The organism is Mycolicibacterium chitae, from assembly GCF_900637205.1.
Classification (GTDB): Bacteria; Actinomycetota; Actinomycetes; order Mycobacteriales; family Mycobacteriaceae; genus Mycobacterium; species Mycobacterium chitae.
Genome location: NZ_LR134355.1, coordinates 2853036 through 2910706, shown reverse-complemented (window position 1 = coordinate 2910706; position 57671 = coordinate 2853036). Strand labels below are relative to the sequence as shown.

52 protein-coding genes and 1 pseudogene (2 of these 53 cut by a window edge) are annotated in these 57671 nt (G+C 69.2%); 40 read left to right on the top strand and 13 right to left on the bottom strand.

Going from position 1 to position 57671, the window contains the following annotated elements; genetic code table 11:
• A protein-coding gene (gene ypfJ, locus EL338_RS13675) for a KPN_02809 family neutral zinc metallopeptidase (RefSeq protein ID WP_126334246.1) crosses the window boundary here: on the bottom strand, window positions 1–604 show its 5' portion. The gene continues 287 nt to the left of window position 1, outside the view; only the first 604 of its 891 coding nucleotides appear in the window; it begins with the start codon at window positions 602–604; its stop codon lies beyond the left edge, outside the window.
• 83 nt (window positions 605–687) lie between these two features.
• Here ypfJ and EL338_RS13670 point away from each other — a divergent pair, with 83 nt between their 5' ends.
• From EL338_RS13670 to EL338_RS13585, 18 genes are all read left to right on the top strand, one after another.
• Entirely contained in the window at window positions 688–2178 is a 1491-nt protein-coding gene (locus EL338_RS13670; RefSeq protein WP_235666141.1) for a carboxylesterase/lipase family protein, read from the top strand.
• A 69-nt stretch (window positions 2179–2247) separates the two neighbouring features.
• Complete coding sequence (aspS, locus tag EL338_RS13665; protein ID WP_126334245.1) at window positions 2248–4062, top strand: aspartate--tRNA ligase; 1815 nt, start codon at window positions 2248–2250, stop codon at window positions 4060–4062.
• 182 nt (window positions 4063–4244) lie between these two features.
• Window positions 4245–4865 carry a TetR/AcrR family transcriptional regulator gene (locus EL338_RS13660; RefSeq protein ID WP_126334244.1) on the top strand — a complete coding sequence of 207 codons (621 nt, stop codon included), beginning with the start codon at window positions 4245–4247 and terminating at the stop codon, window positions 4863–4865.
• The gene (locus EL338_RS13655) at window positions 4862–6916 is read left to right on the top strand and encodes a hydantoinase/oxoprolinase family protein (RefSeq protein WP_126334243.1); all 2055 of its coding nucleotides are present in this window, start codon (window positions 4862–4864) and stop codon (window positions 6914–6916) included. The genes EL338_RS13660 and EL338_RS13655 overlap by 4 nt, the downstream gene beginning before the upstream one ends.
• Entirely contained in the window at window positions 6913–8736 is a 1824-nt protein-coding gene (locus tag EL338_RS13650) for a hydantoinase B/oxoprolinase family protein (protein WP_126334242.1), read from the top strand. The genes EL338_RS13655 and EL338_RS13650 overlap by 4 nt, the downstream gene beginning before the upstream one ends.
• 27 nt (window positions 8737–8763) lie before the next feature.
• A complete protein-coding gene (locus EL338_RS13645) occupies window positions 8764–8973 on the top strand; it encodes a hypothetical protein (protein WP_126334241.1) in 210 nt (69 codons plus the stop codon).
• Entirely contained in the window at window positions 8973–10574 is a 1602-nt protein-coding gene (locus EL338_RS13640) for an AMP-binding protein (protein WP_163792155.1), read from the top strand. The genes EL338_RS13645 and EL338_RS13640 overlap by 1 nt, the downstream gene beginning before the upstream one ends.
• The gene (locus EL338_RS13635) at window positions 10571–11341 is read left to right on the top strand and encodes an SDR family NAD(P)-dependent oxidoreductase (protein WP_126334239.1); all 771 of its coding nucleotides are present in this window, start codon (window positions 10571–10573) and stop codon (window positions 11339–11341) included. The genes EL338_RS13640 and EL338_RS13635 overlap by 4 nt, the downstream gene beginning before the upstream one ends.
• A gap of 15 nt (window positions 11342–11356) precedes the next feature.
• Complete coding sequence (locus EL338_RS13630; RefSeq protein WP_126334238.1) at window positions 11357–12139, top strand: enoyl-CoA hydratase/isomerase family protein; 783 nt, start codon at window positions 11357–11359, stop codon at window positions 12137–12139.
• 3 nt (window positions 12140–12142) lie between these two features.
• Window positions 12143–13399, top strand: a complete 1257-nt coding sequence (locus EL338_RS13625) for a thiolase family protein (protein WP_126334237.1) — start codon at window positions 12143–12145, stop codon at window positions 13397–13399.
• Window positions 13400–14107: 708 nt separating this feature from the next.
• Window positions 14108–14818 (top strand): MlaE family ABC transporter permease, encoded by a 711-nt coding sequence (locus tag EL338_RS13620; protein ID WP_126336855.1) that lies wholly within the window; start codon window positions 14108–14110, stop codon window positions 14816–14818.
• A complete protein-coding gene (locus tag EL338_RS13615) occupies window positions 14815–15678 on the top strand; it encodes an ABC transporter permease (RefSeq protein WP_126334236.1) in 864 nt (287 codons plus the stop codon). Before EL338_RS13620 ends, EL338_RS13615 begins: the two co-directional genes overlap by 4 nt.
• 3 nt (window positions 15679–15681) lie before the next feature.
• On the top strand, window positions 15682–17079 hold the full coding sequence (locus tag EL338_RS13610) for an MCE family protein (RefSeq protein WP_126334235.1): 1398 nt from the start codon (window positions 15682–15684) through the stop codon (window positions 17077–17079).
• 16 nt (window positions 17080–17095) lie between these two features.
• Window positions 17096–18124, top strand: a complete 1029-nt coding sequence (locus tag EL338_RS13605) for an MCE family protein (RefSeq protein WP_126334234.1) — start codon at window positions 17096–17098, stop codon at window positions 18122–18124.
• Complete coding sequence (locus tag EL338_RS13600) at window positions 18121–19431, top strand: MCE family protein (RefSeq protein WP_126334233.1); 1311 nt, start codon at window positions 18121–18123, stop codon at window positions 19429–19431. The genes EL338_RS13605 and EL338_RS13600 overlap by 4 nt, the downstream gene beginning before the upstream one ends.
• The gene (locus EL338_RS13595; RefSeq protein ID WP_235666140.1) at window positions 19428–20696 is read left to right on the top strand and encodes an MCE family protein; all 1269 of its coding nucleotides are present in this window, start codon (window positions 19428–19430) and stop codon (window positions 20694–20696) included. Before EL338_RS13600 ends, EL338_RS13595 begins: the two co-directional genes overlap by 4 nt.
• The gene (locus tag EL338_RS13590) at window positions 20693–21823 is read left to right on the top strand and encodes an MCE family protein (RefSeq protein ID WP_126334232.1); all 1131 of its coding nucleotides are present in this window, start codon (window positions 20693–20695) and stop codon (window positions 21821–21823) included. Before EL338_RS13595 ends, EL338_RS13590 begins: the two co-directional genes overlap by 4 nt.
• 1 nt (window position 21824) lies before the next feature.
• Window positions 21825–23243 carry an MCE family protein gene (locus EL338_RS13585; protein WP_126334231.1) on the top strand — a complete coding sequence of 473 codons (1419 nt, stop codon included), beginning with the start codon at window positions 21825–21827 and terminating at the stop codon, window positions 23241–23243.
• Window positions 23244–23299: 56 nt separating this feature from the next.
• Here the strand turns inward: EL338_RS13585 and EL338_RS13580 are convergent, their stop codons facing one another.
• From EL338_RS13580 to EL338_RS13545, 8 genes are all read right to left on the bottom strand, one after another.
• Entirely contained in the window at window positions 23300–24847 is a 1548-nt protein-coding gene (locus EL338_RS13580; protein WP_126334230.1) for a class I adenylate-forming enzyme family protein, read from the bottom strand.
• Window positions 24848–24961: 114 nt separating this feature from the next.
• A complete protein-coding gene (locus tag EL338_RS13575) occupies window positions 24962–25543 on the bottom strand; it encodes a TetR/AcrR family transcriptional regulator (protein WP_163792153.1) in 582 nt (193 codons plus the stop codon).
• A 72-nt stretch (window positions 25544–25615) separates the two neighbouring features.
• Window positions 25616–26377: an SDR family NAD(P)-dependent oxidoreductase gene (locus EL338_RS13570; RefSeq protein WP_126334228.1), complete on the bottom strand. Its 762-nt coding sequence runs from the start codon at window positions 26375–26377 to the stop codon at window positions 25616–25618.
• 2 nt (window positions 26378–26379) lie between these two features.
• Complete coding sequence (locus EL338_RS13565) at window positions 26380–27189, bottom strand: enoyl-CoA hydratase/isomerase family protein (RefSeq protein ID WP_126334227.1); 810 nt, start codon at window positions 27187–27189, stop codon at window positions 26380–26382.
• Between the two features lie 23 nt (window positions 27190–27212).
• Complete coding sequence (locus EL338_RS26160; RefSeq protein ID WP_163792151.1) at window positions 27213–29009, bottom strand: enoyl-CoA hydratase; 1797 nt, start codon at window positions 29007–29009, stop codon at window positions 27213–27215.
• A complete protein-coding gene (locus tag EL338_RS13555) occupies window positions 29006–30139 on the bottom strand; it encodes an acyl-CoA dehydrogenase family protein (protein WP_126334226.1) in 1134 nt (377 codons plus the stop codon). Before EL338_RS13555 ends, EL338_RS26160 begins: the two co-directional genes overlap by 4 nt.
• 34 nt (window positions 30140–30173) lie before the next feature.
• Window positions 30174–30962 carry an SDR family NAD(P)-dependent oxidoreductase gene (locus EL338_RS13550; RefSeq protein WP_163792150.1) on the bottom strand — a complete coding sequence of 263 codons (789 nt, stop codon included), beginning with the start codon at window positions 30960–30962 and terminating at the stop codon, window positions 30174–30176.
• Window positions 30963–31040: 78 nt separating this feature from the next.
• Window positions 31041–32225 carry a thiolase family protein gene (locus tag EL338_RS13545; RefSeq protein ID WP_126334224.1) on the bottom strand — a complete coding sequence of 395 codons (1185 nt, stop codon included), beginning with the start codon at window positions 32223–32225 and terminating at the stop codon, window positions 31041–31043.
• A gap of 157 nt (window positions 32226–32382) precedes the next feature.
• On the opposite strand from EL338_RS13545, the gene EL338_RS13540 reads away from it, so the two are divergent.
• From EL338_RS13540 to EL338_RS13525, 4 genes are read left to right on the top strand one after another with little or no spacing between them, the layout of a single operon-like run.
• Complete coding sequence (locus tag EL338_RS13540; RefSeq protein ID WP_126334223.1) at window positions 32383–34998, top strand: circularly permuted type 2 ATP-grasp protein; 2616 nt, start codon at window positions 32383–32385, stop codon at window positions 34996–34998.
• Window positions 34995–35891 carry a transglutaminase family protein gene (locus EL338_RS13535; RefSeq protein WP_179967203.1) on the top strand — a complete coding sequence of 299 codons (897 nt, stop codon included), beginning with the start codon at window positions 34995–34997 and terminating at the stop codon, window positions 35889–35891. The genes EL338_RS13540 and EL338_RS13535 overlap by 4 nt, the downstream gene beginning before the upstream one ends.
• Window positions 35884–36948 carry a zinc-binding metallopeptidase family protein gene (locus EL338_RS13530; protein WP_126334221.1) on the top strand — a complete coding sequence of 355 codons (1065 nt, stop codon included), beginning with the start codon at window positions 35884–35886 and terminating at the stop codon, window positions 36946–36948. Before EL338_RS13535 ends, EL338_RS13530 begins: the two co-directional genes overlap by 8 nt.
• Before the next feature lie 15 nt (window positions 36949–36963).
• Complete coding sequence (locus tag EL338_RS13525; RefSeq protein ID WP_126334220.1) at window positions 36964–37803, top strand: DUF3097 domain-containing protein; 840 nt, start codon at window positions 36964–36966, stop codon at window positions 37801–37803.
• Window positions 37804–37813: 10 nt separating this feature from the next.
• Here EL338_RS13525 and EL338_RS13520 read toward each other — a convergent pair whose 3' ends face one another.
• Window positions 37814–38404: a hypothetical protein gene (locus EL338_RS13520; protein ID WP_126334219.1), complete on the bottom strand. Its 591-nt coding sequence runs from the start codon at window positions 38402–38404 to the stop codon at window positions 37814–37816.
• A 122-nt stretch (window positions 38405–38526) separates the two neighbouring features.
• On the opposite strand from EL338_RS13520, the gene EL338_RS13515 reads away from it, so the two are divergent.
• Window positions 38527–39888, top strand: coding sequence for a replication-associated recombination protein A (locus EL338_RS13515; RefSeq protein ID WP_163792148.1), 1362 nt, complete (start codon window positions 38527–38529; stop codon window positions 39886–39888).
• Here the strand turns inward: EL338_RS13515 and EL338_RS13510 are convergent.
• Window positions 39885–40175 (bottom strand): GlsB/YeaQ/YmgE family stress response membrane protein, encoded by a 291-nt coding sequence (locus tag EL338_RS13510; RefSeq protein ID WP_126334218.1) that lies wholly within the window; start codon window positions 40173–40175, stop codon window positions 39885–39887. The two genes, EL338_RS13515 and EL338_RS13510, sit on opposite strands and share 4 nt — an antisense overlap.
• 90 nt (window positions 40176–40265) lie before the next feature.
• Between EL338_RS13510 and EL338_RS13505 the strand changes: the two genes are divergently transcribed.
• The 9 genes from EL338_RS13505 (at window position 40266) to aroB (ending at window position 49576) form a co-directional block, all read left to right on the top strand.
• Window positions 40266–40667 carry a secondary thiamine-phosphate synthase enzyme YjbQ gene (locus EL338_RS13505; protein ID WP_126334217.1) on the top strand — a complete coding sequence of 134 codons (402 nt, stop codon included), beginning with the start codon at window positions 40266–40268 and terminating at the stop codon, window positions 40665–40667.
• A 59-nt stretch (window positions 40668–40726) separates the two neighbouring features.
• Window positions 40727–43429: an alanine--tRNA ligase gene (alaS, locus tag EL338_RS13500; RefSeq protein WP_126334216.1), complete on the top strand. Its 2703-nt coding sequence runs from the start codon at window positions 40727–40729 to the stop codon at window positions 43427–43429.
• Window positions 43430–43433: 4 nt separating this feature from the next.
• Window positions 43434–43949: a Holliday junction resolvase RuvX gene (ruvX, locus tag EL338_RS13495; RefSeq protein WP_126334215.1), complete on the top strand. Its 516-nt coding sequence runs from the start codon at window positions 43434–43436 to the stop codon at window positions 43947–43949.
• The gene (locus EL338_RS13490) at window positions 43942–45186 is read left to right on the top strand and encodes an endolytic transglycosylase MltG (protein WP_126334214.1); all 1245 of its coding nucleotides are present in this window, start codon (window positions 43942–43944) and stop codon (window positions 45184–45186) included. Before ruvX ends, EL338_RS13490 begins: the two co-directional genes overlap by 8 nt.
• The gene (locus EL338_RS13485; protein WP_435404905.1) at window positions 45164–46009 is read left to right on the top strand and encodes a shikimate dehydrogenase; all 846 of its coding nucleotides are present in this window, start codon (window positions 45164–45166) and stop codon (window positions 46007–46009) included. Before EL338_RS13490 ends, EL338_RS13485 begins: the two co-directional genes overlap by 23 nt.
• A 68-nt stretch (window positions 46010–46077) precedes the next feature.
• Window positions 46078–46488 (top strand): prepilin peptidase, encoded by a 411-nt coding sequence (locus EL338_RS13480; RefSeq protein WP_126334213.1) that lies wholly within the window; start codon window positions 46078–46080, stop codon window positions 46486–46488.
• A 42-nt stretch (window positions 46489–46530) separates the two neighbouring features.
• Window positions 46531–47742, top strand: coding sequence for a chorismate synthase (gene aroC, locus EL338_RS13475; RefSeq protein WP_126334212.1), 1212 nt, complete (start codon window positions 46531–46533; stop codon window positions 47740–47742).
• An 11-nt stretch (window positions 47743–47753) separates the two neighbouring features.
• Window positions 47754–48485 carry a shikimate kinase gene (locus tag EL338_RS13470; protein WP_126334211.1) on the top strand — a complete coding sequence of 244 codons (732 nt, stop codon included), beginning with the start codon at window positions 47754–47756 and terminating at the stop codon, window positions 48483–48485.
• Window positions 48482–49576, top strand: a complete 1095-nt coding sequence (gene aroB / locus EL338_RS13465) for a 3-dehydroquinate synthase (protein WP_126334210.1) — start codon at window positions 48482–48484, stop codon at window positions 49574–49576. The genes EL338_RS13470 and aroB overlap by 4 nt, the downstream gene beginning before the upstream one ends.
• Window positions 49577–49589: 13 nt before the next feature.
• On the opposite strand, the gene EL338_RS13460 is transcribed toward aroB, so the two are convergent.
• The gene (locus EL338_RS13460) at window positions 49590–50192 is read right to left on the bottom strand and encodes a B-4DMT family transporter (protein ID WP_126334209.1); all 603 of its coding nucleotides are present in this window, start codon (window positions 50190–50192) and stop codon (window positions 49590–49592) included.
• Window positions 50193–50225: 33 nt separating this feature from the next.
• Here EL338_RS13460 and EL338_RS13455 point away from each other — a divergent pair, with 33 nt between their 5' ends.
• The 8 genes and pseudogenes from EL338_RS13455 (at window position 50226) to EL338_RS13420 (ending at window position 57502) form a co-directional block, all read left to right on the top strand.
• On the top strand, window positions 50226–51314 hold the full coding sequence (locus EL338_RS13455) for a M24 family metallopeptidase (protein ID WP_126334208.1): 1089 nt from the start codon (window positions 50226–50228) through the stop codon (window positions 51312–51314).
• A 13-nt stretch (window positions 51315–51327) separates the two neighbouring features.
• A complete protein-coding gene (gene efp / locus EL338_RS13450) occupies window positions 51328–51891 on the top strand; it encodes an elongation factor P (RefSeq protein WP_126334207.1) in 564 nt (187 codons plus the stop codon).
• On the top strand, window positions 51884–52378 hold the full coding sequence (nusB, locus tag EL338_RS13445; protein ID WP_126334206.1) for a transcription antitermination factor NusB: 495 nt from the start codon (window positions 51884–51886) through the stop codon (window positions 52376–52378). Before efp ends, nusB begins: the two co-directional genes overlap by 8 nt.
• A gap of 87 nt (window positions 52379–52465) precedes the next feature.
• Window positions 52466–53446: an isopenicillin N synthase family dioxygenase gene (locus tag EL338_RS13440; RefSeq protein WP_126334205.1), complete on the top strand. Its 981-nt coding sequence runs from the start codon at window positions 52466–52468 to the stop codon at window positions 53444–53446.
• Window positions 53447–53511: 65 nt separating this feature from the next.
• Window positions 53512–54459, top strand: coding sequence for a LysR family transcriptional regulator (locus EL338_RS13435; protein WP_126334204.1), 948 nt, complete (start codon window positions 53512–53514; stop codon window positions 54457–54459).
• Window positions 54460–54679: 220 nt separating this feature from the next.
• Window positions 54680–55036, top strand: a pseudogene (locus EL338_RS13430) (hypothetical protein); the annotation flags it as partial.
• A 133-nt stretch (window positions 55037–55169) separates the two neighbouring features.
• On the top strand, window positions 55170–56306 hold the full coding sequence (locus EL338_RS13425) for an LLM class flavin-dependent oxidoreductase (RefSeq protein WP_126336851.1): 1137 nt from the start codon (window positions 55170–55172) through the stop codon (window positions 56304–56306).
• 50 nt (window positions 56307–56356) lie between these two features.
• On the top strand, window positions 56357–57502 hold the full coding sequence (locus EL338_RS13420) for an acyl-CoA dehydrogenase family protein (RefSeq protein WP_126334203.1): 1146 nt from the start codon (window positions 56357–56359) through the stop codon (window positions 57500–57502).
• 4 nt (window positions 57503–57506) lie between these two features.
• Here EL338_RS13420 and EL338_RS13415 read toward each other — a convergent pair whose 3' ends face one another.
• Window positions 57507–57671, bottom strand: the final stretch of a protein-coding gene (locus tag EL338_RS13415; protein WP_126334202.1) for a serine hydrolase domain-containing protein. 1041 nt of this gene lie beyond the right edge of the window; the window shows 165 of its 1206 coding nt (coding positions 1042–1206); its start codon lies off the right edge, out of view; it ends in the stop codon at window positions 57507–57509.

Sequence of the window (57671 nt, the reverse complement as noted above, 5' to 3'; positions counted from 1 at the left end):
CCTGCAGCTCGGCCCGCACGGCGTTGCTCTCGGCGCCGGTCGGGCCGCGCTGCGCCCGGGCCAGATTCCCCAGCTGGTGCTGCACGTGGTGTCCGTACTCGTGGGCGACCACATACTCCTGGGCCAACGGGCCGCCGGTGGAGCCGAACTGGGTCTTGAGGACCTCGAAGAAGTCGGTGTCGAAGTAGGCCGTCTGGTCGGCGGGGCAGTAGAACGGCCCGACGTCGGAGGTGGCCGGACCGCATCCGGTGCTCACCTCGCCCTTGAACAGGCGCAGATTGGGACGGGTGTACCCCTGCAGCAGCTGACCCCAGATGTGGTCCAGGGAGTTGCCGGTGGCGATCACCCGGCACTCGACGATGCTGTTGGCGTCCGCGCCGGTGCGGCACTGGCTGACGTCGAATCCGGGCGCCTCGACGCCCTGGGTATCCAGGGATTGCTGGCTCATCACGTTGCCCGGATCGACGCCGAGGAACAGCGCGATCAGCAGCACCACCAGGCCGCCGAGGCCGCCGCCGATGGCCATGCCGCGACCACCCCGACCGCCGCCGCCGCTCGTGGTGGTGGTGCTGGTGTCGATCCGCATCCCTTCACTGAAGGTCATGGGCACTCTCCATCCGCGCGCTCCGGCGTCCCGGCTGTTTGCCGGGCCCCAACGGACATAGCTTTGCACATACGATTCAGGGTGTGTCCGGCAATCCGAAAGGCACCATCACCGCCCCCCGCGTGGTGCAGACGTCCGCTGGCGCCGTTCGCGGCGACTCCGACGGCGCGGTGGGGGTGTGGCGGGGCATCCCGTACGCCGAACAACCGCTGGGGCAGCGCCGGTTCGCCGCGCCGGCGCCGCTGACGCCCTGGTCGGGAGTGCGTGACGCCATCGAGCACGGGCCGTTGCCGCCGCAGGGGCGCTCCTTCGTCGGCGGCGGTCGCGACGACCCCAAGGTGCGTGACGAGGCCTGCCTGACGCTCACGGTGTGGTCGCCGGACACCACCGGTTCGCTGCCGGTGATGGTGTGGATCCCCGGCGGCGCCTTCGTCTACGGCGCGGGTCAGTTGCAGCTGTACAACGGCTCCCGGTTGGCCGCCAACGGCAACGTCGTCGTCGTCAACGTCACCTACCGCATCGGCGTGTTCGGCGGCTTCGAACTGGGCTCGCTGGGCGAGGGTTTCGACGACAATCTGTGCCTGCGCGACCAGATCGCGGCCCTGCGCTGGGTGCGGGAGAACATCGCGGGCTTCGGCGGTGACCCGGACCGGGTGACCGTCTTCGGTGAATCCGCCGGGGCGACATCGGTGTTGGCGCTACTGGCCAGCCCCGCCGCCGACGGCCTGTTCCACCGCGCCATCGCCCAGAGTCCCGCATTGCCGCTGATCGCCGACTACGACAGCCGCGCCGAGCAGGCCGACCGGTTCCTGCACGAGGTCGGGGTCGGCGCCGGCGAACTCAAACGGATGCCGCAGAAGGCGTTGCGTCGCGCGGCCGGGACGCAGCAATTGCACAGCGTCGCAACGACTCCCACGCTGGCCTACGGGCTGACCCACGGCGTGGACCTGTTACCGCGGCACCCCATCGACGCCGCGCGGGTCGGGGCCGTCGCCGAGGTCCCGTTGATCATCGGCACCAACAGTCACGAGGCATCGATGTTCGCCTGGTCCAAGCCGCCGATGCTGCCGACCACACCGGCCAACATCGACACCTTCTTCACCCGCGTCGACCCCGAGGCCAAGGACCGCGTGCTGGCCGCCTATCCGGCCTACCCGCGCCGGCGGGCGCTGATCGCCGTCGGCTCCGACGCCACCTTCGGCGCGCCGACGTGGGCCTTCGCCGACGCCTACAGCAAACACGGCGATACCTACGTCTACCGCTTCGACCACACCACCTGGACGTTGCGGGCATTGGGGCTGGGCGCCACCCACGGCAGTGAGATCGTGCACATCCAGCACAGCTACGGCTCCTATCTGGGCCGCAAGCTGCACCCGCTGGGCCGGCAGGTGCAACCCTCGGTCGGCCGGCGGATGCAGCGCACCTGGTTGGACTTCGCCACCGGTCCGAACCCCGCGCCCTGGCCGCACTATGACGTGCCGCGGCGGGCGACCCGCGTCATCCGCAGCACGCGCGACATCACCGTCGGCGACCCCGACCACACCCGGCGCACCGCGTGGGAAGGCCTGTACTGATGGGGGCGGTCGGAGGCCCGCCGCCTAGACTGATCCTTCGTCTCATACGCCTGAAAGAGGAGTACCTCAGTGCTGCGCTCCCGCACCGCCGGTTCGTTGCGTGCCGCCGACGCCGGCCAGACGGTCACCCTGGCCGGGTGGGTCGCGCGCCGTCGCGATCACGGCGGCGTGATCTTCATCGATTTACGTGATGGCGGCACCGGAGGGCAGGAGCGCAGCGAGTCGGGAAGCGGGCCCAGCGTGGCGCAGGTGGTGTTCCGCGACGCCGAGGTGCTCGCCCAGGCGCACCGGTTGCGCGCGGAGTTCTGCGTGGCCGTCACCGGTGTGGTGGAGATCCGGCCGGAGGGCAACACCAACGCCGAGATCCCGACCGGCGAGATCGAGGTCAACGCCTCGTCGCTGACCGTGCTCGGCGAGAGTGCGCCGCTGCCGTTCCAGCTCGATGAGACGGCCGGCGAGGAGGCGCGGCTGCGCTACCGCTACCTGGACCTGCGCCGGGAGAGGCCCGGCCGGGCAATCCGGTTGCGTTCCAAGGTCAACGCCGCCGCGCGTGCGGTGCTCGAGCGGCACGATTTCGTCGAGATCGAAACCCCGACGCTGACCCGCTCGACCCCCGAGGGGGCCCGCGACTTCCTGGTCCCGGCCCGGTTGCAGCCCGGTTCGTTCTACGCGCTGCCGCAGAGCCCGCAGCTGTTCAAGCAGCTGCTGATGGTCGCCGGCATGGAGCGCTACTACCAGATCGCCCGGTGCTACCGTGACGAGGACTTCCGCGCCGATCGCCAGCCCGAGTTCACCCAGCTGGACCTGGAGATGAGCTTCGTCGAGGCCGACGACGTCATCGCGGTGTCCGAGGAGATCCTCAAGGCGCTGTGGGCGCTGATCGGCTACGACCTGCCGACCCCGCTGCCGCGGATCACCCACTCCGAGGCCATGCGGCGCTACGGCAGTGACAAGCCCGACCTGCGCTTCGGGGTGGAACTGGTCGACTGCACCGACTACTTCTCCGACACCCCGTTCCGGGTGTTCCAGGCGCCGCACGTGGGCGCCGTCGTCATGCCGGGCGGGGCCTCGCAGCCGCGCCGCACGCTCGACGGCTGGCAGGAGTTCGCCAAGCAGCGCGGCCACAAGGGGCTGGCCTACGTGCTGATCGCCGAGGACGGCACGCTGGGCGGACCCGTCGCCAAGAACCTGTCCGACGCCGAGCGCGACGGCCTGGCCGCCCACGTCGGGGCCAAGCCCGGCGACTGCGTGTTCTTCGCCGCCGGTTCGGCCAAGTCCGCGCGCGCCCTGCTGGGCGCCACCAGAATCGAGATCGCCAAGCGTCTCGACCTGATCGATCCGAACGCGTGGGCGCTGGCCTGGGTGGTGGACTGGCCGCTGTTCGAGCCGGCCGACGACGCCCAGGCCGCCGGCGATGTGGCGGTGGGCTCCGGTGCCTGGACCGCGGTGCACCACGCGTTCACCGCACCGCAGCCGCAGTCGGAGTCGACGTTCGACACCGACCCGGGCACGGCGCTGGCCAATGCCTACGACATCGTCTGCAACGGCAACGAGATCGGTGGCGGTTCGATCCGTATCCATCGCCGCGACGTGCAGGAGCGCGTCTTCGAGATGATGGGCATCGACTCGGCCGAGGCGCAGGACAAGTTCGGATTCCTGTTGGACGCCTTCACCTTTGGCGCGCCCCCGCACGGCGGGATCGCGTTCGGCTGGGACCGCATCACCGCGCTGCTGGCCGGCGAGGATTCGATCCGCGAGGTAATCGCGTTCCCCAAGACCGGCGGTGGGGTCGACCCGCTGACCGATGCGCCCGCCCCGATCACCGCGCAGCAGCGCAAGGAATCGGGCATCGACGCCAAGCCGGAGCCGGCCGAGAAGGCCTGAGCTCGGCCACACCCAACACAACCTGGGTTCCGTGCTGCGCGAAATCTGTAGGCGTAGCGCGGATTTGATGACGCTGTCGCGACTTCGATCGCACTGACCCCTTGACACCGGCGGTGCGTGCTGGTTAGCGTTCCCCTCAAGACTTTACCGGCCGGCCGGTAAAGTAACCGGAAGGGGAACCGATGACCGACTCCGACATCACCGGCGAGAAGCCGCAGATACCCGAACGTATCCTCGTCGCGGCCGCCCGCGTGATGGAACGCGAAGGATTCGCCAACGCTTCGCTGCGCCAAATCGCCGAAGAGGCCGGCATGACGAAGGCCGGCCTCTACTACCACGTGGCGAGCAAGGAGACGTTGCTGTATGCGCTGCACGAACGCTTTGCCATCAAGCTCCGCGACTCCGCCCAGCGCATCAGCGAGTCCGATGCTGCGCCGACCGACAAACTGCGCGCACTGATCGTCGAAACCGTGCAGACCGCCGGTGTCTACCAATCGGAGGGCACTGTGTTTCTCCGCGAATACGCGCACCTCACCGGAGAGATGGCGGTGACGGTCGGCAAGGGCCGCGATCAGTTCCGCACGGACTTCGAGACCGTCATCAAAGAGGGTATGGACTCGGGCGAATTTCGTTCCGGGGACGCACATTTGGATGCATTGGCCATCCTGGGCGCATGTAACTTCACCGCGTTCTGGTTCGACCCGGAGGGCGCGATGAAGATCGAGCAGATCGCCGACGCGTTCGCCGACCGGTTGCTCTATGGCATGCGGACTCCGGGCAACGACAAGGGAGAGAAGGCATGACCTCGAACGCGGCGCTGCGGATCGGCATCGACACCGGCGGAACTTTCACCGACCTGGTGCTGGCCGAAGGTGAGCACGTACGGATCGGCACCAAGTCGCTGACCACCTACGACGACCTCGCCAACGGTTTGCTCCGCACCATCGAGAAGGCCGAGCCGGGCGAGGGCCCCGTCGAACAGATCGTGCACGGCACCACCGTCGCGCTCAACGCCATCCTGACGCGGCGCGGCGCGGACATCGGCATGCTGACCACGCACGGGTTCCGCGACCTGCTCGATATGGCCCGCGGCTGGCGGCCCTTCGAAGCGATGGTGGACCCGCGTTGGCGCCGGCCCCACGAGCTTCGCCCCATCATCGAGCGCTCCCGTCGACGCACCGTCAGCGAACGGATGATGGCCGATGGCGAGGTGTTGATGACCCTCGACGAGGACCGTCTGCTGCAGGAGGTGGAGCGCCTGGTGGCCGACGGCTGCCAGGGCATCGCCGTCTGTTTCCTGCACGCCTACAAGCATCCGGAACACGAGCAGCGCGCCGCCGAGCTGATCCGCGACCGGTTCCCGGACATCGCCGTGAGCACCTCGGCGGAGGTGGCACCGTTCCCGCGCGAGTACAACCGGTTCTCCACCTGCGTGCTCAATGCCTACGTCCAGCCGCTGATGGATTCCTATACGACGCGCGTCGAGGGGCGACTGCGCGAGGCCGGTCTGGAGGCTCCGCTGACGTTCATGACCAACGATGGCGGGCTGGTCACCGCCGAACAGGTCACGTCCCGGCCGGTCGCCACCCTGAACAGCGGGCCCGTCGGCGGGGTGATGGGAGTGCAGGCCTACGCCGAGCGCCTGTCGATGCCCAACCTGGTGGGCTTCGACATGGGTGGCACCAGCACCGAGGTCGCGGTCGTGGTGGACGGACGAGCCTCGGTGAAACGCGAACTCGAGATCGAGCACGATCTGCTGGTCAGCCTCCCGGTGGTGGAGATCCACAGCATCGGGGCGGGGGGTGGCAGCTTGATCACGATCGACGACGGTGGCGGACTCAAGGTGGGGCCGGAAAGCGCCGGCAGCGATCCGGGGCCCGCCTGCTACGGCCACGGCGGCGCCCAGCCCACTGTCACCGATGCCTTCCTGCTGCTCGGTGTCCTCGACTCGCAGGTGCCGCTGGGCGGCGAGATCTTCCCCGACGTCGCGGCGGCCGAGGCTGCCTTCGCGCCGCTGGCCACCGCGCTGGGCGTGACGCCGGCCGACGTGGCCCGCATCTCGGCCGAGGTCGCCATCCACAACATGGCCGAGGCGGTGCGCCGGCTCACGGTCTATCGCGGCGCCGACCCGCGCGAATTCGGGTTGGTCAGCTACGGTGCCGCCGGTCCGCTGGTGGCGACCCAGATTGCCCGCGCACTGCAGATGCCGCGGGTGGTCATCCCGTCGCTGTCCGGGGTGTTCTCCGCATTCGGCCTGCTGACCGCGCAGGCCTTCGAGGAAGAGGTCACGCCGGTCATGGCGACGGTGAGCGACGAGGTCGCCGCCGACATCTTCGCCCGGGCCCGGACGAGTCTGGAAGCGCTGATCCGGCAACTGCGTGGCCGCGGCAGCCGCGACGTCGTCGTAGAGGCCTGGCTCGACGCGACCTACCTCGGACAGCGATGGGAACTCGCGGCCGTGATCGATCCGTCGCATCCGGAGCCCCTGCAGCATCTCAGCGAGGCCTTCGCTGCGGCGCATCAACGCCAGTTCGGGTACAGCCTGCCGGCCCCGATCTACGTCCAGACGCTGCGGACCCGGGCCGTCTCCACCGACCAGCGCCGGCTGTTCCCTCCCAGATTGGCCAACAGTGAACCGGCGCAACCGAAACGCCGCCGTGACATCACCTTGATGGGACAGCTGAACCGCGACGTACCGGTGTACAACGCCGACGAGTTCGCGCCCCACCAGGTCGTGGCCGGGCCGGCGGTGATCGAGGCGCAAACCTACACCGGTGTGCTCGTCACCGGAGACGTCGCGACGGTCAACGAGTTCGGCGACGTGATCATCGAGATCGAGGAGAAAAACCGATGACAGCTATTGTCCCCCTGCCGGTTTCGGTGCTCGACGCCCAAGAGGTCGAGGCACGCTACGGTGTGGATCTCACCACCGCCGAGGTGATTCGACACGCATTGGAACACATCGGTCTGCAGATGCAGATCAAGATCAACACCGCGGCGCTGAGCCCGCTGCTCAGTGAGGTCAACGACTTCGGCATCGGGTTGCTCGCCCCTCGAGATCCCGAGCGTGACTTGGACTTCGACGCCATCGCGATGGGTACGGCCGCCCCCGGGCACTACGTGATCAACCAGTTCTACGCGCGGATGGCCATCGAGCATTGGGGCGTGGAGAACTTCAAGCCCGGCGACGTCATCATCTTCAACGAGCCCTACCGCGGCGGCAGCCACATCAACGATGTCGGCACCCTGATGCCCATCTTCCACGAGGAGGAACTGGTCGGCTTCGCCGCGGCCATCACGCACTGGTTGGACATCGGCGGACCGATCCCGACCGGCTTCGGCCCCGGCCTGCAGCGGGACATGTACGCCGAGGGCATCCGGATTTCACCGCGGCACCTGTACCGCGAGGGAGAGCTGGTGCGTGAGACCGTCGAATTGTTCACCGGGCAAACGCGAATCCCGGATATCAGCGTCAACGACCTGCAGGTCATCCATTCGGCGCTGTCGTTGGGCGCCGAGATGGTGCTGCGTTATGTCGAGCGCTACGGCCGGGACGCCTACGCGGGCGCGGTGCAGTATGCCCTCGACCACACCGAGCGCGCCATGCGCGCGGCGCTGAGCGAGATTCCCGACGGTGACTACACCGCCGAGGACTACATGGACAACGACATGGACGGCGACCCCATGCTGATCCGCTGCACGGTACGCAAGCGCGGTGGCGAGGTCGAGGTCGACTATTCCGGTTCTTCGCGTAACGAGTGGGGCGGCTTCGCCTGCACCTGGTCCGACGGGGTTTCCGGCGCGCACCTGGGACTGCAGGTCGCGCTACCGGAATCGATCAGCCCAAATGCCGGTGCGTATCGCCCGGTCCACGTGGTGCTGCCGCCGGGATCCTGCCTGCACGCACTACCCCCGATGGCCACCAACGCAGGGCACACGATGTTCATCGCCAAGGCGATCAACCTGGTGAAAAGGGCCCTGACGCAGGCGGATCCGGCTATGGCCGTGGCGGAGAACTACGACGACGTCTTGTTCATGAGCTTCGCCGGCGCCGACACCCGCAGTGGCGTGCCGACCCCGTTCATCTCGATGAACCTGTTCCAAGGGCCGTTCGGCGGGACGGCGCAGGCCGACGGTAGCTGCTACACGTTCCAAGAGGGCGGCAACTGTGTGGTCACCTCGGTCGAACTCGAAGAGGAATCCTTCCCCGTCCTGCACCTCGAACGCGAGTTCGTCGCTGACACCGGCGGTTCCGGACAGTATCGAGGAGGCCCGGCCACCCGCTCCGTCCTGGTCCCGCTGGCCGACTGCGAAAGCTCGTTCCAGCTCGATCAGTGCCGGATCGGACCGCGGGGCGCGCTCGGCGGTGGCAACGGGGCCACCGGTCACATCGCGGTGCATCGCGATGCCCTGGACATCTGGGCTGCCGGCGGCGACTTCGGCGAACCGGAGATTCTCGCCGGGATCGTCGATGCGTCGGGTCGGTTGGTGGGCGAAGAAGTGCCCGGCGTCACGGAATTCCGCTCCAGCAAGCAGGCGGGTGTACGCGTCGGCGCCCGTGACGTCGTCATTCATCAGACGCCGGGCGGCGGCGGCTGCGGTGACGCCGCCGAACGGGATCCGGCGGCCATTGCGCGCGACATCCGCAACGACATCGTGACCGCCGGATCCTGACCGCACCCATTCCTGGAGGAGCAGACCATGAAGATCTACCCCCAACCCGCGGAACTGTTCATCAGCGAGGCGACCGAGCAGGTCGACGAGGGCTGTGAGCGCTGCGGTGTCCGGCCGTTGGAGCGTTACCGGGTGGTCGACTACCGCGGTTGGTTGCGGGTCGTGAAATGCCGGTCGTGCCTGCACACCGCCGATGCGCAGCGGATCGAATCCCCGGTGCTGTCGGGGGAGTTGTAGTGCAAAGGCAGGCAATCGGCGAGATCGACCTGCCCGACGCCGTGCTGAGCACCGTCGTCGAACGTTGGGCGGCCCGCGATCCCGACCGGGTGTGCATCGTGCAGGACGACGGGACCGAGATCACCTACCGCGACCTCGACCAGCATGCCGCGGCCGTTGCCGCGACGCTGCGGGAGCGCGGCGTGGCGGCCGGCGATCGGGTGCTGACGTTGATCCCCAACGATGTTCGTGCGGTCTATGTGATGTTGGGCCTGAGCAAGATCCGGGCCATCGAGGTGCCGATCAATCCCGGTCTGGTCGGGGCCAGTTTGCGCCACGTCCTGCACGACGCCGCGCCCAGGGCGGCGGTCATCGATGCCCGACGACGCGGCGAGATCGAGGCGGCGCTGCCGGCGGGCTGCGGTCCGATCGTCGCGGTCTTGCCGGATTGCGGTGCAACTCCGGACACTCCGGACGTCCTCGACGCCCTCATCGAGAACAGCGCCGCGGTCGTGAAGACCTCCGCCATCGGGCCGGATACCGCATCGATCATGTACACCTCGGGAACCACGGGCCTGCCCAAGGGTGCCGTACTGCCGCATCGCGCCACGGTTCGCATGGGGGAGCGCACCGTGCAGGCCCTCGGGCTGACCCCAGAGGACACCTTGATCACCGTGCTGCCGCTGTTCCACGGCGGCGGCAGGTACATGAACGTGGGTGCCTGCCTGATCTCGGGTGCGCGACTGGTGCTGACCCGAAAGTTCAGCGCGAGCAACTTCTGGGATCAGGCCCGCAGCCACCGCGTGACCGTCGCGCACATGGTGGTGTCGATGGCGCATTTCCTGTTGGCGCAACCGGAGTCGTATCGCGATCGCGACCACCGCATCACCCGCGCGTTGATCGTGCCGGCACCGCAGACGCTGGTTGCCGCTTTCGCAGAACGCTTCGGCATCCCGATCTTCGAGATGTACGGCGCCACCGAGATCAACATCCCGATCCTGAACTCGGCGGAGGCCACCGTGCCCCTGGGCTCCTGCGGCCGGGCCGCCGCGCCCTACCGGGTTCGTGTCGTCGACGAGTACGATCGTGCGCTGCCGCCAGGGGAGGTCGGCGAGCTCTGCATCAGCTGCGAGGAACCGTGGTCGATGTCCACCGGTTACTGGAATCAGCCGGATGAAACCCTGAACGTGACGCGGAACTTCTGGTTCCACACCGGCGATGCGGGGCGGATCGACGAGGACGGCTACGTCTACTACGTCGACCGCCTCAAAGAGATGATTCGTCGCCGTGGAGAGAACATCTCGCCGCGCACGGTGGAGGACGCCATAGCTCCCATCGACGGCGTGGTGGAGTGCGGTGCCTACCCGGTGCCCTCCGAGTTCGGCGAGGACGAGATCGCTGTGGCGGTGGTCGCCGAGCCGGGCCGTGCTCCGAGCCTGGCGGCCATCGCCGCGGTCTGCGCTGAGGCGTTGCCCCGCTTTGCGATACCGCGCTACATCCGCTTCGTCGACGATCTGCCGAAGACCGAAACCGCCAAGGTCCAGAAGTACAAGCTCAAACAGCAGGGCCTGGCAGATGCGGTGGAACTACCGCAACTCACCGATCAAGGAGTACGTGAATGAAGTTGGACGGCCGCTGCGCCATCGTGACCGGCGCCGCTTCCGGGATGGGCCGGGCCACGGCGCAAACCCTGCACGACGCGGGCGCGAACGTGGTGCTGCTCGATGTCACCGAGGAACCGCTGGCGAAGATCGCCGCCGAACTCGGCGACAGGGCCGTTGCGGTACGCGCGGATGTCAGTGCTGCCGATGAGGTCGAGAACGCGGTCCGCACCGCCACCGAGCAGTTCGGTACCGTGCATGCCGCGGTCAATTGCGCGGGGATCCCGTCGATGATGAAGACCGTCGCCAAGGGTGGCGTCCCGCACAGCCTCGAGGTATGGCAGCGCGTGATCGATGTCAACCTCACCGGGGTCTTCAACGTGGTACGGCTGGCGGCCGCCCAGATGGTCACCAACGAGCCCGACCCGGACACCGCCGAGCGCGGCGTGTTGGTCAACATCGCCTCCGGTGCGGCGTGGGACGGCACTCGGGGCACCGTCGCCTACTCGGCGAGCAAGGCCGGCGTGGTGGGCATGTCGATGCCGATCGCCCGCGATCTCGCTAAGGACGGGATTCGTTGTGTATCAGTGGTTCCCGGGATATTCGAGACCGGGATGGCGGGGGAGGTGTCCGAGACGGTCCTGACCTCGCTGCAGGAATCGGTGCTCTTTCCCCAGCGGATGGGCGACCCTCCCGAGATCGGTCGGCTGATCGAGCACATCATCACCAATGCCTATTTCAACGCCACCTGCATCAGCTTGGATGCCGGGCTGCGCGCTCGCCATTAGGAGCTGATCAATCTCATGTCGAACATCTTGGAAACGTACCGGCGCGGCAGAGTGCAGTGGCTGCGCTTCAACCGGCCGGAAGTCCTCAATGCACTCAACAGTGAACTGCTCAATGCGCTGCGGGATGCGCTGGAACAAGCCAGCGCTGATCCGGATGTGCGGGTCATCGCCCTCACCGGCGCCGGCCGCGCCTTCAGCGCGGGCGGTGATCTCAAGTTCGTGCTGGGCGAGGTAGAGGAAGGCGCCACCGGTCCGGATGGGGTGGCAACCAGCGTCCCGGCCTTCACCGCACTGCGCAACTGCCCCAAACCGGTGATCGCCGCGGTCAACGGGCCCGCGGTGGCCGGCGGCTTCGAACTGCTGTTATTCTGCGACGTCCTCTTCGCTGCCGAGAGCGCCACGTTCGCCGACGGGCACGCCAACTACGGACTATTGCCGGCCGGTGGGGGCGCGGCCGTGCTGCCCCGACGGATCGGCCCGCAACGCGCCAAAGCCTTGTTGTTCAGCGGGGATCCGGTGTCCGCCGAGACCATGCGGGACTGGGGGATGGTGTACCAGGTGGTGCCCGACGACCAGTTGCAGGCCTGCGTGGAGCAGTTCTGCACCAAGATCGCCCAGAAGAGTCCGTTGGTTCTGCAGGGTATGAAGGAGGCGGCCAACGCCGCGCTGGATCACAACGAGGACCTCGGGCTTCGGCACGAAATGCTGCTGTTGCGAAACCACATGAGCAGCAAAGACTTCCATGAGGGGCTGACGGCCTTCACGCAGAAGCGCGCCCCCGTTTTCGAAGGACGGTAGGACATGGACGCATACATTCTCGGGGTCTACGCGACCGGCGTGGGCAAGTTCACGGACAAGGGCCCCAAGGACCTGACCCGCGAGGCCTACCTCGGGGTGCTTGCCGACGCGAAGCTCGCGGTCACCGACGCGATCGGCGCGGCCTGGTTCTCCAACATGCTGATGGAGAACCAGGGCCAGCCCTACCTCAAGGGTCAGTTGTGTTTCACCCCGTTGGTCAATGACGGACTGTTCCCGCGCGGGGCGCCGGTGACCAACGTCGAGGGCGGTTGCGCCGCGGGATCTCAGGCGTTCGGCAATGCCCTGCGCGAGGTGCAGTCGGGGCACAGCGACGTGGCATTGGCGATCGGCGTGGAAAAGATGGTCGATCCGGAGAATCCGCGGGCGGCGCTGCGCGGGATGGAGGGAGCACTCGACTGGCTGGATCCGCAGTCGTGGCGCGACCTGTATGCGCGCACCGCGGTGGCCAACGGGATGAAATTCGAGACCGCCCCGGAGCGCAGTTTGGCAATGGACCTCTACGGCATGTGGGCCCACACCCACATGCGGGCGTACGGCACCACGGCTGAGCAGCTCGCCATCGCGGCGGCCAAGAATCACAACAACTCGGTGCACAATCCGCGGGCGCAGTACCGATTCCCGCTGACGGTGCCGCAGGTGCTCAAGGACCGGATGGTCAGCGACCCGCTGACCCGGGCAATGTGTGCCCCGGTCGGCGACGGCGCCGCCGCAGTCCTGATCTGCTCGCAGTCCTACCTCGACAACTGTGCGGCCGAGGTGCGTAGGCGGGCCGTGCGGATTCGTGCCAGCGAGGTGGCGTGCGGCGTGTTCGACGCCTCGTGGGAGGACGACCGGGCGCCGGTGATCGCCGGTCGCCGCGCCTTCCGGAGCGCGGGTCTGACGCCAGCGGACATCGACCTGGTCGAACTGCACGATGCCAGTTCGTTCGCCGAGATCCACATCCTCGAAGACCTCGGCTTCTGCGGACGCGGCGAAGGCGGCGCGTTCACCGCGTCGGGAGCGACCGCGATCGGCGGCGAACTTCCGGTCAATCCTTCAGGTGGCCTGGTGTCCCGTGGACACCCGATCGGTGCCACCGGGTTGATGATGCTCAACGAGATCTCGATCCAGCTGCGCGGCGAGGCCGGCGGTAACGCGGTGGTCGACCCGCGCTTCGGCCTGGCCGAGAACGGCGGCGGGGTCATCGGGAACGACAACGCCGTGTGCGCGGTGACCATCTTGGAGCGCCCGGACCGCTGAACCGGTTGACACAGCGCCGACGCGGCGCCCCATGCTGCCGCGCCGGCACCGCCGGGATATCCGTCCGAAAACCTGAATAAATACTCTCTGGTCAGATAGGTTTGGGCCCCGTAACGGGTCCACCGACGGCGTGGTCGCGTGGCTCGCTGTCCATGGCCTCGACCGCCGTTCCGTTCGAGCCGGCGTTGGCCGGTGGTGCCCCGTGGCGGGATGCTGGCTCGGTCCTTCAAAGCAGCTGTAGATCAGCGTATTAACGGCGTGAGGTCCCGTGGCTTCCAGCGGGTTCGACGGTGCTGGCGCAATCAGCCGGGCGGGGCGGCAACTTGGACGGAGTCATCCTTGACAGCGCTGGACCCGCTGGTTAATCTCCGTCTAATAACTTTACCAACTAGTAAAGCTTCACTGGGTGGCGACGAATGCAGGAACGGTCCGGGGTGGTCCTGGGCCGTGGGCGTTTGTTGCCACCCGGGTCGGCGTGTGGTGTCGACCCTTGACACCCGAAGTGACACAGCTTACGTTCAGGGCAACTTTACCGGCTGGCCGGTAAAGCTCGCGGGAAAGGTGGACGCACGTGGCTGACCTGCGGCTAGGAACCGACTGCGATGCCTTCGAGGTTGCGTGTCGGGTACCGGAAGGGAAGGGGGTTCGGCTGTGACGATCACTCAGGCGGCCGCACGACCGGTGCGAGCGATCGGCGAGTTCTTTCTCATGTCGGCCGATACGCTGCGCCTGATCTTCAAGCCGCCGTTCGCCTGGCGTGAATTTCTGGCCCAGACCTGGTTTGTCGCACGGGTTTCGATCTTGCCGACGGTCATGTTGGCCATTCCGTTCACGGTGCTGACGGTGTTCACGCTGAACATTTTGTTCGTCGAGATCGGCGCGGCCGACTTCTCCGGGACTGGCGCCGCGCTGGGCGCGGTCACCCAGATTGGACCGATCGTGACGGTGTTGGTGATCGCCGGCGCGGGCGCCACGGCAATGTGTGCCGATCTGGGATCCCGCACCATCCGTGAGGAACTCGACGCTATGCGGGTGCTGGGCATCGATCCGGTACAGGCCCTGGTGGTACCCAGAGTGCTGGCCGCAACCCTGGTTTCGTTCCTGTTGGCTTCGGTCGTCACGATCGTCGGGATCGTCGGCGGCTTCTTCTTCTCGGTCTACGTCCAGCACGTCACCCCCGGGGCGTTCGTCGCCGGGATGACACTGTTGATCGGGCTTCCCGAGGTCATCGTGTGCCTGGTGAAGGCTTCCATATTCGGTCTGGCCGCCGCCCTGATCGCTTGCTACAAGGGTATTTCGGTGGGCGGCGGGCCGGCGGGGGTCGGCAACGCCGTCAATGAAACGGTCGTCTACTCCTTCATGGCGCTGTTCGTGATCAACGTGGTCGCCACCGCCGTCGCGGTGAAGGTGACGCTATGACCGCCACCGCACCCACGAAGCCGAGCAGCCAGTTCCCGAGGACCCAGCGGACGCTATCGCGCTGGGCGGAAAGCTGGAACCGACTCGGTCGCCAGACGCAGTTCTACGGCTACGCGCTGCGGGGTATCGGGGACGCCGTCGTCAACTACAAAGTCGAGTTGCTGCGCCTGATCGCCCAGATGAGCCTCGGCATGGGGGCCTTGGCGATCATCGGCGGAACCCTGGTCATCGTCGGTTTTCTCACCCTGTCGGCCGGCGCGTGGATCGCCGTGCAGGCCTACAACCAATTGGCCGATGTCGGGGTGGAGGCGCTGGCCGGATTCACCTCGGCGTTCCTCAACGTACGGATCACCTCACCGGCTGTGGCGGGTGTCGGACTGGCTGCCACGGTCGGCGCCGGTGCCACCGCGCAGTTGGGTGCCATGCGCATCAACGAGGAAATCGATGCCCTCGAGGTGATGGGTATCCGATCGATCGCCTACCTGGTTTCCACGCGCGTGTTGGCCGGCGTGCTGGTGGTGATTCCGCTGTACTGCATCGCCGTTCAGGTCGCCTTTGTCGCGGCCCGGGTCGGCACCACCTTCTTCTACGGGCAGTCCAGCGGCGTCTACGACCACTACTTCACAACCTTTCTCAACCCGGTCGACCTCATCTGGTCGTTCCTGCAGGCGATCGCGATCGCGGTGGTGGTGATGCTGGTGCACACCTATTACGGGTTCACCGCCTCCGGCGGCCCCGCGGGGGTGGGCGAAGCCGTCGGCCGCGCGGTGCGCGCGTCGCTGGTGGTATCCGCGTTCGTGACATTGCTTGTGTCCCTGTCCATCTATGGACAATCCGGCAACTTCAACCTGGCGGGGTAGCCCATGGAACTCCGGCATGATCGAGCCCTGCACCCCGGTTGGTGGACGTTGGTCCTGTTCACGGTCATCACCGCCATGGTGGTGGGGACCTGGGCGATGTTCACCCGTTCGTTCACCCCGCGCATCGCGGTCACCGTCACCTCGGACCGCTCCGGCCTGGTCTTGGAAAGCGGTGCGAAGGTGAAGATGTCCGGCATCCAGATCGGCTCCGTCAGCGCCATCCAGGGCGGCCACCAGCCGGTCCGCCTGGAACTGAACATCGACCCTGAGCAGGCGCAGTACATCCCGGCCAATGTCACCGCACAGATCAAGGCCACCAGCGCATTTGGCGCCAAATACGTCGACCTGGTGTACCCCGACGCAGCCGCCGACCAGTCGCTGCGCGCCGGGGCGGTGATCCCGGCGGACAACGTCAGCACCGAGGTCAACACGGTATTCCAAAATCTCACCGACGTGCTCGCACACGTTGACCCGGTCAAGCTCAACGGGGTGCTCGCGGCGGTGGCCGAAGGCGTTCGGGGACAGGGGGAGAACCTGGGCCGGGCCACGACGGCCGCCGACAACGTGCTCCGGGCATTGAATCCGCGGGCCGAGACGATCCGGGCCGACTGGCAGGCCGTGCAAGGCTTCAGCGACACCTACAGCGCCGCGGCCGCGGACATCCTCGCGGTGCTCGACGCCGCCACCACCACCGCGACGACGATCACCAGCCATTCGGACCACCTCGACAACCTCTTGATCAATCTCGCCGGAATGTCGCGCAGCGGCACCGATCTGCTGGGGCCGAACAAGGACGCCCTGGTCAACGCCGTCAACGTCCTCGAACCCACGACGCGCCTGGTGCACAAGTACGACCCGCAGCTGACCTGCATGCTGGTGGGCGGGCATTGGTTCCTGGAGAACGGCGGCTACGACGTCACCGGCGGGATCAACGGGAAGTCCGTCTCCACCGACGTCGCGCTGTTGCTCGGCGACGACCCCTATCGGTATCCCGAGCACCTGCCGATCGTGGGGGCCAAGGGCGGTCCCGGGGGAGCGCCCGGCTGTGGATCGCTGCCCATCGTGGACAACAACTTCCCTCTCCGCCAGCTGATCACCAACACCGGTTGGGGAACCGGATTGGACATTCGGCCGAACCCGGGCATCGGGATACCCGGCTACGCCAACTACTTCCCCTCCACCCGTGGGGTGCCCGAGCCACCCAGCATCCGCTACCACGGCCCGCCGGCCCCGGGCCCGATTCCCTATCCGGGTGCGCCGGCCTACGGTGCGCAGCTCTACGCACCCGACGGGACGCCGTTGTGGCCGGGGTTGCCGCCGGCCCCGCCACCCGGGCAGCCCCGGGAACCCGGCCCGCCGCCGCCCGGAAGCGAACCGTTCAATCCGCCGGCACCTCAGTGAAGGACACGTCGCTGCGATGAAAGTCGAAATGCGCCATATTATTTGGCGTTTGGCCATATTTCTGACGGTCAGCCTGCTCGCACTGTTCGCCATGTTCGCCGTGTTCGCTCAGCTGCGCTTCACGGCCGAACGGGACTACCGTGCCGAGTTCAGCAACGTCACGGGCCTGGAGAGTGGCGACTTTGTCCGCGTCGCGGGAGTCGAGGTCGGCAAGGTCACATCGATTACTCTGCAGCCCGATTCGAGCCTGCTGGTGCAGTTCACCGCCAGCGATGCCGTGGTGCTGACCGAAGGCAGCCGCGCCGTGATCCGCTACGACGACTTGATCGGCGGGCGCTACCTCGGTCTCGAGGAAGGCCCCGGCGCAACGGCGAAGCTGGCGCCGGGAGACACCATCCCGCTGGCGCAGACCGCACCCGCTCTGGACCTCGACGCGCTGGTCGGCGGGTTCCGGCCGCTGTTCCGCGCCTTGGATCCCGACCAGGTCAACGCCCTGAGCGGCCAGCTGATCCACGCCTTCCAGGGGCAGGGCGCCACGATCAACTCCTTGTTGTCGCACACCGCGGCCCTGACCAACACGCTCGCGGACCGGGACCAACTCATCGGTGAAGTGATCGCAAATCTGCACACCGTGCTGGGTGCGTTCGGCGACCAGAGTCAGCAGTTCGACAGGGGAGTGACAGCGTTGGCCGAACTTGTCGACGGTTTGGCAGTCCGCAAAACCGACATCAGTGCCGCGGTGGCGCACGCAGATTCGGCGGCGGGCTCCATTGCGGACCTGTTGCAGCAGGCCCGCCCGCCACTGACGAAGGTGGTGGCGGAGACCGACCGCACCGCCGGGTTGGTGGTGGCCGACCACGAGTATGTCGACGAACTGCTCGACACGCTGCCCGAGGCCTACCAGGCCCTGGGTCGCCAGGGGCTGTACGGCGACTTCTTCAGCTTCTATCTGTGCGACATCGTCCTCAAACTGAACGGGAAGGGCGGACAACCGGTGTTCGTGAAGGTCGCCGGTCAGAGCACCGGGAGGTGTGCGCCGCGATGACCACCTCGATGAGACGAAACCCGCTGGTCGTCGGGGCCGCCGGCATCGTCAGCGTCCTGGCGCTGGCCATCGGCGCGCTGCAATACGACAAGCTGCCGTTCCTCAACCAGGGCAACGACTTTTCGGGCTACTTCAGTGAAGCGGGCGGCATCACCACCGGTGCCGACGTCCAAGTGTCGGGGCTCAAGGTCGGATCGGTGTCCGGGATAGAACTCGACGGGCCGCGGGTCTGGGTGAGCTTCCGCGTCGCCCCGGACGTTCACCTCGGTGACCGTACCGAGGCGGCCATCAAGACTCAGACGATCCTCGGTGCCAAGGTTCTCGAGCTCACGCCGCGCGGGGATCAACCGCTCGACGGACCGATCCCCTTGGACCGCACCCGTGCGCCCTACGACCTGCCCGACGCGCTCGGCGACCTGACCACCGCGATCAGCGGGCTGGACACACACCAACTGTCGGACTCGTTGCGGGTGCTGGCGCAGACGTTCCAGGACTCCCCGCCGGATCTCGAGATCGCCGTCGAGGGGGTCTCCCGGTTTGCCGAAACCCTCAACAAGCGCGACGACCAGCTGCGCAACCTCCTGCACAACGCGAACAAGGTGACGTCGGTCCTCGCGGAGCGAACCGGTCAGGTGGTTGACCTCATCGCCGACAGCAATGCGCTGCTGGTGGCGCTGCGCTCGCAAAGCCAAGCGCTGGACCGCATCTCGGGAAGCATCGCCGCGGTCGCCGAGCAGATCAGCGGATTCATCAGCGAGAACCGCCAGACGTTGCGGCCGGCCCTGGAGAAGCTCAACGGAGTGCTGGCCATCGTCGACAATCGCAAGGAAGACGTACAGGAGTCGATCAAGCTGCTGAACTCCTATGCGATGTCGCTCGGTGAATCGGTGTCCACGGCACCGTTCTTCTCGGCCTATATCGCGAACCTGCTGCCCGGTCAGTTCGTGCAGCCGTTCGTCGACGCGGCCTTCTCGGATCTGGGGCTGGACCCGAGCGTGCTGCTGCCCTCCGAGCGCACCGACCCACCCACCGGCCAGGCCGCGACGCCCGCACTGCCCGTGCCCTTCCCACGCACGGGCCAGGGCGGCGAGCCCAGGATGACGCTGCCCGATGCGATCACCGGCAAGCCCGGCGACCCGCGGTATCCCTACCGCGAACCCCCGCCGGCACCCGCACCCGGTGGTCCGCCGCCCGGGCCGCCGGCCGAAACGCCGCCGGCGCTGGCCTCGGTACCCGAACCCACGCCGAGTCCGGTCCATGTGCCGGTGCCCAACGAGGTAGCACCGTCCGGAGAGGAGACACCGTGACCACATCGACGAAGTACCGGCTGGGGACCGCGGTCGTCCTGATCGCCGTACTCATCGGCGCGCTGGTCACGGTCTGGCCCGGCGATGGGCTGCGGCGCATCACGGTGGAGGGCTACTTCGCCAACAGCAACGGCATTTTCGTCGGCGACGAGGTGCGCATCCTGGGGGTGACCGTCGGCAAGATCGAGTCCATCGAACCGCAGGCGACCCGGGTGAAGATCCGGTTCTCCTACCCGGCGAAGTACGAAGTCCCCGCCGACGCGAAGGCGGTGATCCTGTCGCCCTCGCTGGTCACCGCCCGAGCCATCCAGCTGACCCCCGCCTACACCGGGGGGCCGCTACTCGAGGACGGCGCCGTCATCCCCGAGGAGCGCACCGCGGTCCCGGTGGAATGGGACGACTTCCGTGAGCAACTGGAGCGGTTGACCGAGACCCTGCAACCGACGGAGGCCGGGGGAGTGAGCACCCTCGGTTCCTACATCAACACCGCGGCGGACAACGTACGCGGCCAGGGAGCCGACATCCGCAACGCCGTCGTGCAACTGGCGCAGGCATTCTCGATGCTCGGCGACCACAGCGACGATGTCTTCTCCACCGTCGAGAACCTGTCGGTACTGGTGTCGGCGCTGACCAACAGCACCGACCTGATGCGCTACCTCAACCAGAACATCGCCTCGGTGACCGGCTTGCTCGCCAACGACCCGGACGAGGTGTCGCAGGCCGTGCGCAACCTCAATTCGGTGGTCGCCGACGTAGGCTCCTTCGTCGCCGATAACCGCGAGACGATCGGGACCACGACCGACAAGCTGGCCTCGGTCAGCCAAGCGCTGCACGACAGCCTCGACGACATCAAGCAGACCCTGCACCTGACGCCCAATGTTTTCCAGAACTTCCTGAACATCTACCAACCGGCCCAGGGCACGATGTCCAGCGCCCTGGTGATCACCAACTTCGCCGACCCGATCGGATTCATCTGCGGTGCCGTACAGGCAGCATCGCGGTTGGGTGCCGAACAGTCCGCCAAGCTCTGCGCCCAGTACCTGGCGCCGATCGTCAAGAACCGGCAATACAACTTCCCGCCGATCGGGGAGAACCTTTTCGTCGGGCCCGCGGCACGTCCCAACGAGATCACCTACAGCGAGGATTGGCTGCGGCCGGACTACATCCCACCGAACAACATCCCACCGAACAACATCCCACCGAACAACATCCCACCGAACGATAGCCTGGAATCCCTGATGCTGCCCTCCGGGAGCGGATCATGAGGGCAACGGTGGCCACGACCGCGCTGGCGATCGCCACCGCGCTGGCGGTATCCGGTTGCTCGGAGTGGCAGGGCGCCAACACGTTACCGCTCCCGGGGACCGCGGGCGGCGGGCCCGGCGCCTACACCGTGCAGGCGCAACTTCCCGACGTCGACAACATCGAGCGCAACTCCCGGGTGCGGGTCGGCGATGTCACGGTCGGCAACGTCACCAAGATCGAGTTGCAGGACTGGCACGCGCTGGTGACGATGCGGCTCGACGGCGATGTCGAGTTGCCGGCGAACGCCACCGCGACCGTCGGCCAGACCAGCCTGCTCGGTTCCCTGCACATCGAACTCGCACCGCCCACCGAGGTGCCGGCGACGGGGCGGCTGCAGGACGGGGCGCTGATCCCGCTGGCCTCGGGTAGCCGTTATCCCTCGACCGAGCAGGCGCTGGCCGCGGTCTCGCTGCTGCTCAACCAAGGCGGGATCGGCAACATTCAGGACATCACCCAGGCGTTGAGCACGGCCTTCGCCGGTCGGGAAGATGACCTGCGCAGCCTGATCGAGCAGGTCGACCTGTTCATCGAGCATGGCGAGAACCAGACCGAGGAGATCATCGGTGCCGTCGAGAGCCTCAACTCGCTCGTCGGTCAGGTGGCCGCGCAACGCCCCGTCGTCGACACCGCGCTGCGCACCCTGCCCGAGGCCCTGACCGTCCTGCAGGACCAGCGTGACACCCTCACCGACGCGCTGCACCAGATGGGCCGGTTCAGCGAATTGGCCGGGGAATCGGTCGATCTGACCAAGGAGAACCTGGTCAAGGAACTCGAGGACCTGGGGCCGGTGCTGAAGTCGCTGGCCGATGCGGGACCGTCGCTGACAAGGTCCCTGAGCTTCTACTCGACGTTCCCCTGGCCCAAGGAGACCATCACCAAGTGGCAGCGGGGCGACTATTCCAACCTCAGCGCGGTGATCGACCTGACGCTGAGCCGGCTGGACTCCTCGTTCTTCACCGGTACCCGTTTCGAGGGCGACCTGACGCTGCTGGAGTTGCAGTGGGGCCGCACCATCGGACAACTCCCGAGCCCCTACACGGCCGGCAACCCACTGATCGTCCCCTACCGAATGGACCAGGGCCGCTGACATGCGCATGAGTAAACGGATCTGGATGCAACTGGCCGTCGTTGGCGCGGTATCGACGCTGGCCTTCGTGTCGCTGATGCTGGTCTACATCAAGTTGCCGAGCCTGGCGTTCGGCATCGGAACCTACCGGGTCACCGTCGAATTACCCGAGGCCGCCGGCCTTTACGAACGCGCGAACGTGACCTACCGCGGCACCGCGGTCGGGGAGGTCACCTCGGTGGACCTGATGCGCGGCGGGGGCGTGCGAGCGCAACTGAAGCTTAACTCGCACACCAAGATCCCGGCCGACCTCGACGCCCAGGTGCACAGCCAGACCGCCGTAGGCGAGCAGTTCATCACGCTATTGCCCCGCGGCGGCGACGGCCCCGACCTCGAAGACGGCGACGTGATCACCGTCGAGCGCACGTCGGTCCCACCCGATATCAACGATCTGCTCGATGCCACGAATGCGGGACTGGCGGCCGTGCCGCAGGACAATCTGAAGACCCTCGTCGACGAGGCCTACCTCGCCGTCGGTGGTCTGGGACCGGAGATCTCGCGACTGGTCAGGGGTTCGGTCGCGGTCGCCCTGGAGGCCGAGCAGAACCTGGACGCCTGGACTGCGTTGCTGGACAACGCCGCCCCGGTCCTCAACACCCAGACCGAGACCTCCGACGCGGTGCGCACCTGGGCGGCCAACCTCGCCACCGTCACCGACCAGATTCGCGACACCGACGGCGAGGTGCGCGGGGTGCTCGAGCACGGCGGTCCCGCGCTGGCCGAGACGCGTGAGCTTTTCGACCGGGTCGCACCCGCGTTGCCGGTCGTGCTGGCCAACCTGGTCAGTGTCGGCGAGGTCGCGGTCACCTACCGCGACAACATCGAACAATTGCTGGTGCTGCTGCCGCAGGGCGCGGCCGCCATGCAGGCGATCGGGGTGGCCAACCGCAATACCAAACAGGACTACGCGGGCGCCTATCTGAGCTTCAACCTCAACGTGAACCTCCCGCCGCCGTGCACCACCGGATTCCTGCCGGTCCGCCAGCAGCGCGTGGCGTCGCTGCAGGACTACCCGGACCGGCCCGCCGGCGACCTGTACTGCCGGACGCCGCAGGATTCGCCGTTCAACGTGCGCGGCGCGCGCAACACCCCGTGCGTGACGCGCCCGGGCAAGCGGGCACCGACGTGGCAGATGTGCGAGAGCGATGAAGAGTACGTGCCGCTCAACAACGGGTTCAGCTGGAAGGGCGATCCCAACGCGACGCTGTCCGGGCAGGACATTCCGCAGTTGACGCCGGATCCGGTGCCGCCCGTCGCGTTCGCCGAGTACGACCCGGCGACCGGCACCTACGTCGGTCCGGACGGACAGACCTTCACCCAGTCGAACCTGGCGCCGAACCCCGAGGGCAAGCGGACCTGGCAGAGCCTGCTCACCCCGTGATCTCGGTGCGCTGGGTTGCGGACGCCGCAACCTAGCGCACCGAAATCGCTTGGGGGTCAGCGGTAGCGACTGCGGATCTCGCGGCGTAACACCTTGCCGATCGGGGTCTTCGGCAACGCCTCCACGAATTCGACGCTGGTGACCTTCTTGTAGGAGCCGAGCCGTTCACGCGTCCAGGCGATCAGGTCGTCCGCGGAAACCGTTCCGGCAGCGCCTTCTTCGAGCACCACGTCGGCGTGCGGGGTCTCGACCCACTTGTCGTGCGGAATACCCACGACCGCAGCCTCGCGGACGGCGGGGTGTTCGACCAGGGCGTTCTCGACCTCGGCCGGCCAGATGTTGAACCCGCCGGAGATGATCATGTCCTCCTTGCGATCAGCGAGAAACAGGAACCCCTCGCTGTCCAACCAGCCCATGTCGCGGGTCCGCACCCAACCGTCCGCGGTCACGCGCTGCGCGGTGACCTCCGGCGCCCGCCAGATCTCCTTCATCCGCCCCGGCGAACTGACGACGATCTCGCCGATTTCCCCGGGCGGCAGGACGTTGTCCTCCTCGTCGAGGATTCGGATTCCGGAGTTCGGCGTCGCCCTGCCTGCCGACCGCAGGCGACGGCGCTGTTCGGGGGTGCCGTCCACGACATGGTGCTCGGGCAGCAGCGCCGCCACCGGAATCGCTTCGCTCTGGCCGTAGCTCTGATACATCACGTTGCCCCAGAGCTTCAGCGCGGCGACCAAGGTCGTTTCCGGTATCGGAGATGCGCCGTAGAGGATCGCACGCAGACTGGACAGATCCCGCGCTCCGGCGTCGGGGTGGGTGGTGATCATCTGCACCATGGTGGCCACCAGCAGCGTGAGCGTGACGCGTTCCTGTTCCACCAGTTCCAAGAACTTTCCGGCGTCGAAAGCCGGCATGACGACGATGGTGCCGCCGGCCGCGAGGGTCGGCCAGACCGGGACGCTGGCCGCGTGGGTCAGCGGACTCGCCGCAAGGTAGCGGTCCTGCGCGGTCAGGGGTGGCGAGATGTCGGCCAGGACCTCGTCACCGGCATCCATCCACGAACCCAGTGTGTGCAGGATGCCCTTGGGTAGACCGGTGGTACCCGCGGAGAACCGGATCTGGTGCGGGTCCTCCGGCGCGGGTTCGGAGTCCAGCTCGTCGGCAGCGGCAGCGCTCAACAGTGCCTCGTAGTCGTGGGCCGAGGGCACCACATCGGCGCCGAGAACCACCACGGTGCGGATGGACGGACAGTCCCCGAGTACTGGTGCCAGTGTGTGGAAGTACTTGTCCTGCAGAATGATCGCTGCGGGTTCGGTGAGCTCGATGAGATAGCGATGCCGCTCCGGGCCGTCGTGGGTGTACAGCGGGCAGCGCACATAGCCGCCCAGCGTCAGGCCGGCCAGCATCTCGAGCGTCTCGAAGCAGTTGTCCGCCGCGACGGCGACCCGGTCGCCGGCGTCGACGCCGTGGGTCCGCAGCGCATTGGCGAGTCGCTTTGCGCGGTCATATAATTCGGCGTGGGTCTGCGTCCTCCCCTCGAACCGGAGGGCGGCCTTGTGGCCGGCGGTCGCGGCATTTCGGCGCAGTACCTCGGCGGGATTCGTCACGACGAGTCTCCTGACTTCGTTGGATTCACAGACGTGGGCGGCGCGACGGGACGCCCAAGCATTACTCGCCGGTTAGATTGTGCCGGCGTCACACGACGTGGGAGAAGGGCCGACTCAGTCGAGGATGTAGCCGCTGAGCATCCCCAGCACCTGATCCACGAGTTGCTCGGCGGGGACGCGGCCGGTGGTGTGGAACCAGCGGGCGATGGACAACAACATCCCGTTGAGCAGGTGCGCGGAGATGCCGATGTCGAGATCGTCTCGGATGACGCCCGATTCGACGCACTTGTGCAGCAACTTCTCGGTGGCGTGGTTGACGTCGCGGGCCCAGGACCGGTAATTGCGCAACGCCTGCGGCGAAAGCTGATGCTGATCGGCGGTGAGAACGGCGTAGTACGTCCGATAGGTGATCGCCGATTCGACGTGGACGCGGATGAAGGCGACGAGCTTGTCACGAGGCGGATCATCGTTGGTGAGAATCTGGTCGATGTTGTGTCGAAGCGGATAGATCACCTGCTCGACGATGGTTTCCAGCAACCAGCGCTTCGAGTCGACGTACTGGTACACCGTCGGTTTGCTGACCCCGGCCTCGGCGGCGATGTCGGCAATCGTCGCGTCGACGTAGCCGACCCGCTGAAACACCCGTGCCGCGGCATCCACCAGTTCCTGCACGGTGGTGACGCGTCGGCGTGCCATCCGGACTCCCTCCCGCTGCGCCAGCGCGCATTCCATTCTCGCTAGTAAAGATAACTGTACTGGTCGGACTGCTCATCGGGGAAGTAGGCGGGTCGCCGCGTCGAGGCGAATGCACTCGCCGTTGAGGTATTCGTTCTCCACCAGGTGCCGCGCCAGCCGGGCGAATTCGTCCGGACGGCCCAGGCGCTTGGGTTCGAGCACCGACTCGAGCAACCCGTCGCGGACCGGGTCGGGCAGCCCGGCCGACATCGGGGTGTCGAACAGGCCGGGTGCGATGGCGTTCACCCGAATTCCGCTGCCGGCCAGGTCGCGCGCCACCGGCAAGGTGAGCCCGATGACGCCCGCCTTGCTCGCGCTGTAGGCCGCCTGCCCGCTCTGGCCGTCGTAGGCCGCGCCGGAGGCGGTGTTGACGATGACGCCCCGTTCGCCGTCCTCGGGTTCGTTGCGGAGCATGGCCGCCGCGCTGACCCGCATGGCGTTGAACGTTCCGACCAGGTTGACCCCGACGGTCCGCTCGAACGCGTCCAGTTCGGCCGGCCGCCCCCGCGACACCAACTTCGCGGCGGTGACCACCCCGGCGGTGTTGATGTCGAAGTGCAACGCGCCGAAGGCATCCAGGACCGCATCGATGGCTTGTTCCATCGCGGCCGCGCACGTGATGTCGGCCGGTACGGCCAGCGCATCGGGCAAGCCCGCCGCCACCTGGCGCGCCGCGTCCTCGTCGCGGTCGATGACGGCGATTCGCCCACCGGCGGCCGCGAACTCGGCACACACCGCGCGGCCCAGCCCCGACCCGCCGCCGACCACGACGGCGACCTTGTTCTCGATCTGCATGATTACGCCCCGACGAACTTCGGTTCGCGACGTTCGCCGAAGGCTCGCAACCCCTCGGCGAAGTCGGTACTGCGCGCGTACTCCGTACACGCCTCGAGTTCCGCCGCGAGCGCGGCCGGCAAGCTCTGGTCCGAGCCGTTGTCGACCAGGCGCTTCATCCCGGTGATACCCAGCGGGCTGTGCCGCGCGATGCGTTCGACGAGCGCGCCTACCGCCGCGCCCAGTTCGTCGGCCGGCGCCACCTCGGTCACCAGGCCGGCCTCGTACATCCGTTGCGCCGTCCAGCTTTCGGCGGTGAACAGCAGTTGCTTGGCCCGGTTGGGCCCGATCTTGCGCGGCAGTCGGGTGGCGCCGCCGGCGGCCGGGAACAGCCCGTACCGGGCGTGGCCGTCGCTGAACGCCGCGTCGGTGGTGGCGATGACGAGGTCGCAGGCGAGCACGAGTTCCAGGCCCCCGGCCACCGCGATGCCCTGCACCGCGGCGATCACCGGTTGCGGGTGCTCGGTGATCCGATCGAACAACGCGGCGGCGGCTTTCAGGAACTCCACGACGCTGCTGTGATCGTCCATCGCGCCCACGCGTTTGAGATCCGCGCCGGCGCAGAAGGCGGTGCCGGTCGCGCCGATCACCACGGCCCGCACGGCCGGATCCTGGGCCGCGGCGTCCAGGGCGGCACCGACGCCGTCGAGAAGCTCGAGCGAAAGGGCGTTACGCGCGGCCGGTCGGTTGAGGGTGATCCATGCGGCCGCGTCCCGAACTTCGTAGTGAACTTCGGAATCGCCGCCGCTGACGGGGGTTTCGGGGTTGCTCATCATCAATCCTGTCGGTTTCGGGGTCAGGCGGGAACGTCGACGGGTGTCGCCAGCAGGGCGGCGGTGCCGCCCACGCCCTGGATCGCTTCGAAGAATCCGTCGGCCGCCGCCAGCAGCAGTTGCCGACCGTCCGACCCGCCCAGCGCGCACGTGTACACGTTGACCCCGCCGGGATGGGCCACCTCGTCGACAATCTCGCCGGCGGGGGAGACCCGCACGCAGCGTTGGTGGTTCGCGTCGGCAACCCAGACGTGGTCCTGCGAGTCGATGGTCATCCCGTCCGGCGCCAGTTCGGTGGCCGCGATCATCTCGGCCGGTCCGGCGAGGTCCGGCGCGGGGCCGAACTGGGCGAAGACCCGCCGGTCGCTCAGCGTGCCGTCGGCCCCGATGGTGAATGCGGTCAACCGGGCGGCGAACGATTCGGCGACGATGAGGGTGGTGCCGTCGGCGGTCACCACCACACCGTTGGGGCACCACAGGTCGCGGGCGGCGACGACCACCGTCCCGTCCGGGTCGACCCGGAAAAGCTCACCGGGGCGCGGAGTTTCACCCTCGTGGATGGCGAATCCGATGGTGCCCACCCAGGCCCGCCCCCGCGTGTCGACGTACATGTCGTTGATCCAGTGCGGTGTGAGGGCGGACAGGTCGGCGTGGCGGCGCACCGCTCCGTCGGCGCCGCGCGCCAACAGCGTCCGGTCCTTCATGGACACCACCAGCAACGTGCCGTCGGGCAGCCAACCGAGTCCGGAGCACAGGGCGTCGACCTGCATCAGATCCTCGCGCCGGCCGGCTTCGTCGAACGCGCACACCACGCCCTTGAGGGCGTCGGAGACATACCACCGCCCGTCGCGCCAGCGCGCCCCCTCGAAGTAGTCGCCGCCCTCGACGACGGTGGTGAACTGGCGTTCCACGGCATCCTCCTTGCTGGATTCGGATCTGGTCAGGTAGCTGGGACGGGGACGGGTGTGGCCGCTGCGCGCCTCGGCGCGGATCAGATCGGCGCCGGCGGGATCGACGAGGTTGTCGTAGAGCTCGCGGTTGTGTGAGTGCGCCAAGTGGTGGGCGTCGAAGGCCCACTCCACCGCCGCCCGCTGACCTTGCAGATCCAAGGCGTTGTTGACCGCGCGTTTGGCCAGCCGGATGCCGAAACTCGGGCGCGCCGCGATCCGCTCGGCCAGCGCCAGTGTTTCGGATTCCAGATCCGCCCGGGGCACGACACGGTTGACCATGCCGAGGGCCTCGGCATCGAAGGCATCGATGGGCTCGCCGGTGAACAGCATCTCCTTGGCTCGGCGATGCCCCAGTTCCCAAGGGTGCACGAAGTACTCGGCGACCGCGCAGCCGAACGCGCTGATCGGGTCGTGGAACACGGTGTCGTCGGCGGCGACGATCAGGTCGCACGGCCAGATCAACTCCAGGCCGCCGCCGATGACCCGACCGTGCACGGCCGCGATGGTGGGCCGGGGGATGTCCCGCCAGCGCAGGCACAGTCCCAGGAAGAGTTCGGCCTCGGTGGCGTACCAGCCCTCGGCTCCGGGCGCGGTGAAGCCGCCGGTGAGGGTGCGCGGGGTGACACCGGTCATGTCGTAGGCGGTGTCGACCCGCAGGTCGTGACCGGCCGAGAAGTCGGGCCCGTCCGCGGCCAGGATGATGACGCGGACGGATTCGTCCCCGACGGCCCGCCGGTAGGCGTCGTCGAGTTCGTGCAACATCGCGCGGTCTTGCGCGTTGCGCTTGTCCGGGCGGGCCAGCACGATGCGCGCCACCCCCGCGCTGGGCTGCTCGTACCGAATCTGGGGGGTGGGGGATGCGGCGCTCACAGCCCGTACGACCTTCCGATGATCTCGCGCTGGACCTCGCTGGTGCCGGCGTAGACCGTGCCGATGATGCACTCCCGCAGGTGACGCTCCATGTCGTGGTCCAGGGTGTAGCCGGCGCCGCCCAGGAATTGCATGCCTTCGATGGCAAGCCGTTTCGCGGTCTCGGTGACCTTCAGCTTCACCATCGAGGCCTCTCGCGGCACGCACCGGTCCGGGTCGGCGTCCAGCTTCTGGGCGAGGTCGTCGACCAGCAGGCGACAGCATTCGAGCTCGGTGGCCAGATCCGCGATCCGGTGCCGCAGCGCCTGGAAGCTGCCGATCGGCCGGCCGAACTGCTCGCGCTGTTTCAGGTACTCGAGGGAGTCCTCGAAGGTACGCCGCGCATGTCCGAGAAACATTGCCCCGCACATCAATCGGTCGGTGTTCAGGCCGCGCATGATCTGATGCCAGGCCCGGCCCTCGGTGCCGATCACCTGGTCGGCGGAGACCACGACATCGTCGAAGAACACGTCGTTGACCTCGTCACCGCCCAGGGTCGGGATGGTGCGGATGGTCATCCCGGCCGCGCCCGCCGGCACGTCGAACATCGTGATGCCGTCGTGTTTGTCGGCGGTGTCCTCGGTGCGGCACATCACCAGGATTCGAGACGCGATGTGCGCACACGAGATCCAGGTCTTCTGGCCGTTGATCACGTAGGTGTCGCCGCGGCGCTCGGCGCGGCAGATCATCGAGCTCGGGTCCGAGCCGGCCCCGGGTTCACTGATGGCGGTGGCGAGCACCTCGCCACGGCACACGCCGCCGAGGATGTCGCGCTTCTGCTCCTCGGTGCCGAACCGCTCGACCATTGTCGCGCTGACCAGGCTCACTCCCAGGCCGAACAGCGGCGCCTGGCCGTAGGCCATCTCCTCGACGAGACGACAGGCGTCGCTGGGTTTTCCGCCGCCGCCGCCGTAGGCGACGGGGATGGACGCGCCGATCCAGCCGAGCTCGGCGAGCTTGGCGTACAGCTCCGGGTTGTGGGTCAGCGATCCGTCGCCGCGGAGCTTCCTGCGCTGCTCCGCCGAGCCGCATTCCTTCTGCGCGAACGCGCGCGCGGCTTCGACGAACGGGTTGTCGACGGTGGTCGGCATAAGGACGGGTCCTCCTGGGGCGAATCTGGGATGGTCAGGGCAGCAGGGTCGAGGCGTTGTCGAGCATGTAGAACAGTCCGGTGGTGAACGACGCATCGGGGCCGGCGAGATGCGTTGCCACCGCCGCGACTTCGTCCGGATCTCCCCACCGATGCTGGCGATCGGTGACGTAGCGGTCGACCGGCATCCCGAGTGCGGTCGACAGCACGCCGGTGGCGCCGGTGGCGGCGTCGGTCCGGATCATCGCCGGCACGATGGCGTTGACCCGAATGTTGTCCGGGCGCAACTCGATCGCCGCGGTCCGGGTCAGCGCATCGACACCGGCCTTGGCGGCGCTGTACGCGGCCATCGCGGGCATGGCGCGGCGACCGGCGATCGACGAGATGTTGATGATGGAGCCACCGCCCCGGTTCCGCAGGTGCGGCACGGCGTGCTTGATGGTGTGGAGGGTGCCGTTCAGCGTGATGCCCAGCACCCGGTCCCAGTCGCTGCGGTCGGTGTCGGCGACCGGTGTCGCGGACCCCAGGGCGGCGCAGTTGACCACGATGTCCAGGCCGCCGGTCCGGGCGACCGCGGCCTCGAGGGTGGCTGCGACGTCGGCTTCGTCGGCGACGTCGCAACGCGCCGGGATCGCCGACCCGCCGATGGCCGCGGCGCGCGCTTCGGCCCCACACTGGGATATGTCGGCGACCACCACCGTCGCACCTTCGTCGGAGAAGCGTTGCGCGATGGCGGCGCCGATACCGCGACCGGCTCCCATCACGATCGCGATCTGGTTCGCGAGTTGGCCGACCACAGCACCGTCCAGGTTCGAGTTGCTCATCATTTAAAAGCTTACCAGTTAGTTAAAGAACTAGGGCGCAGTCTACCCCGAATCGCCGCACGGGCAGGGGGCTTTGGCCTATCTGGACAGGATCGTCACCGTGGCCACCGCCGCATCCGGACCGAGGTACCCGCCGGCGTTCTCGGCCAGCGCGATCCGGGCCCCGGGGACCTGTCGGGCCCCGGCGCGGCCGCGGAGCTGATCGGTGAGTTCGACGATCTGGGCGAGGCCGGTCGCGCCCAGCGGGTGCCCCTTCGACTGCAGGCCGCCGCTCGGATTCACCGGTAAGCGCCCGCCGATCCGGGTCTGTTCGTCGCGCACGAGCCCGACCGCCGCCCCGGGACCGCACAGGCCCAGTTCCTCGAGGACGATGAGTTCGGCCGGTGCGGCGGCATCGTGGCATTCGACGACGTCGACCTCGGCCGGGTCGACGCCGGCGGCGGCGAAGGCGCGCCCGGCGACATCGGGGACCAGCTCGCCGTAGGCGCCCGGCCGGCCCGACCCGACGACGCTGGCCCGGAGCGAGACCGGCGAGGCCCCCAGGCGTTGCGCCGCGGCGCGGCTCATCACCACGACCGCCGCGGCGCCGTCGCTCATCGGCGCGCACATGGGTACCGTGAGCGGCCCGCTGACCTGGCGCGCCCCCAGCACCTCGGCGACGGTGAGCGCACGGCCGTACTGCGCCTTCGGATTTGCCGTGCCGTGCTGGGAGTTCTTCACGGCCACGCGCGCGAAGTCCTCGCAGGTGGCGCCGCTGCGCTCCATGTAGTCCGTCGCGAAGCGCGCGTAGATGTCCATGAACACCGACCCGGAGCCGGTCGACCCGAGATCGGCGCGGATCTCGTCGAGGCGTTCCTGATCGAGTGCGGTGGTCAGGGCCGCGGCCGCCTTGGCCTTGTCGTCGAAGTGGAGTTTCTCGGCGCCGACCGCGACGGCCACCTCGGCCTGCCCGGAGGCCACCGACAGCCAGGCCTGGTTGAGTGCCGTTGCTCCGGAGGCGCAGGCGTTCTCGACGTTGATCAACGGCACCCCGCGCAGGGCGGTGTCCCGCAGCGCGTGCTGACCCCGGTTCGATTCCTGACCGGTCAGCACTCCGGCCAGGACGTTGCTGAAGTACACGATCGCGACCGACTGGGTGTCCCCGGTCAGGCCGGCATCGGCGAGGGCCTCGGCCACCGCCTCACCGGCGAGGTCGGCGATGGTGCGGTCCCGATGTTTGCCGAAGCGCGTCATCCCCACTCCTGTGATCACCGCTTCGCGCATGTCCGACACCAACCTTTCGTCCCGACCGTCTCGTTGTCCCGATACCTTACCAACTGGTTCAGTTTGAGTGAACGCAAGCGCCGCCCGTCGGGCCATCGATACGCCAGAATGGTCCTGGCGCACCGCCCGGGTGCCCACGGTCTCCAGGAGGTGCGCGGTGTCGGTTCCGGCCGCGGCCCAGGTCACCAGCCTCGACGTCGACGGGTTGCTCACGGAATACCGGACCGGCCGGGCGCAGGCGGCCTTGTTCGATCCCCGGTTCGACCCTCGCGGCGGCGCCGGGGCCGGCCACGACGAGTTCGTCGACGCCGCGGGCAATATCCGCCCCGCCTGGACGGAGTTGGCCGAGACCATCGCGCGCCGCGGCGTGCGCGGTCTGGACCGGTTGCGCGACGAGGTGCGCACCCTGGTCGACAACGACGGCATCACCTATACCGACCCGGGCGGGGTGCCCGCCCCCTGGCGCCTGGACCCGGTGCCGCTGCTGATCACCCCCGAGGACTGGCAGACCCTCGAGGCCGGCCTGGTCCAGCGCTCGCGGTTGCTCGATGCGATCCTGGCCGACCTCTACGGTCCGCAGGACGCACTGACCAGTGGAATCCTGCCCGCACCTTTGCTTTTCGGCCACCCGGGCTACCTGCGCGCGGCCCGCGGGATCGAGGTCCCCGGACGGCACCAGTTGTTCCTGCACGGCTGCGATGTCAGCAGGAGCAACGGCGGCTTCGTGGTCAACGCCGACTGGACGCAGGCGCCGTCGGGTGCGGGCTACGCGATGGCCGACCGCCGCGTGGTCGGCTCGGCGATCTCCGAACTCTACGAACAGCTGACGCCGCGGGCGACCTCGCAGTTCGCCCACACCCTGCGCTCGGCGCTGCTCGAGGCCGCGCCGGAGGCTACCGAGGATCCCGCGGTGGTGGTGCTCAGCCCGGGCATCCATTCCGAGACCGCGTTCGACCAGGCCTATCTGGCCTCCACGCTGGGCTTCCCGCTGGTCGAGAGCGCCGACTTGGTGGTCCGCGACGGCAGGTTGTGGATGCGATCGCTGGGCACCCTGCAGCGCGTCGACGTGGTGCTGCGCCGCGTCGACGCCGCTTATTCCGACCCGCTGGATCTGCGCCCGGACTCCCGCCTCGGCGTGGTCGGACTGGTCGAGGCGGCGCGCCGGGGCGCGGTGACGGTGGTCAACACGTTGGGCAGCGGCATCCTGGAGAGCCCCGCTATCCTGCGTTTCCTGCCCGAACTCGCCGAGCGCCTGCTCGGCGAGGCCCCGCTGTTGCCGACCACGCCCACCTACTGGGGTGGCATCGACACCGAACGCTCGCACCTGCTGAAGCACCTGGACGCCCTGCTGATCCGCTCGACCACCGGCGGTCCCGACCAGGTCGGCCCGGAGTTGACCCGGTCCCAACGCGCGGAACTGTCCGCGCGGATCAGCGCGGCTCCGTGGCAGTGGATCGGTCAGGAACTGCCGCAGTACTCCTCGGCGCCCATCGTCGGGCGGGTCGGGATCGCGGCGGCCAACGTCGGGATGCGGCTGTTCGCCGTCTCGCAGCGCGGCGGGTACGCACCGATGATCGGCGGGCTCGGTTACGTGGCCGCGGCCCACGGCATCGGTCCCCGCTTCAACGATGGTGCCGCCAAGGACATCTGGGTGCTGCCGTCGTCGACCACCCCCGAGCAACCGTCCGCGACTCCGCCGCCGGCGGCCCCGGTGGTGGTCGCCGACCTGGCCGCGGTCAGTTCCCCGCGCGTCCTGTCCGACCTGTTCTGGACGGGACGCTACGCCGAGCGCGCCGAATCCACGGCGCGGCTGCTGACCGTGACCCGGGAGCGCTACCACGAATACCGGCACCGGCAGTACGCCCCGGCGAGCGCCTGCATCCCGGTCCTGTTGTCGGCGCTGGGCCGGCTCACCGGAACCGACGTCGCCGGGGCGGGCGACCGCGCCGAGATGATCGCCACCGCGCCCAGCACCCTGTGGTCGATCACCGCCGACCGGGACCGGGCCGGTTCGCTGGCGCAATCGGTGGAGCGGCTCGGGCTGGCCGCGCGCAGCGTGCGCGATCAGCTGTCCAACGACACCTGGATGATCCTGGCCGCGGTCGATCGCGCGGTGCTCGAATTACCCAGCGCCGCACCGGAAACCCACAGCCTGGCCGACACCAAGATGGCCGCCGCGCATGCCCGTACCCTGGCCGGCATGCTGGCCCTGTCGGGCGTGGCGGCCGAGTCGATGGTCCAAGACGTCGGCTGGACCATGGCCGACATCGGCAAGCGGATCGAACGGACACTGACGCTGGCCGGCCTGCTGCGCGCCACGCTGACCACCGCGCGCCGCGGGGAGGCGGCCCAGGTGATCACCGAATCGGTGCTGACGGCCTGTGAGTCGGCGGTGATCTTCCGGCGCCGCAATCTCGGCCAGGTCAGCGTGCCCGCGGTCGCCGACCTGCTGCTGTTCGACGCCAGCAACCCGCGCTCGTTGGTGTACCAACTCGACCGGCTCCGCACGCATCTGCGCGCCCTGCCGGCCGCCACGGGGTCATCGCGCCCGGAGCGCCTGGTCGACGAACTCAACACCCGACTGCGCCGCATCGACCCGGCCGAACTCGGCCGCGCCGACCCGCACGGCGACCTGCTCGCGCTGCGCGGGCTGCTCGACGGCGTGCTCGACGGCGTGCGGGAGTTGTCCGACGTCATCACCGCGACCCAACTCTCGCTGCCCGGCGGCATGCAGCCGCTGTGGGGCCCCGGCCAGCGACGGCAGATGCCGTGACCCGCCGCTACCGCATCACCCACGAGACGGTGTACCGCTACTCCGACGTGGTCACCAGCTCCTACGGGCGCGGCTTCCTGACCCCGCGCGAGACCGACTGGCAGCGTTGTCTGAGCCACGAGGTGCGGCTCGATCCGGCCGCCGCGGACCGCTCGACCAGCCGGGACGCCTACGGCAACCTCAGCTCGTACTTCCACGTGACCACCGCGCACCGCGTCCTCACGGTCACCGCGGTCTCGGAGGTCGAGGTGGACCCGCCGGGCCCCGACCGCTACGGCGCCGGCTCGGCGGTGGCCCCGTGGGAGATCGCCCGACCGGTCGGGGCCGACGGCGTGCGCGCCGCCGAGTTCACCCTGGATCTGCAGCCCCCGGAGATCACCGATGCCGTACGGGACTATGCCGCACCGAGTTTCACCCCCGGCCGCCCGCTGATCGAGGTCCTCGAGGATCTCAACCGCCGCATCTTCGCCGACTTCACCTACCGCTCCGGTTCCACCACGGTGTCCACCGGGGTCGCGGAGGTTTTGGCGGCCCGCGAAGGGGTATGTCAGGACTTTGCGCGGCTGGCGATCGCCTGTCTGCGCGCCAACGGCTTGGCGGCCGGTTACATCTCGGGGTACCTGGCCACCGATCCGCCGCCGGGGAAGGAGCGCATGGTGGGTGCGGACGCGACGCACGCCTGGGCCGCGGTGTGGACGCCGCAGGATCGGTGGCTGGGCCTGGACCCGACCAACGAGCAGTTGGTCGACGAGCGCTACATCGTGGTCGGCGGCGGCCGCGACTACGCCGACGTCCCGCCGCTGCGCGGCATCATCTATACCGACTCCGAGGACAGCGCCATCGACGTGTCGGTCGACGTCGTGCCGCTGGCTCCGGGAGGCCGTGATGCGTGACTTCCGGTGTCCCAACTGCGGCCAACACCTGACCTTCGAGAATTCGGTGTGCCTGAGTTGCGGCAGCGCCGTGGGGTTCTCGCTGCAGGATTCGGCGCTGCTGGTCATCGCGTCGGGGCCCGACAGCGAGCACGACGGCGCCGTCGATGCCGGCGAGTACCGGTTGTGCGCCAACATGCATCTGGCGCAGTGCAATTGGCTGGTGAAACCGGGGCCCGGCGCCCCGGCGGAGGGGGAGTTGTGCGCCTCGTGCCGGTTGACCCGGACCCGGCCCGCCGACGGCGATCCCGCCCTGACGGCGTTCGCCTCCGCCGAGACGGCCAAACGCCGGCTGGTCGCCGAACTCGCGGAGCTGAACCTGCCCATCGTCGACCGCGGCACCGACCCGGAGTTCGGCCTGGCCTTCGATCTGCTCTCCAGCACCGAGGAAAAGGTGTTCACCGGGCACCAAAACGGCGTGATCACCCTCGATCTGGCCGAGGGCGACGATGTGCACCGCGAGCGGTTGCGGGTCTCCATGGCCGAGCCCTATCGCACCCTGCTTGGGCATTTCCGCCACGAGATCGGCCACTATTACTTCTACCGGCTGATCGAGACCTCCCCGGAGTACCTGCCGCGCTTCCGGGCGCTGTTCGGCGACCCCGACGCGGACTATCAGGCCGCGCTGGACCGGCACTACGAGCAGGGCCCGCCGCCGGACTGGCGCGACGACCACGTGTCCTCGTATGCCACCATGCATCCGGCCGAGGACTGGGCCGAGACGTTTGCGCACTACCTGCACATCCGCGACACGCTGGATACCGCGGCCGCATTCGGCTTCGCCTCGGCCGGCGCGACCTTCGACCGAAGGACCCTGGGGCCCAGCGGATTCGACGTCATCATCGAGATGTGGCTGCCCTTGGCGTGGGCGCTGAACATGGTCAACCGGTCGATGGGCCGCGACGATCTGTACCCCTTCGTGCTGCCGACAGCGGTGCTGGAGAAGATGCGGTTCATCCACCGGGTGATCGACGAGGTCACCTCCGATCCAGCGAAGCTGGCCGCCGCCGGCGGTTGACCTAGGATCGCTGCCGTGAGTGACCGCTACGGCAAGGACGTGTTGGCCAGCAATCCGCATCAGCGCCGGAAGGTGCGCGCCACCGAGCGCCCGGTGGAACTGGGTCTGGTGGTCGAGGACGCCGAGACCGGCTACGTCGGTGCGGTGGTGCGCGTCGAGTACGGCCGGATGGACCTCGAGGACCGCCGCGGCAAGGTGCGCGGTTTTCCCGTCGGCCCCGGCTATCTGATCGACGGCGCGCCGGTGATCCTCACCCCGCCGCGCAAGGCCGCGCCCGCGGCGCCCAAGCGCACCGCCTCGGGGTCGGTCGCGGTACCGGGCGCACGGGCCAGGGTGGCACTGGGCAGCCGCATCTACGTGGAGGGCCGCCACGACGCCGAACTGGTCGAACAGGTCTGGGGCGACGACCTGCGCATCGAGGGCGTGGTGGTCGAATACCTCGGCGGCGTCGACGACCTGGCGGCCGTCGTGGCCGAGTTCGCGCCCGGGCCGGGACGCCGGCTCGGCGTGCTGGTCGACCACCTGGTCGCCGGCTCGAAAGAGGAACGCATCGCCGCGGAGGTCGCCCGCGGCCCGGGCGGACCGCACACGCTGGTCGTCGGCCACCCCTACGTCGACATCTGGCAGGCCGTCAAGCCGCAGCGCCTCGGGCTGGAGAAGTGGCCGACCATTCCGCGCAACATCGAGTGGAAGCACGGCATCTGCGAGGCGTTGGGGCTGCCGCACCACACCCAGGCCGACATCGCGCGCGCCTGGCAGCGCATCCGCTCGCGGGTGCGCGACTGGAACGACCTGGACCCGGCGCTGATCGGACGCGTCGAGGAACTCATCGACTTCGTCACCGCGCCGGGCTGAGCCCGTAGCGCTACGAGCAGATGCTGGGCCGGCCCGCCAGATAGTCGCAGTTCATCGGGAACCGGTCGACGACCGGGGGATCCAGCGGCGCGAGGAACTGCAGGGAGAACGGTTCCTTCGACATCCCGGGTGGGCCGCCGCATTCGTCGCCCCACAGCGTGGTGCGTGTGCCGGTCAGCGTGACCTCGCTGAACTCGAACTTCTGCTGCAGCCGCGCGGTCCGGCCATCCGGGCAGATCTGACCCGCCGGCGGGTTGTACTCGAACGCCCACAGGCCGTTGCTCAGCCGCGCGCGGCCGGCGACGTTGAGCAACTGCTGCTCGGCGTCGGCCGGCTTGTCCGTCGTGCTGGTCACGTTGAGCACACAGCCGAGGGTCTGGATGTGGGGATCGGAGTAGTCCGGCTGCGCGCGGGTACCGCTGGCCTGCGCGCAGATCGACTGCATGCTCCAGTGCGCGGCGGGCTTGCCGGGCTGGTTGTAGGAGTACTCGCCGTCGGGTGGGGGCGCCACCGAGGGTTCCGCGGGGGCCGGGGCGGCGGTGCCCACCGCCGCCAGCACCGCGGCGGCGCCGATCAGGCCGATCCGCTGTCGCAACCTCATGTCGGCTCCTCGGTTGTGGCGTGACGTGCACACAGGTTTATCACCTCGGGAGCGTGCCGGTCACGCGCCGCGATCAATCCGGGCCGTCGAAGTTGTCCCGACGCCGTGGTAAGCACAAGGACGTGTCCGACGGTTTGTTCGACGTGCCCGGAGAGGCCCCGGGCGAGCCCGGGCCCGGCGGCGGCATGCCCGCCGCGGGTCCCGGGTCGCCGCTGGCGGTCCGGATGCGACCGGCGAGCCTCGACGAAGTGGTGGGCCAAGAGCACCTGCTCAAGCCGGGATCGCCGTTGCGTCGCCTGGTCGACGGCTCCGGTGCGGCCTCGGTGATCCTGTATGGGCCGCCCGGCACCGGGAAGACGACGCTGGCCTCGCTGATCTCGGGGGCCACCGGGCGGCGCTTCGAGGCCCTCTCGGCGCTGTCGGCCGGCGTCAAGGAGGTCCGCGCGGTCATCGACGTCGCCCGCCGCGCCGCGGCCTACGGCGAACAAACCGTGTTGTTCATCGACGAGGTGCACCGGTTCTCCAAGACCCAGCAGGACGCCTTGCTGGCCGCGGTGGAGAACCGGATCGTCCTGCTTGTGGCCGCGACCACCGAGAATCCCTCCTTCTCGGTGGTGGCGCCGCTGCTGTCGCGCTCGCTGATCCTGCAGTTGCAGCCGCTGGACGCTGCCGGGATCGAGGCCGTGCTCCGCCGCGCCATGACCGACGAACGGGGCCTGGCGGGCAAGGTCGCCGTGGACGACGACGCGGTGGCGCTGCTGGTGCAACTGGCCGCCGGCGACGCCCGGCGCGCGCTGACCGCCCTCGAGGTGGCGGCCGAGACCGCCGAGTCGGCCGGGACCCCGGTCAGCGTCGAGATCGTCGAGCAGTCCCTGGACCGCGCCGCCGTGCGCTACGACCGCGACGGCGATCAGCACTACGACGTGGTCAGCGCGTTCATCAAGTCGGTCCGCGGTTCCGACGTCGACGCCGCGCTGCACTACCTGGCCCGGATGCTCACCGCGGGGGAGGATCCGCGGTTCGTCGCGCGCCGGTTGATGATCCTGGCCAGCGAGGACATCGGGATGGCCGATCCGTCGGCGTTGCCGCTGGCGGTGGCCGCGGCGCAGACCGTGCAGCTGATCGGGATGCCGGAGGCGCAGCTGACGCTCGCGCACGCCACGGTGCACCTGGCGACCGCGCCCAAGTCGAACGCGGTGACCACCGCCCTCGGCGCGGCGATGGCCGACATCAAGGCCGGTAAGGCGGGGTCGGTGCCGCCGCACCTGCGCGACGGACACTATTCGGGGGCGGCCGCACTGGGCAACGCGCAGGGCTACCAGTACTCGCACGACGCCCCGGATGGGGTTGCGGCCCAACAGTATCCGCCCGACGAGTTGGTCGGGACCGACTACTACCGGCCCACCGCCCGGGGCGCCGAACGCGAGATCGGCCCCCGGGTGGAGCGGCTGCGGGCGATCATCCGGCGGGCGACACGGCGCTAACGCCGCACCACGCCCGACCGGTGACGGCGCCCCATCACGGCCGCGGCCAAGGCGACGCCGATGACCGCAACGACCAACTGGACCAGCAACTCGAGCCAGTCGACGCCGCTGGTGTTCGTCGAGATGCCCATGGCCTGTGCCAACCAGGTCCCGATGAGCGCCGCGACGATGCCGACGAGGACGGTCAGCACGATTCCGATCGCCTGCTTTCCGGGCAGTATCAGGCGCGCCAGCACACCGACGACTGCGCCGATCAGGATTGCAGTGATGACTCCGGTGATGGTCATGTCTACCTCGCTCGGGGGAGTGGCTGATGACGAAAGGTGCCGGTGAAATACCCCGCCGCCGGGGCGGACAAACCCGCCTACGCTGAACCGATGGACACCGCGGTACTCGACGTCGACACCTCCGATCGGCGCATCGTCGATCTCACCGAGCAGGTCCGAGCGTTCTGTCCCGACGGCGCGGACGGGTTGTGCAACGTGTTCGTCCCGCACGCCACCGCGGGCGTCGCGATCATCGAGACGGGGGCGGGTTCCGACCACGACTTCGTCGACGCCCTGGAGCGGTTGCTGCCCCGCGACGACCGCTACCGGCACTCGCACGGCTCGCCCGGGCACGGCGCCGACCACGTGCTGCCCGGTCTGGTGTCGCCGTCGGTCACCATCCCGGTGCAGGGCGGCAGGCCGCTGCTGGGCACCTGGCAGAGTGTCGTGCTGGTGGATCTGAACAGGGACAATCCGCTGCGATCGGTGCGCCTGAGCTTCGTGGCTGGCTGATCGGCCCGACCGGTAGTGTGGGACGGTCAACTCAGCGAGGCGAACAGGGAAGTAACGACGTGCAGACACACGAGATCAGGAAGCGGTTCCTCGATCATTTCGTGCAGGCGGGCCACACCGAGGTGCCCAGCGCCTCGGTCCTACTCGACGATCCGAATCTCCTGTTCGTCAACGCCGGCATGGTGCAGTTCGTGCCGTACTTCCTCGGGCAGCGCACCCCGCCGTGGAACAAGGCCACCAGCGTCCAGAAGTGCATCCGCACGCCCGACATCGACGAGGTCGGCATCACCACCCGGCACAACACGTTCTTCCAGATGGCCGGGAACTTCTCCTTCGGCGACTACTTCAAGCAGGGCGCCATCGAACTGGCCTGGTCGCTGCTGACCAACCCGGTCTCGGACGGCGGATACGGCATGGATCCCGAGAAGCTCTGGGCCACCGTCTATTACGACGATGACGAGGCCGTCGAGCTGTGGCAGCGGGTCGCCGGCCTGCCGACCGAGCGGATCCAGCGTCGCGGGATGGCCGACAACTACTGGTCGATGGGCATCCCCGGCCCGTGCGGCCCGTCCTCGGAGATCTACTACGACCGCGGTCCGGAGTACGGCGTGGAGGGTGGCCCGGAGGCCAACGAGGACCGCTACATCGAGATCTGGAACCTCGTGTTCATGCAGAACGAGCGCGGCGAGGGCACCAGCAAGGACGACTACGAGATCCTCGGTCCGCTGCCGCGCAAGAACATCGACACCGGCATGGGCGTGGAGCGGGTCGCCTGCCTGTTGCAGGGGGTCGACAACGTCTACGAGACCGATCTGCTGCGTCCGGTGATCGACGTTGTCGCGGCCCGGGCGCCGCGCGGCTACGGCCGCGGCAGCCACGTCGACGACGTCCGGTACCGCATCATCGCCGACCACAGCCGCACCGCGGCCATCATCATCGGCGACGGCGTCACGCCCGGCAACGAGGGCCGCGGCTACGTGCTGCGCCGCCTGCTGCGGCGCATCATCCGCGCCGCCAAACTGCTCGGCGTCGACGACCCGATCATGGCCGAGTTGATGGTCACGGTGCGCGACGCGATGGGGCCCTCCTACCCCGAACTGGTCTCCGACTTCGACCGCATCCGGCGGATCGCGGTCGCCGAGGAGACCGCGTTCAATCGCACCCTGGTGGCCGGTTCGCGGCTGTTCGACGACGCCGCCGAATCGACGCGCAAGGCCGGCAAGACGGTGCTGTCCGGCACCGACGCCTTCACCCTGCACGACACCTACGGCTTCCCGATCGACCTGACCCTGGAGATGGCCGCCGAGGCCGGGCTGTCCGTCGACGAGCTGGGCTTCCGGGAGCTGATGTCCGAGCAGCGCCGCCGCGCCAAGGCCGACGCGGCCGCCCGCAAGCACGCGCACGCCGACCTGTCCGCCTACCGCGAGCTCGTCGACGCCGGGCCCACCGAGTTCACCGGCTTCGACGAGTTGACCTCCGAGGCAAAGATTCTCGGCATCTTCGTGGACGGCCGGCGGGTGCCCGTCGCCGCGCACCAGCCGCGCGTCGGCGGCGAGTCGGCGGCCCCGCAGCGCGTGGAGATCGTGGTGGACCGCACCCCGCTCTACGCCGAATCCGGCGGTCAGATCGCCGACGTCGGCAGCATCTCCGGCCACGGCGGGACCGCGCGCGCCGCGGTCACCGACGTGCAGAAGATCGCCCGCACCCTGTTCGTGCACAGCGTCAACGTCGAGTCGGGGGAGTTCGTCGAGGGTGACACGGTCTCCGTCGCCGTCGACCCGTCGTGGCGGCACGGGGCCACCCAGGGGCATTCGGGCACCCACATGGTGCACGCCGCGCTGCGGCAGGTGCTCGGGCCCAACGCCGTGCAGGCCGGCTCGTTGAACCGACCGGGCTACCTGCGCTTCGACTTCAACTGGCAGGGGGCGCTGACCGAAGAGCAGCGCGCCGAGATCGAACTGGTCACCAACGAGGCCGTCGAGGCCGACCACGAGGTGCACACGTTCCACACCGAGCTCGACAAGGCCAAGTCGATGGGGGCGATGGCCCTGTTCGGCGAGGCCTACCCCGACGAGGTTCGGGTGGTCGAGATCGGCGGCCCGTTCTCGCTGGAACTGTGCGGTGGCACCCACGTGCGCAGCTCCGCGCAGATCGGACCGGTGACCATCCTGGGCGAATCCTCGGTGGGCTCGGGGGTCCGCCGGGTGGAGGCCTACGTGGGCCTGGACTCGTTCAAGCATCTCGCCAAGGAGCGGGCGCTGCTGGCCGGCCTGGCGTCCTCGCTGAAGGTGCCCTCCGAGGAGGTCCCGGCGCGGGTGGGCCAGCTCGTCGACCGGCTCAAGGTCGCCGAGCGCGAGATCGAGCGGATGCGCCTGGCGACCGCGCGCGCCGCGGCGGCCAATGCGGCCGCCGGCGCCGAGGTCGTGGGTAAGGTGCGGCTCGTGGCACAGCGGATGTCGGCGGGGATGACGGCGGGCGACCTGCGCTCGCTGGTCGGCGACATCCGCGGCTCCCTGGGCACCGATCCGGCCGTGGTGGCCTTGATCGCCGAGGGCGACAACGCGAGCGTGCCCTACGTGGTGGCGGCCAACCCCGCCGCCGTCGACCTGGGGCTACGGGCCAACGATCTGGTGAAGACCTTGTCCGCCGCCGTCGACGGGCGTGGTGGCGGCAAGGTCGACCTGGCCCAGGGCTCCGGAAAGAACCCGGGCGGTATCGACGCCGCCCTCGATGCCCTGCGCGGCGAAGTAGCACGGACTTAGGTGAGTGGACCCCGACCTCAGCCGGCAACCGGACCGGCCTGGCGCTGACGACCCCGGCCGGGGACGTCGGCTCGGGGTCGACGTCGGCACCGTGCGCATCGGGGTGGCGGTCAGCGATCCCGACGGCATCCTGGCCACCCCGGTGGAGACCGTCGCCCGGGACAACCGCAGGTCCGCCCGGCACATCGGGCGGCTGGCCGCGCTGGCCGCCGAGTACGAGGTGGTCGAGGTGATCGTCGGGCTGCCGCGCACCCTGGCCGACCGCGCCGGAGCCTCGGCGGACGACGCGATCTCGGTGGCCGACGCCCTGGACCGGCGGCTGTCGGAAGTGCCGGTGCGGATGGCCGACGAGCGGCTGACCACGGTGTCGGCGCAGCGTTCGTTGCGCGAGGCCGGTGTGCGCGCCAAAGGGCAGCGCAACGTCGTCGACCAGGCCGCCGCGGTGGCGATCCTGCAGGGGTGGCTCGATCAGCGACGTACAGTACTGAACAATTTTCCCACCGAGAGGTCGCATGACTGAGGACACTGAACCCCAACGGGCCCAGCCGCTGGCCGTCGGTCCGCCGCGGCGACGCATGTCCCGGGCCGCGCGGGTGCGCGCCGAGCGGGATCGTCGCCGGCGGCGCCTGGTGACCGGCGTCGCGGTGGCGGTGCTGACCGTGGTCGCCGTCGGGGTGGTGTTCCTGGGCTCCAAGCTGTGGCACGGGATGACCGGCGGGCCAACCGACTTCACCGGTGAGGGCGTCGACGACGTCGTCATCGAGGTGCACGAGGGCGACTCGACCACGGCGGTCGGCCAGACGCTGGCCGACGCCAACGTGGTGGCGACCGCGAAGGTCTTCGTGGAGGCCGCCGCCAACAGCGACGCGATCGCCGCCATCCACCCCGGCTTCTACCGGGTCCGCACCGAGAGCCCGGCGGCGCTGGCGGTCAGCACGCTGGCCGACCCGGCGAACCGCGTCGGCAAGATGACCATCCCGGAGGGCCGTCAACTCGATGACACCACCGACGTGAAGACGCACGCGGTCACCGACGGGATCTTCACGCTGATCTCCAAGGCCAGCTGCGTCGAACTCAACGGTGCGCAGGAATGTGTGCCGGTCGAGGAACTGCAGGCCGCGGCCTCGGCCGCACCCGCCGCCGACCTGCGGATCCCGGACTGGGCCGCCGAGCGGGTCGCCGCGATGGGCGACGACCACCGCCGCATCGAGGGGCTGATCGCCGCCGGCACCTGGAACGTCAACCCGTCGGCCTCGGGAACCGAGATCTTGGCCAATCTGATCGACATCAGCACCAACCACTACACCCGCGACGGACTGCTCGACACGGCCGCGGCGATGAACATGTCCCCCTACGACATCCTCGTCGTCGGTTCGCTGGTGCAGAAGGAATCCACCGAGGAGGACTTCCCGAAGGTCGCCCGCGTCATCTACAACCGGCTCGCCGAACCGCAGCGCCTCGAGTTCGACTCGACGGTGAACTACTCGCTGGATCGCCAGGAGATCGCGACCACCGACGCCGACCGCGCCACCGTCACGCCGTGGAACACCTACGCCTCCGAGGGGCTGCCGGCGACGCCGATCGCCGCGCCGGGCCAGCCCGCGATCGAGGCCGCCATCCACCCGGCCGAGGGGGACTGGTTGTACTTCGTGACCATCGACATGTCCGGCACCACGCTGTTCACCCGGGATTATCAGCAGCACCTCGCGAGCATCGAGATAGCCCGGCGCAACGGTGTCCTCGACAGTGCCCGCTGACGCCTCGCTGACCGGGTCGCCCCCGCGCCGCGCCGCGGTGCTGGGTTCGCCGATCTCGCATTCCCGTTCGCCCCAGCTGCACCTGGCCGCCTACCGTGCCCTGGGCCTGACCGACTGGACCTACGAGCGCATCGAGTGCACGGCGGCCCAATTGCCGGTGCTGGTCGGCGGATTCGGCCCGGAGTGGGTGGGGGTCTCGGTGACCATGCCCGGCAAGTTCGCCGCGCTGCGGTTCGCTGACGAGCACACCGAACGCGCGGCGCTGGTGGGCTCCGCGAACACGCTGGTGCGTACCGAAACCGGCTGGCGCGCCGACAACACCGACGTCGACGGCGTCGTGGGGGCGCTGGAACCGGTGCTGACGGCGCCGGGTGGACGCGCGATCCTGCTGGGCTCGGGCGGCACCGCCCCGGCCGTGGTGGTGGCGCTGGCCCGGCTGGGCATGGCGGAGGCCGTGGTCGCCGCGCGCAACGCCGAGCGGGCCGACGAGTTGCTGAGGTTGGCCGACCGGGTGGGCGTGGCGGCGCGGCACTGCCCGCTGACCGACGAGGCGCTGGCGGCCGAGACCGAGGGCGCCGCGGTGGCCGTCAGCACGCTGCCCGCCGAGGTCGCCGCGGAACGCGCGGGTGCGCTGGCCGCGGTGCCGGTGCTGCTCGACGCGCTCTACGACCCGTGGCCCACCCCGCTGGCCGCGGCCGTCGAGGCCGCCGGCGGCACCGTGGTCAGCGGTCTGCAGATGCTGCTGCACCAGGCCTACGCCCAGGTGGAGCAGTTCACCGGCCGCCCCGCGCCGCGCGCGCAGATGGCCGCCGCACTCGGCTAGTCGCGGCTGTCCACAGGTTCGGGTCCGGCTGCACCCGGACCACCCGCGGTCGGCGTTAGCGTGCGGAGGTGCCCTACCTGCTGGCCGGCGCAACGCTGCTGTGGCTGACCGCGCTCACGGTCTACGACCTGGCGCAGCGTCGGCTGCCCAACGCGCTCACCCTGCCCGGGGCATTGGCGGTCGTCGCGGTCGCGGCGGTGTGCGGCGCCGGGGCGGCGGCGCTGACCGGCGGGCTCGCCCTGGCGGCGGGTTACCTCCTCGTGCATCTGGTGGCCCCGACCGGGCTCGGCGCGGGCGATGTGAAACTGGCGCTCGGGGTGGGGGCGCTGACCGGGGCCTTCGGGGTCGACGCGTGGGCGCTGGCGGCCTGCGCGGCCCCGCTGCTGACCGCGGGCTGGGCCCTGCTCGGTCGGCGCCGGGTGGTGCCGCACGGCCCGGCGATGTGTGCGGCCAGCGCGGTCGCGGTGGCCCTGGCCTGACGCGATTACGTCTGCGGGCGCCCACATGGGAAGATGGGACGCGTGTTGCGATGGACCACTGCCGGTGAATCCCACGGCCGCGCGTTGGTGGCCGTGGTGGAGGGCATGGTCGCCGGTGTGCGCGTCACCTCCGCCGATATCGGCGCCCAACTGGCGCGCCGCCGCCTCGGCTACGGCCGCGGCGCCCGAATGAAATTCGAGCAAGATCAGGTGACCGTCCTGGCGGGCGTGCGCCACGGGGTCACCCTGGGCGGCCCGGTCGCCATCGAGATCGGCAACACCGAGTGGCCGAAGTGGGAAACCGTCATGGCGGCCGATCCCGTCGACGAGGAGGCGCTGGCCGACGGGGCGCGCAACGCGCCGCTGACCCGCCCGCGGCCTGGGCACGCCGACTACGCCGGCATGCTCAAGTACGGCTTCGACGACGCCCGACCCGTGCTGGAACGCGCCAGCGCCCGCGAGACCGCGGCCCGGGTGGCCGCCGGCACCGTGGCGCGCGAATTCCTGCGCCAGGCCCTCGGCGTCGAGGTGCTCTCGCACGTCATCTCGATCGGCGACTCGCAGCCGTACGACGGGCCCCCGCCCCAGGCCGACGACCTGGCGGCCATCGACGCCAGCGCGGTGCGGGCCTTCGACGCCGACGCCGAACAGTCCATGATCGCCGAGATCGAGGCGGCCAAGCGGGACGGCGACACCCTCGGCGGGGTCGTCGAGGTGGTGGCGCTCGGCCTGCCGATCGGGCTGGGCTCGTTCACCAGCGGGGACAACCGGCTCGACAGCCAACTCGCGGCCGCGGTGATGGGCATCCAGGCCATCAAGGGCGTCGAGATCGGCGACGGATTCACCACCGCGCGGCGGCGCGGTAGCCAGGCGCACGACGAGATGTACCCGGGCCCCGACGGCGTGGTGCGCAGCACCAACCGCGCGGGCGGCCTCGAGGGCGGCATGACCAACGGTCAGCCGCTGCGGGTGCGCGCGGCGATGAAACCGATCTCCACCGTCCCGCGCGCCCTGGCGACCGTGGACATGGCCACCGGTGAGGAGGCCGTCGCCATCCACCAGCGCTCCGATGTCTGCGCGGTCCCGGCCGCCGGCGTGGTCGCCGAGACGATGGTGGCGCTGGTGCTCGCGCGCGCGGTGCTGGCGAAGTTCGGCGGGGACTCGCTGACCGAGACCCGCCGCAACATCGAGTCTTATCTGCGGGCGGTGGCCGAACACGAACCGAGCGGCGCATCCACGGCTGTCTCGGGATAGGCGTGCAGGCGATGGCTCCCAAAGCGGTACTGGTCGGAATGCCGGGATCGGGGAAGTCCACGATCGGCCGTCGATTGGCCAAGGCCACCGGATCGGCCTTCCTGGATACCGACGCCCAGATCGTCGAGGTCGCGGGCCGGCCGATCGCCGACATCTTCGCCACCGACGGCGAGGCCGAATTCCGCCGCATCGAGGAAGAGGTCATCAAGACCGCGCTCGCCGAGCACGACGGCATCCTCTCGCTCGGCGGCGGCGCGATCACCAGCCCCGGGGTCCGCGACGCGCTGGCCGGCCACACCGTGGTGTACCTGGAAATCAGTGCCGCGGAAGGGGTTCGGCGCACCACCAGCGGCACGGTGCGCCCGCTGCTGGCCGGCGGGGACCCGGCCGAGAAGTTCCGCAAGCTGATGACCGAACGGGTCCCGCTGTATCGCCGGGTCGCGACCATGCGGGTGAACACCAACCGGCGCAACCCCGGCGCGGTGGTCCGCTACCTGGCCGGGCGCCTGGAGAATCCGCAACAGGCCGCACCCACCAAGCCCGCCAGGCCCACGCGCAGGCGCCGGCGCGCACCCTGGCGGCAGTCGGGCGGCGCGCAACCGGCGCCGGCCGCCGAACCCCGGCAGGAACCCAGCACCACATCCGATCCGAAGTCCGATCCCAAGGCCGATCCGAAACCCAGTCCACCCACCCCGGCGACCCCGGCCGCGCTGGCCGCCCGCCGCAGCGAGGTTCGTAAATGAGCGACAGCAGCAACGCCCCCGTCACGATCAACGTCGCGGTCGATCCGCCCTACCCGGTGATCATCGGCACCGGTCTGCTCGGCGAACTCGGCGAACAACTCGAGGGCGCCCGTCGGGTCGCCATCATGCATCAGCCGGTGCTCACCCAGACCGCCGAGGCCATCCGAAGCTTCCTGGCCGACAAGGGATTCGACGCGCACCGCATCGAGATCCCCGACGCCGAGGCCGGCAAGGACCTGCCCGTCGTAGGATTCGTGTGGGAGGTGCTGGGCCGCATCGGCATCGACCGCAAGGACGCGGTGGTCAGCCTCGGCGGCGGCGCGGCCACCGACGTGGCCGGCTTCGTCGCGGCCACCTGGCTGCGCGGCGTGTCGATCGTGCACGTCCCCACCACGCTGCTCGGCATGGTCGACGCCGCGGTGGGCGGCAAGACCGGGATCAACACCGATGCGGGTAAGAACCTCGTCGGCGCGTTCCACCAACCGCGGGCCGTGCTGGTCGATCTGGCGACCCTGCAAACGCTGCCCCGCAACGAACTGGTCGCCGGTATGGCCGAGATCGTGAAGGCCGGATTCATCGCCGACCCGACGATCCTGGACCTCATCGAGGCCGACCCGGAGGCCGCCCTCGACCCGTCGGGCACGGTGCTGCCGGAGCTGATCCGCCGCTCGATCGCGGTGAAGGCCGAGGTGGTCGCCGCCGACGAGAAGGAGTCGGCGCTGCGCGAAATCCTCAACTACGGACACACTTTGGCGCACGCCATCGAACGCCGCGAGCGGTACCGCTGGCGGCACGGCGCGGCGGTCTCGGTGGGGCTGGTGTACGCCGCCGAACTCGGTCGGCTGGCCGGCCGGCTCGACGACGACACCGCCAACCGGCACCGCACGGTCCTGGCCGCGCTGGGCCTTCCGGTCAGCTACGACGCCGATGCGTTCGGCCAGTTGCTCGAATACATGGCCGGGGACAAGAAGAATCGCGCCGGCGTGCTGCGCTTCGTCGTCCTCGACGGCCTGGCCAAGCCCGGTCGGCTCGAGGGCCCGGATCCGGCGCTGCTGGCCGCCGCCTACTCGGAGGTCGCCGCCGGCGAGTGAGCCCCGCCGCGGCTCACTGGTCGCGGCGCTGCTGCTCGTCGGCCGGGTCCCGCTCGGCCAGCGCCACCGACGAACTCTGCTGCTCGGGATACTCCTGGGCGCCCGCGGTGTGTTCGTCGTCGCGGACGGCGGCGAACACGTCGGTGTCGGCGCGCTCCTCGTCCCAGTCCGATTCCCGGCGGCGCTCCAGCGGCGGCGCCTTGCGGTCCACCAGCCAGCGGCCCACGGCCGCCGCCGTGATCGCCGGCAGGAACACCAGCAGCGCGGTGAACGCCGCGAAGGTGGTCAGCTCGTTGATCAGCCCACCGACGTAGAGCGCCGGGTAGACCAGCGAGATCACCCAGCACACCAGACCGGAGAGCAGACCCGCGACCAGGCCGGCCAGCAGCCACGTCATCGCCAGGTCGTTGCGGCGGTCGGGGTCCGGGTTGGCCCGGGCATCCGAGCGGCCGTCGAGCAGACCCCACAGCACGGCGAGAACCCCGAAGATCGCCAGCAGGACGACGCTGATCAACAGCGCTTGGGTTTCGAACTGATTGATCAGCGTCCCCTGGACGAGGCGGACAACGATCATCAGGCCCGCGAACACCAGTCCGCGCAACAACCACTTGCTCATGGGGGAACAGCGTAGCGAGTACCGTCGGCATGCGTGACACATTCCCAGCGCCGTGCCAACCTGTGTGCTCGCTTACAGTCCGCGTCGTTGGACGCGATGCTGGTCAGTGACCTGAACAACGTGCGATACCTGTCCGGGTTCACCGGCTCCAACGGCGCGTTGCTGGTTTTCGCCGATGACCGACCGGCGGTGTTGGCCACCGACGGCCGGTACCGGACGCAGGCCGGCCGGCAGGCGCCCGACGTCGAGGTCGTCATCGAGCGCGCCTGCAATCTGACGCTGAGCACCCGGGCCGCCGAGGCGGGTGTGGGCGCCCTGGGCTTCGAGGGGCACGTGCTGACGTTCGATGCCCACCACGCGTTGACCGGCGCGCTGGCCGAGCACCCGAACACCGGCCTGGTGCGGGCCTCGGGCACTGTGGAGGAGTTGCGGGAGGTCAAGGACGCCGGTGAGGTGGCGCTGCTGCGGTTGGCCTGCGAGGCCGCCGACGCCGCGCTGGCCGACCTGATCGAGCGCGGCGGGATCCGACCCGGGCGCACCGAGAAGCAGGTCCGCAACGACCTCGAGGCGTTGATGCTCTCCCGCGGCGCCGACGGCGCCTCCTTCGAGACCATCGTCGCGGCCGGCGCCAACTCGGCGGTCCCGCACCACCGGCCCACCGACGCGGTGCTCGCCGCCGGGGACTTCGTCAAGATCGACTTCGGGGCCCTGGTCGGCGGGTACCACTCCGACATGACCCGCACGTTCGTGCTGGGACAACCCGCGGATTGGCAGCGCGAGATCTACGACCTGGTGGCGGCCGCCCAGCGGGCCGGCCGCGAGGCCCTGGCGCCCGGTGTGGCACTGTGCGAGGTGGACGCCGCCGCGCGCTCGGTGATCGCCGACGCCGGCTACGGCGACACCTTCAGCCACGGCCTGGGACACGGCGTCGGACTGCAGATCCACGAAGCGCCCGGAATCAACGCCAAGGCCGCCGGTACACTGCTTGCTGGCTCCGCGGTCACCGTGGAACCCGGCGTTTACTTGCCCGATCGGGGCGGAGTCCGCATCGAGGACACGCTCGTCGTCGGCAACAGCCCCGAACTGCTTACCCGGTTCCCCAAGGAACTACAGATCCTCTAAAAGGAGCACCACCGTGGCATCGACTGCCGACTTCAAGAACGGCCTCGTCCTCAAGATCGACGGCCAGCTGTGGCAGATCATCGAGTTCCAGCACGTCAAGCCCGGCAAGGGCCCCGCCTTCGTCCGGACCAAACTCAAGAACGTGGTCTCCGGCAAGACGGTCGACAAGACCTACAACGCCGGGGTCAAGGTGGAGACCGCCACCGTCGACCGGCGCGACGCCACCTACCTCTACCGCGACGGCGCCGACTTCGTCTTCATGGACTCCGAGGACTACGAGCAGCACCAGTTGCCGGACGCCATGGTCGGTGACGCCGCCGACTTCCTGCTGGAGAGCATGCCCGTGCAGATCGCCTTCCACGACAGCGTCCCGCTGTACCTGGAGATGCCGGTGTCGGTCGAGCTCGAGGTCACCCACACCGAGCCCGGTCTGCAGGGCGACCGCTCCAGCGCGGGCACCAAGCCCGCCACCGTAGAGACCGGTGCCGAGATCCAGGTGCCGCTGTTCATCAACACCGGCGACCGGCTCAAGGTCGACACCCGCGACGGAAGTTACCTGGGTCGCGTGAATGGCTGACGGCAAGCAGAAGGTCCGGCAGGGCCGACACCAGGCCCGAAAGCGGGCCGTGGATCTGCTGTTCGAGGCCGAGGCCCGCGAGCTGACGCCCGCCGAGGTGGCCGATCAGCGCGCCGAACTGGCCCGCCGCAAGCCCGAGATCGACCCGCCGGCGCCCTACACCGACACGGTGGCCCGCGGGGTCACCGAGCACGCCGCCCACATCGACGACCTGATCAGTTCGCACCTGCAGGGCTGGACGCTGATGCGGCTGCCCGCGGTGGACCGCGCGATCCTGCGGGTGGCCGTCTGGGAACTGCTGCACGCCGACGACGTGCCGGAACCGGTCGCCGTCGACGAGGCTGTCGAGTTGGCGAAGGAACTGTCCACCGATGATTCGCCGGGCTTCGTCAACGGCGTGCTCGGACAGGTGATGTTGGTCACCCCGCAGATCCGCGCCGCCGCCGAGGCGGTGCGGGCGATCGGTCTCGACACCGACCAGCCCTGACGGGCGCGTGAAGATCCTCTGCACGGTCGTGCAGGCCTGCTGAACGTCACTGGCCGGCCGGCGGACCGGGCGGGCATCCTGGAGGCCATGTTGCCCGTCCTGGACCTCGCCACCGCCGACGACGACCCGGCGGGCTTTCGCACCGCGCTGCGCGAGGCCGCCCACCGCTTCGGGTTCTTCTACCTGACCGGCCACGGCATCGCCGAGTCGCAGATCACCGAGATCCTGTCGTTGACTCGGCGCTTCTTCGCGCTGCCGGCGGCGGCCAAGGATGAGATCAGCCAGCTGAAAAGCCCGCAGTTCCGGGGCTACTCGCGGTTGGGTGGTGAACTGACCAACGGTCAGGTGGACTGGCGCGAGCAGATCGACATCGGTCCCGAGCGTCCCGTCCTCCCCGACGCGCGGGGGTACTGGCGGCTGCAGGGGCCCAACCTGTGGCCGTCGGCGCTGCCCGAACTGCGGCCGGCGTTCGAACGCTGGAGCGCCGCGTTGTCGGCGGTGGGCCTGCGGCTGCTGCGGCACTGGGCGGTGTCGCTGGGTGCGGCGGCGGACCTGTTCGACGCCGCCTTCGCCGAACGTCCGGCCACCCTGATCAAGGTGGTGCGCTACCCGGGCACCACAACCATCAGGCAAGGCGTTGGTGCGCACAAGGATTCCGGTGTGCTGACGCTGTTGCTGCTCGAACCCGACTCGACCGGCCTACAGGTTGCGCTGCGTGCCGACGAATGGGTCGACGTTCCGCCGCTGCCGGGCGCGTTCGTGGTCAACATCGGCGAGCTGCTCGAGGTCGCTACCGCCGGGTATCTGCGTGCCACCTCGCACCGGGTGCTGGCCCCGGCGCCCGGCACCGACCGGGTGTCCATCCCGTTCTTCCTGAACCCGGCGCTGGATGCGCAGGTGCCGCTGATCGACCTGCCGGCCGAGTTGGCCGCCGCGGCCAAGGGCGTCGAGGTGGACCCGGCCAATCCGATCTTCAACACCTACGGCGAGAACGCCTGGAAGTCCCGGACCCGGGCCCACCCGGACGTCGCCGCGCTGCACCACGGCCTCGAGCCGGCCTCGAGCTGACCGGATTTCCCTCGCCCTGAGCGCAAACCTGGCCGGGCGTCGGGGGGCCTGCATACGGTGACCCGGTGTTCGACGCACGCAGGCTGGTGGTGTTCCGCGCGGTGGTGCGCGCCGGGTCGCTCAGTGCCGCCGCGGCCACGCTGAACTACACCACTTCGGCCGTCTCGCAGCAGATCGCCGCGCTCGAGCGCGAACTCGGCGTCATCCTGCTGGTGCGGGGCCATGCCGGGGCGCGCCCGACGACGGCGGGAGAACGGTTGTACGACAGCGCCGCCGAGATCCTGGCCGCCATCGAACGGGCCGAACGCCGGCTCGACTCCCCAGATACGCCCGAACTACTGCGCGTGGCCTCCTTCGCCAGTGCCGCGGCGACCATCCTGCCCACGGCGCTGGCCGAGTTGCGCAGCGCCGAACCGCGGCTGCGGCCGGCGCTGGTGGCCGCCGATCCCGACGACGGCGTCGCGCTGCTGTCCGCCGGCGACGTCGAGGCCGCGGTCATCACCGAGGTGCCGGGGGAGCGAACCGCCTACCCCGAGGTCGTGAGCTCACCGATCTACGACGACGAATTCCTGCTGGTCCTGCCGCCGCGACACCGGCTGGCCGGCCACGCCGAGATCCCGCTGACCGCGCTGGCCGCCGAGGATTGGGTGGTCAGCTCCGCGACCGGGGTGTGTCCGGACGCGCGGGTCTTCCAGAATGCCTGCCGCAGCGTGGGATTCACCCCGAGGGTGGCGTTCCACTCCGAGGACTACCCGACGCTGCAGGGTCTGGTGGCCGCCGATCTCGGGGTGTCGCTGGTGCCGTCCCTGGCCGCCGCGCACGTGCGGCCCAACGTCGCGATCCGGCGGGTGGCGGGGATGCGCCCGGTGCGCCGCATCGCCCTGGCCACCCAGCATCGCCCCGAGGCGGGCACGGTGCTCGGCGCGCTGCTGTCCTCGGCGCAGGCCGTCGGCACCCGGCTGGCCAACGACAGCGCCTACAGAGTTTCTGAACGCCCCTTCAGCGTCGCTTGATCGACCTTCGGCCGGACCCGACCGCGTCCTAGCGTGGGGCGCACATCACCGCTTCCCGAGGAGTCCACCGTCGTGACAATCACTGCGAACCAACCTGTTTCGCTGTACACCGTCGACACCCCCGCGCAGGCGATCCGCATAGCGCAGGATCTGGCCGCCGGGATCGCCGAGGGTGCTGTGCACCGCGAACTCGACGGGGTACGGCCCACCGACGCCCTGGCTGCCGCGCGACGCTTCGGCGATCGTGGCACTGGCCAACGGCCTGTCCCGGCACATCGGGCGCCGCATCGACGCGATCCAGGCCGCGACGGTGGCGGCCTGGACCCGCCGCGCGCACTGGCGGCCGTTGGCGGAGTTGGCGTTGGAACCCGAGACCGAGGTCTATCTCGGTCTGCTGCACACCGACGACGGCGCGGCCGGGGCCGCCGCGCGCGCCGAACTGGCCGCGGAATTCCTCCCGGACTTCGGCATCTCGACCGAATGCGGCCTGGGCCGGCACTCCGGCGAACAACTCGAGGCCGTGCTGACCGGCTGGAACGCCTACGCCCAGGAGCGGCAGCCGGCGCTCAGCGCGTAGCCGGCCGCCGGAAGGAGGGACGGACCCGCGGCGACGTCTTCTCCAATAATCTGCTCGTGACGTTTTCGTCCGTCATGACGGATCATGGAGGAACTCGCTTGTGGACGGCCAGAGCTGCAACGGTCTGCGGATCATGTGGTACATCAACGGTGCCGATGGTGATGTGCCCTGGCAGCGTGAGCGCCGTGTGCCGCCCTCGCTTTCCCACCTGCGGACGTTGGCCGCGGCGCTGGATCAGCTCGGCTACTTCGGTGCACTGAGCACCGCCCGCGAAACCATCGCGCTGGTCGGTGATACCGAACGGCTGCGCTTCATGATCCCGGAGTACCCCGGGGTCAAACCGCCGGCGCTGCTTGCCGAGGAGGCCCAGGTCTTCGATCACTATTCGGGCGGCCGGCTCATCTACAACCAGGTCAACGGCGCCGATCCCGTGCTGGCCCGGTACGGCCGTTTCGAATCCAAGGCGCAGCGCTACGCCGTGTCCGAGGAGTACTGGCCCTTGGTCCGGCAGCTCTACCTCGACGATACGAGCGCGGTTGACGGCGAGTATTTCCAGCTCGGCCCCCGGTACAAGCCCGCGATCGCGGGCCCGCGGCAGCGCGGCGGGGTGCCGGTGTGGGGCACCGGGGCTTCGCCGGAGGGCATCGCACACGCCGCCGAGGTGCTCGACGTCTACCTGAGTTTCCTCGCCGAACCGGCGCTGCTGGCCGGCACGTTCGGGGCGATGCGGACCGCCGCGGCGGCCAAAGGTCGCAGTATCCCCGCCGGGGTCCTGGCGAGCGTGATCGTGCGCGACACCGACGATGCGGCCTGGTCGCACTTCGAATGGCAACTTTCCCACACCGACCCGGCCGAGATGGCCCGGTTGGCCGATCGGAACCTGCGCTCGTTCGGGTTCGGCCCGTTGTCGGAGATGACCAGTGCCGACCCGCAAGTGCAGGATCGGATCGACGCCTTGCGGGCGGGGCGCATCCCCAGTCGTGAGGCGCTGGAATTCGCACCCGGTCTGGCCGCCGGACTGACGACGTGGACATCGGGAGAGCCGCCGTTCGACATCGCCGGCAAGGGCTCCGGCAACTATCTGGTCGGCAGCCCGGAAACGGTGGCCAAGCAGATCACCGAGTTGTCGGCGGAACTGGATATCGACACCTGGATTCTGTCCGGTTGGCCGTTGGCGGCCGAGGCGGAACGGTTCGCCCAGCAGGTGATGCCGCTGCTCGACATTCGTCCCTACGAGCCGCCGCAACTGGTTTCGGCGTCGACGGGCTGAGCGCCACCCGCGTCACCGTTCCATACCTAAAGGTATGGTAGCGTCCGGACATGACACCGATCGACGACGCGTTCGTCGCCGCCCTGGCCGAGCGCGCCGCCGAGGCCGAGGAGCTGCGGCGGCTGCCCGCGGCCACCATCGCCGACTTCCGCGCCGGTGGGCTGGCCTCGCTGCTGCTGCCGGCCCGCTACGGCGGCCGGCAGGCCGACTTCCCGGCAATCCTCGACCCCATCCGCGCCATGGCCCACGGATGTGCTTCCAGCGCATGGACATTGGGCTTCTACATCCTGCACAACTGGATGCTGGCCCTGTTCGACGAGCGGGCCCAGGACGAGGTCTTCGCCGACGGCCCGGTGCTGTGCCCGGCGCCGCTGGCCCCGACCGGCCGCGGGATCCCCGTCGACGGCGGGGTGCGGCTGACGGGCCGGTGGTCCTGGGCCACCGGGGTGATGGACGCCGACTGGATCATGGTGGGTGCGCTGTGCGGACCCGACACCGAGATCTACCCGGCGCTGGCGTTGCTGCCGATCTCCGAGGTGGAGGTCCTCGACGTCTGGCAGACCGCCGGGATGCGCGCGACCGGTTCCAACGACGTCGTCGTCACCGACGTCGTGGTCCCCGAGCACCGGCTGGCCAAGGTGGTCGACGTCTACGGCGGCACCGCACCGGGGGCGGCCCTGCACGACGCGAGCACCTACCGGTGGCCGCTGGTGCCCGCGCTGGCGCTGGTGGCCGCGATGCCCGCGCTCGGCTCGGCCGAGGCCGTGACCGACCAGTTCGCCCAGCGGCTCTCCGAGCGGGTGCTGGCCTATTCCGGTGTGGCGCAGAAGGATCAGCCGTCGGCGCAGATCCGGCTGGGCAGTGCCCGGGTCCGGCTGGCCGCACTGCGGGCCCTGCTGGACCAGACCGTCGCCGGCATCGAGACGGCGATGAGCGCCGGCGCGACGGTGCCGCGCCCGCACCGGGCGTCGGCCCGGCTGGCGGCCGCGCACATCGTGCACGAATCCCGCGCGATCATCGCCGATCTGCTCGCGGCCTCGGGGGCCAGCGTCCAGTTCCTGTCCAGTCCGCTGCAGCGCGCCAAGCGCGACGTCGACGTCATCTGCGGACACGTGGTGTTCGACTACGACGTGAGCCGGGAGTTGGCCGGGGCCTGCGAGGTCGGTGCGAAGGTGTCGCCGTTCGCGATGATCTGAGCGGCTACAGATCCAGCGCCGCATAGGTGCGGCGCACGAAGCGCGGTTGCGCGGTGCGCAGCGAGGCCAGCGAGGTGTTCCCGGCGATCGCTGCGGCCGCGTCGGGGGACAGGTCCGGCGCGTTCTGGATCAGATAGATCAGGATCAGATCCGCCGTCGGGTCGGCCTG

Excerpts from the sequence above, each read along its gene's own strand:
- EL338_RS13635 (WP_126334239.1), top strand. The coding sequence starts at position 10,571 with ATGAAGTTGGACGGCCGCTGCGCCATCGTGACCGGCGCCGCTTCCGGG.
- EL338_RS13605 (WP_126334234.1), top strand. The coding sequence starts at position 17,096 with ATGAAAGTCGAAATGCGCCATATTATTTGGCGTTTGGCCATATTTCTG.
- EL338_RS13550 (WP_163792150.1), bottom strand. The coding sequence starts at position 30,962 with ATGAGCAACTCGAACCTGGACGGTGCTGTGGTCGGCCAACTCGCGAAC.
- EL338_RS13460 (WP_126334209.1), bottom strand. The coding sequence starts at position 50,192 with ATGAGCAAGTGGTTGTTGCGCGGACTGGTGTTCGCGGGCCTGATGATC.
- EL338_RS13520 (WP_126334219.1), bottom strand. The coding sequence starts at position 38,404 with ATGAGGTTGCGACAGCGGATCGGCCTGATCGGCGCCGCCGCGGTGCTG.
- nusB (WP_126334206.1), top strand. The coding sequence starts at position 51,884 with ATGGCTGACGGCAAGCAGAAGGTCCGGCAGGGCCGACACCAGGCCCGA.
- EL338_RS13610 (WP_126334235.1), top strand. The coding sequence starts at position 15,682 with ATGGAACTCCGGCATGATCGAGCCCTGCACCCCGGTTGGTGGACGTTG.
- EL338_RS13530 (WP_126334221.1), top strand. The coding sequence starts at position 35,884 with ATGCGTGACTTCCGGTGTCCCAACTGCGGCCAACACCTGACCTTCGAG.
- EL338_RS13490 (WP_126334214.1), top strand. The coding sequence starts at position 43,942 with ATGACTGAGGACACTGAACCCCAACGGGCCCAGCCGCTGGCCGTCGGT.
- EL338_RS13510 (WP_126334218.1), bottom strand. The coding sequence starts at position 40,175 with ATGACCATCACCGGAGTCATCACTGCAATCCTGATCGGCGCAGTCGTC.
- EL338_RS13505 (WP_126334217.1), top strand. The coding sequence starts at position 40,266 with ATGGACACCGCGGTACTCGACGTCGACACCTCCGATCGGCGCATCGTC.
- EL338_RS13625 (WP_126334237.1), top strand. The coding sequence starts at position 12,143 with ATGGACGCATACATTCTCGGGGTCTACGCGACCGGCGTGGGCAAGTTC.
- EL338_RS13590 (WP_126334232.1), top strand. The coding sequence starts at position 20,693 with ATGAGGGCAACGGTGGCCACGACCGCGCTGGCGATCGCCACCGCGCTG.
- EL338_RS13645 (WP_126334241.1), top strand. The coding sequence starts at position 8,764 with ATGAAGATCTACCCCCAACCCGCGGAACTGTTCATCAGCGAGGCGACC.
- EL338_RS13555 (WP_126334226.1), bottom strand. The coding sequence starts at position 30,139 with ATGCCGACCACCGTCGACAACCCGTTCGTCGAAGCCGCGCGCGCGTTC.
- EL338_RS13565 (WP_126334227.1), bottom strand. The coding sequence starts at position 27,189 with ATGAGCAACCCCGAAACCCCCGTCAGCGGCGGCGATTCCGAAGTTCAC.
- EL338_RS13585 (WP_126334231.1), top strand. The coding sequence starts at position 21,825 with ATGCGCATGAGTAAACGGATCTGGATGCAACTGGCCGTCGTTGGCGCG.
- EL338_RS13440 (WP_126334205.1), top strand. The coding sequence starts at position 52,466 with ATGTTGCCCGTCCTGGACCTCGCCACCGCCGACGACGACCCGGCGGGC.
- EL338_RS13660 (WP_126334244.1), top strand. The coding sequence starts at position 4,245 with ATGACCGACTCCGACATCACCGGCGAGAAGCCGCAGATACCCGAACGT.
- EL338_RS13650 (WP_126334242.1), top strand. The coding sequence starts at position 6,913 with ATGACAGCTATTGTCCCCCTGCCGGTTTCGGTGCTCGACGCCCAAGAG.
- EL338_RS13615 (WP_126334236.1), top strand. The coding sequence starts at position 14,815 with ATGACCGCCACCGCACCCACGAAGCCGAGCAGCCAGTTCCCGAGGACC.
- EL338_RS13620 (WP_126336855.1), top strand. The coding sequence starts at position 14,108 with ATGTCGGCCGATACGCTGCGCCTGATCTTCAAGCCGCCGTTCGCCTGG.
- EL338_RS13425 (WP_126336851.1), top strand. The coding sequence starts at position 55,170 with ATGTGGTACATCAACGGTGCCGATGGTGATGTGCCCTGGCAGCGTGAG.
- EL338_RS13630 (WP_126334238.1), top strand. The coding sequence starts at position 11,357 with ATGTCGAACATCTTGGAAACGTACCGGCGCGGCAGAGTGCAGTGGCTG.
- EL338_RS13470 (WP_126334211.1), top strand. The coding sequence starts at position 47,754 with ATGGCTCCCAAAGCGGTACTGGTCGGAATGCCGGGATCGGGGAAGTCC.
- EL338_RS13570 (WP_126334228.1), bottom strand. The coding sequence starts at position 26,377 with ATGCAGATCGAGAACAAGGTCGCCGTCGTGGTCGGCGGCGGGTCGGGG.
- EL338_RS13575 (WP_163792153.1), bottom strand. The coding sequence starts at position 25,543 with ATGGCACGCCGACGCGTCACCACCGTGCAGGAACTGGTGGATGCCGCG.
- EL338_RS13655 (WP_126334243.1), top strand. The coding sequence starts at position 4,862 with ATGACCTCGAACGCGGCGCTGCGGATCGGCATCGACACCGGCGGAACT.
- aroB (WP_126334210.1), top strand. The coding sequence starts at position 48,482 with ATGAGCGACAGCAGCAACGCCCCCGTCACGATCAACGTCGCGGTCGAT.
- EL338_RS13420 (WP_126334203.1), top strand. The coding sequence starts at position 56,357 with ATGACACCGATCGACGACGCGTTCGTCGCCGCCCTGGCCGAGCGCGCC.
- EL338_RS13545 (WP_126334224.1), bottom strand. The coding sequence starts at position 32,225 with ATGCGCGAAGCGGTGATCACAGGAGTGGGGATGACGCGCTTCGGCAAA.
- EL338_RS13600 (WP_126334233.1), top strand. The coding sequence starts at position 18,121 with ATGACCACCTCGATGAGACGAAACCCGCTGGTCGTCGGGGCCGCCGGC.